Origin of the sequence: Pelagicoccus sp. SDUM812005, from assembly GCF_031127875.1 — a bacterium.
Lineage (GTDB): Bacteria > Verrucomicrobiota > Verrucomicrobiia > Opitutales > Opitutaceae > Pelagicoccus.
The window spans coordinates 57,672-115,342 of record NZ_JARXIA010000008.1 but is presented as its reverse complement, the minus strand read 5'-3'; the positions used below and the strand labels follow the sequence as shown (position 1 = coordinate 115,342).

Below are 57,671 nucleotides of genomic sequence, written 5' to 3'. Positions count from 1 at the left end.
GATTGGGATGGCGATCGTTTCTTTGGAGGGCAAGTGGATCCAGGTGAACCAGTCGCTTTTGGACATGCTCGGCTACGAGCGGGAGGAGCTGCTCCAGTTGACCTTCCAGGACATCACGCATCCGGACGATTTGAATACGGATCTGGAGCTGCTCCAGGAGACTCTGGCCGGCAAGCGCCAGAACTACGCGATGGAGAAGCGTTACTTCGACTCGAAGGGGGAGATCATCTGGATCAAGCTGAACGTTTCGCTGGTTTGCGACGTGCAGGGGCGGCCCATCCACTTCGTTTCCCAGATCGAGAACATTTCCGAGAGCAAGCAATTGGCTCGCGAAATGAAGGAGGTGGGGGATCGCTTGGAACTGGCGGTCCAGGCGGGCGGCATCGGTATTTGGGATTTGGATATACGGACGGGGAACCTGATTTGGGACGATCAGATGTTCGCTCTCTACGGGGTGGATAAGGACCGTTTCGAATGCAGCTATGCGGACTGGCGGAAGGCGATCCACCCGGAAGATGTCGATGCCGTTTTTTCGGCTACGGACGATGCGAAAAAGGGTATTCGAGAGTTCAATACGAATTTCAGGGTCGTTTGGCCCAACGGTACGGTTAGGCATCTGCGGGCCTTGGCCACGGTACAGCGAGACGAGCGCGGCGAGCCGGTGCGAATGGTGGGAACGAACTGGGACGTCACGGATGTGGTGGAGCAGCGGCAGGAGCTCGAGCGCATGGCGGAGCAGGCCGAGGAAGCCAGCCGGGCCAAGAGCCAATTCCTCGCGAACATGAGCCATGAGATCCGCACTCCGATCAACGGAGTGATCGGCATGACTTCGCTTTTGATCGACTCGCCGGGCTTGAACAGCGAGCAACTGAAGCAGGCCCAGGTGATCCAGTCCAGCGGCGAGGCCTTGCTGGCCTTGATCAACGATATCTTGGATTTCTCGAAGATCGAAGCCGGCAAGCTCGACTTGGAAATCTTGGATTTCGATCTGCGGGATACCTTGGACGACCTGAACGCCTTGCTGGCCTTGAGGGCTCGCGAGAAGAATCTGGAGTTTACGTGTCGGGCGGAGAATCGAGTTCCCGATCGCTTGACGGGAGATCCGGCGCGATTGCGGCAGATCTTGCTCAACCTCGCCGGAAACGCGATCAAGTTCACGTCGGAGGGGAAGGTCGAGGTCTTCGTTTCCTTGCAGTCGCGGACCGAACGGGAGGTGGAGCTGCGCTTTTCGGTACGGGACACCGGGATTGGCATCAGCGAGGCGAAGAAGGAGAACCTTTTCAGCGAATTCACGCAGGCGGACTCGAGTACGACGCGCCTGTATGGCGGGACTGGGCTGGGACTTGCCATCAGCAAGCAGCTCGTGGACTTGATGGAGGGCGAGATCGCGGCGGAGAGCGAGCTCGGAAGCGGGTCCGAGTTTTGGTTCACGGTTCGATTTCCGTATAAGAAAATTGAATACAAAGAAGAGCAACTGCATCAGCTCAGCGGCAAGTCTGCCCTGGTCGTCTCGCGCGACGAAAGCGTGCGGGGGGAGCTGCTCGAGCGATTGGGGGAGTGGAAGGTGAAGGCTACGGACTTTTCCGGCGTCCGCGAGGGCTTGGAGTTCTTGCGGCAGACCGCGAAGGCGGGCGAGGCGGCCAGCTATCTCTTTTTCGATCCGAGTGGCGCCGAGCTGAGCGTGGAGCGCTTGCTGGAGGAACTCGACGGATGGGAAGGCAACGGAAGGCTGCGCGTGGTCCTGCTGTCCGATCCGGACGAAGCGGCAGGGGAAAAGGGCTTGCCGCATTTGAGTGGCCTGTATCGTCGCTCCGAGTTGTACAACTTGATGGTGGAGGGGGCGGAGCCGGAGCGTCGCCAGGAAACGGCCTTGGAGGATTCGGCGAGCAAGCATTTTTCGGGGCGCGACATTCGTATTTTGGTAGCGGAGGACAATGTAGTGAACCAGATGGTCGTGCGGGGGATACTCGGCAAGTTCGGGATCCATGCGGATACGGTGGCCAACGGGTTGGAGGCCTTGGAAGCGTTGCAGCGTATCCCTTACGACTTGGTTTTGATGGACGTGCAGATGCCGGAGCTCGATGGCTTGGAGGCCAGCCGTCGGATACGGTCGGGAGATGCGGGGGAGCGAGCCAAGTCGGTCCCGATCATTGCCTTGACGGCTCATGCTCGACCGGAGGACAAGCAGGATTGCCTGAACGCGGGGATGAGCGAATACGTTTCCAAGCCGGTGGCGCCGAAGGCGCTTTTCAAGGTCTTGGATCTCTTTCTTCCAGACCAAGACGCGTCCTTGGAAGGTAAGGCGGATGTGGACGCGCCTATCGATCTCAAGGTCTTCGACCGGTCCCGCTTTATCTCTGGGATGATGGACGACGAGATGTTGGCGAGGGAGATCGCGGAATTGTCGTTGGTGGACTTCAAGAAGCATGGAGACCTCCTGGAGCAGACCTTTCGATCCGGCAGCTTGGACGACATGCTGCGCGCGGCCCACTCGATCAAAGGCGTTTCCGCCCATGCCTATTGCCTGAAGCTGAATTGGCTCTCCGCGAAACTGGAGGAGGAAGCTCGCAAGGGGAACGAGGCCGAGGTCCGGGAGGGCTACGCTGAGTTGGCGGCGGCCTTGGAGGAAGGGATGGCGGCCTTGCAGTCCTTTCTCGATGGGCCGAGGGCCTGAGCTGCGATGGCCTAGGGGCCGATCTCAGTCGAAGACGACGGTCTTGTTCTCGTAGACGAGGATACGGTTTTCGAGGTGCCAGCTTACGGCTTGGGCGAGGGTGAGCTTCTCGAGGTTGCGGCCTTTGCGCACGAGGTCTTCCACGCTGTTGCGATGGGTTACGTGGGCGACGCTTTGGTGGATGATGGGACCTTGGTCGAGGTCGGGGGTCGCGTAGTGGGCGGTGGCTCCGATGAGCTTGACGCCGCGGCTGTGGGCTTGGTGGTAGGGCTTGGCTCCGGCGAAGGCGGGCAGGAAGCTGTGGTGAATATTGATAACCGGCTTCCCGAACGTATCCAGGAAGATGGCGCTGAGCACTTGCATGTAGCGGGCCATGATGACGAGCTCGATGCCTTCTTGCTTTAGAAGAGCGAGCTGTTCGGCTTCGGCGTCCGCCTTGTTCGCTTTGGTGACTGGGATATGATGGTAGGGGATGCCGTAGTTTTTGGATACGTCTTCCAAGTCCTGGTGGTTGGAAACGATGAGCGAGATTTCGCAGGGGTACTCGCCCGATTTCCAGCGTAGGATGAGGTCGTGGAAGCAGTGGTCGAATTTGGATACGAAGATGGCGACCTTTGGTTTTTCGCCTGAGATGGCGACCTTGGTCTTCATGCCGATGGAGTCGCCGAAGGCTTGGAATGCCGTGGCGACGGCTTGCGGGTCGGAGCCGTCGTCGATCGACCATTCCACGCGCTGGAAGAAGACGCCCGCTTGGGCGTCGCGGTGCTGGTCGGCGTGGATGATGTTTCCACCGTTGTTGAAGATCCAACCTGAAACTTTGGATACGAGCCCTTTTTGGTCGGGACCTGAGAGGAGTGCTACGAGGCTGTTGGCGTTAGAGCTCATGGGTTTGTCGCGTGTGATTTCGGTCGCTGGACGAGGGCTTAGGAAGCAAGCGAACTTGCATCCATAGGCAAGCTTTTGTGGCTGGACGGGAGGGCGGCGCCGCCAGGCGCGAAAGGGGGCGGCTGGAAGGGGCTGGCGGACAATCTGCTATTTCAAGCCTGCAATTGACAGTTTGCGTTTTGCAGCTCATCTTTTACGTCGGCCCGCGTTCTTCCCATCGGGACTGTTACAAGCAGCGTTGCTGCTGGGCGACTCGTTTTTACCCACCCACCCTCTATTTGCCTATGTCCCACGATCTTGGCTCTTCCCTCGCTGCGTTCCGTCCAAGAGGCTTGTTCCTCGCGGCTCTTTTTTGCATTGGTTCTGGCTGGTGCCAATCGGACTCGGGCGGCATTGCGGTAATCGAATCGGATACGGACCGATGGATCGAGCTGCAGTCCCAGATCGCGAGATCCAAGAACGAATGGAAGAGCGAGCGGGCTCTATTGGAGAGCTCGATCGAGATCTTGGAGGCGGAACGGAAGACCTTGGAGCAGGCCATCGAGTCGAACGCGACGGCCAGCGAGGTCTACACCACGAACCGGGATCGGCTGAAGGCCAAGGTGGAGGAGCAGCGCGAGAGCTTGCAGTCCTTGGCGGAGCCTTTGCGCCTCCTGGAGACGAAGGTGAAGCTGTTGGCTCCCCGCTTGCCGGAGCCCTTGAAGCGGGAGGTCAATTCCCACCTTTCGAAGGTGGACGCGGCGAACGCGCCGGTGACTTCGCGGGCCCAAAGCCTGGTGGCGTCGCTGACCGCTATCGATCGCTTCAGCAATTCCTTGAGCAGCCACCGGGTGGCCCGTCCGGCTCCGAACGGAGGGGAAGTAAGCGTGCGAGTTTTGTATTGGGGCTTGGCGGTTGCCTATGGGGTGGACGAAGCGAACGGGCGGGCCTGGGTGATCCGGCCTGGGCCGTCGGGCTGGGACTGGCAGCAGCGCGACGAGATTTTTGGCCCTGTGTTGGAATTGATCGAAAGCTACGAGAGCGATACGGAAAACCCGCGCCTGATAGAACTTCCAGCCACCTTAAGCTAACCCTTCTAGCCCTGCTCTATATAATGGATTGCCGCACGTTTTTTCGCTCCTGCCTCTTATCTCATCCTTCTCGCGTGCTGGCCATCGTGGTGCTGGCGCTGCCAGACTGGGGGGTAGCCCAAGAGACCTCTCAGATTTCGGAGGAGATGAAGAGCTTGGTTCGTTCCAGTTTGGATGCGTACCGTCAGCTGGAGTCTGAGATCGCGCAGGAGAAGACGCCGCTTGTCACGCGCATGAGCCGCTTGGAGGAAGGTAACCTGCAACTGCGGGCCAAGCTGGAGAGCTACCGATTCCTAAGCGAGCGCATCGCTACGGAAATCGGCGAGCTGAACGAGGAAGGGAAGTCCTTGCAGGATCAGGTCGGCTATGTGCGTTCCGCCTCGGAAACGTTTCTGAGCAAGTTCGAGAGTCGGATCAACTTGTCGGAAAGCCAGCGTTACTTCGATCAGCTGGAGTCGATTCGAGCGCAGGCTGCATCCGAAGAACCTTTAGTGAGGCAGTTCGCGGCGTTCGCGGAGGCTTTGCAGCTGTCGCTGGAGCGCAGCGAGGCGATCTTGGGCGGAGACCGCTTTGCGGGGAAGGCGATCGGCGAGCAAGGCAGCATCCACCGCGGGCAGGTGGTGGTCTGGGGGCCGAGCGGCTTCTTCCTCGATGAGGATGGCGAAAGAGCAGGGGCTTTGAGCTACCACTCCGATGCGATCGAGCCCGGGGTCAGTTTCCTCGATGCCACGTATGCGGGCAACTTGGCCAGCTTCGTAAAGACCGGCGAGGGGACAGTGCCCTTGGATCCGACCTTGGGCGACGCCCTTGCTCTGGAGCAATCGCAGGGAGACGTATTCACGCACCTGAGACGGGGTGGTTTGGTGGGTTATGTCATACTCGCCTTGGGGATCGTGGCCGGCTTGGTGAGCCTGCTAAAGATCCGCGACCTGAAGGGATTTTCGACGCCTTCGGCCGAAGAGATCGCAGAGCTGTCGCGGCTGGCCCGCGAGGGAGGGAGCGACCAGGCGATCACCAAAGCCACCAAGATTCGAGGAGTCGCGGGAGATGTCATGGCGACGGGGATACGGAACATGCGCAAGAATGCCCTCTTGCTGGAGGAGACCATGCTCAGCGTCGTCTTGCGGGCCAAACCGCGGATGGAGCGCTACTTGCCCTTCCTGGCGATAACGGCAGCGGCGTCGCCTTTGCTCGGCTTGTTGGGGACGGTAGTGGGGCTGATCAAGACCTTCGCCTTGATCACGCTTTATGGTGCTGGTGCGCCGAACGCTTTGTCGGCGGGGATTTCCGAGGCCTTGATCACGACGGAGCTCGGGTTGATCGTGGCGATTCCCACCTTGATTTTGCACGGCCTGTTTTCCCGCTTGATCCGCTCTCGCATCGTGGCGCTCGAGCAAGTCGCCTTCGATTTCGTGGAGACGACCAACCTTGAACTCGCGGAGGCCAAGTAGCTTCAGGCCATGGATTCCCTTTCCAGTTTCGTAGCGTCGCTCAAGTCCGGAGGTCCGGTGATGTACCTCTTGGCGTTGCTTTCCTACGTGCTGTATTGGCAGGTGATCACGATTTTGATGTATGTAATGAAAATTCGATTACACGAGTTCGTGACAGGCGGCGAATTGCCGCAGGCCAAGGCCACGGGGCGGAGCGGTTTGGTGACCTCGCGGCTGGAGTTGTTGCTGGTTCGTTACGAGGAGGTGCTGATGCAGTTTCGCGAGTTCATGAAGAACCGGCTTCGCTTTGCGGGAGTTTTGCTGGTGGCGGCTCCCTTGTTGGGTCTGTTGGGAACGGTTTTGGGAATGCTGGAGATGTTCGACGGGCTCTCCCAAAGGGCGGGGCACCAGACCACGCTATTGGTCGCGGAGGGCGTGAAGAAGTCGCTCATCACTACCCAAACTGGCCTGACCATAGCGATCCCGGCCCTCTTTTTCGTTTATTGGATTCGCCGTGTGGCGAACCGACGGGAGCTGGAGCTGCTCGACCACAAGGTAGCGGCTACGGAAGACTCAACCCTCGAAGACCATGATTAAGGAACTACTGAGAAGCGGAGATGACGAGAAGGTGGACATCAACCTGTCACCGATGATCGACTGTGTATTCATTTTGTTGATATTCTTCATCTTGACGACGGTGTTCCTGCAGGAGACGGGGATCGAGGTGGATCGTCCGGAGACGTCGGGGTCGGTGCCGCTGGAGCAGGACAGCATCATGATCGGGATCAGTTCGGACGAACGGATTTTTCATGGGGGGAGAGAGATCAGCCTGTCGGCGGTTCGGCCGCTCGTCTACCGCGCCTTGGCGGCGGAACGGGCCACCGTGATCATCCAGGCGGACAAGGCGATCGGTTTGGACATCTTCGCGAAGGTATACGGGGAAGCGAAGACGGCTGGGGCGGAGGTTTATTTCTCCACCGATAAGCTCGCAACCGCGGAGTTCTAGAGAGCATGGTCCCGATCGAGACAGAGTACCGTCGCAGCCGCATGGCGATTCGTTCCCATCTGGGATCGTTTCTCGCGACTGCCGCGGTGTTCGCGGCGATCGCCAGCACGGGAGTGCACGTCTTGGACATCAAGGAAAGGGAAGAGGAGGAACGGCCCGTATACTACTTGGCGCCGCCCAAGGATTTCGTGGAGACGCGGTCGGTATCGCCGAGCAATCCGCTCACGGTGGATACCTCCAGCCTGAACGTGGATCCAGTGGAAACCGTGCCGGAGCTGGACCTGCGGCCCTTGGACATCTCCATCGACTCGGACGTTTCTTCCGATGTGACCTTGAACTTCGATTTGGCGAGGGACTTCCAGGCGGCGGCTCCCGGTTTGATGGAGTTCGAAACGTTTACGATCTACGACCAGAGCAACGTCGATGAACCCCCTCGCATCCGCTATGCGACTCAGCCTCGCGTGCCGTTCAACCTGCGCGGGGAAGCGGCGGAGGTGGTTCTGTTTTACTACGTAAACGACAAGGGGCGCACCGAGCGTCCGAGCGTGCTCGATTCTACTTCCGAGAACCCAGCGTTTGGGGAGGCGGCCAAGAAGGCTTTGTCCAGCTGGCGGTTCAAGCCGGCGACCAAAGACGGAAAGCCGGTCCCCTGTTGGGTTCAGCAAACGATACAATTCGCGGCAGGGTCCGCTAGTCCTTTCTCATTATAGCCATGCCAAAGCTCATTCTATTTCTCACCACCTGGGTATTGCTCGTCGGCGCGTCCGCGCAGGAAAAGCTCAAGATGCCGCGTCTGACGCACAAGGACTTGGCAGATCGGATCGAGGAAGGCTACGAGGTGGTGGACGGGCCGGAGCCGTCGGTCACGGCGTTGGAGCGGGAGATTCTGGAAAAGGTGTACAGCCTGATGGAGACCGATATCAAGTTCGCCCACAACTACCTCAATGAACTGCTGGGCAGCGGCACGCCGATTTCCGGCGCCTTCAACCATGCCTTGGGGAATCTGTATTTCAAGAACGCCAATTATTTCCAGGCGGAGATTCAATACTTATCGGCCATCGAGAAGCACCCCACCTTTCGTCGGGCTTGGAATGCTCTCGGGCTGTCGCGGTATCGGCAGGGCAACTACAAGGAGGCGGGAGAGGCTCTGGCTCAAAGCGTGCGTTTCGGCGCGAACGACGCCATGACTTACGGGATCTTGGGCTACTGCCACTTGCAGGAGGGCCGCTACCGTTCGGCGGAGACGGCTTATCACTACGCCATGCTATTCGATCCGGAGCAGACGGACTGGGCGGAAGGCTTGGCTCAATCCTATTTCGAGACGGGGCGATTTCACGAGGCCATTTCCATCTTCGACGACTTGATCCGCACCCAGCCCGACAACGAGGAGTTCTGGTTGCTGAAGGCCAATGCTTGGCTGGCCTTGGACGAGCCCTTGAAGTCGGCTCGTTGCATCGAGATCGCGCGTCGCTTCGGCGAGGTTGACGACGATGCCCTTTACCTTTTGGGAAACATTTACCTCGATGCCCGCATTTTCGATCAGGCCAAAGAAGTTTTCCTAGCAGCATCCAGCAGCGGGGGAGAGCTGAAGGAGAAGGAGTTGCTCAATGCCGTTCGGTATTTGGTTTTCAACGACCAGCATGAGTTTGCCGAGCAGATTCTAGGCTTGATCAGCGAGGAGGGCGAAAGCTGGAATTCCCGCGACAAGACCCTGTACCGCTTCCTGAAGGCGGAGTTCGCCTACTTCAAGGGGGATTTCGAGGGTTCGGAGCGAACGTACCTGACGGGTGTCGAGCTGGATCCGTTTAATGGATACGCGTTGATGAAGCTCGCGGAAATCAATGTTCGAAAGGGAAATCTCGAGCAGGCGCTCGTATACTACGACCGGGCGTCGAACAATCCGGAGATGCGCTACAGCGCCCTCGTTTCGAAGGCGCGTACGCTTATCGACAGCAAGCAGTACCGAATCGCCTTGAAGACGATCGAGAAAGCTTTGGTAGAGCGAAGCGATGCGCGGCTGAACCTGCTGTACGCGCAGGTCCAGCGCATCGTTGAAACCAGCAACTAGGCGTTCTTGACGCTGCCGGCGACGTAGGACTGGACGGAGCGAACTTCGTAGTCCTTCTTGCTGAGAGACTTGATTCCGGATACGGCTGCCTCGGCGCCTGTAATGGTGGACATGATACAAACGTTGTGTCCCCAGGCGATGGAGCGCATGTGGTTCTCGTCCTTGCGCGGGATCATGCCGGACGGCGTGTTGATGATCATTTGGATGTCTCCGTTCTTGATCATGTCTACGACGTTGGGGCGACCTTCGGCGATACGGAAGAGCTTCTTAACTTCCAGACCGTTGTCGGCGAGGAACTTGGCAGTCCCGCTGGTGGAGTAGAGCTTGAAGCCCAAGGCGCTGAGGTTGCGGGCGATATCGAGGGCCCGCGGCTTGTCGGCGTCCTTGACGGAGAGGAAGACGTTTCCTTCGGTAGGCAAGCCAGGCTTGGCAGCGGCTTGGGTCTTGGCGAAGGCGATGCCGAAGTCGGAATCCAGTCCCATGACTTCTCCGGTGGAGCGCATTTCCGGGCCGAGTCGGATGGTGGAGCCAGGGAAGCGCACGAAGGGGAAGACGGCTTCCTTGATGCACCAGTGGTTGGGCGTGAGCTCTTCGGTGAACTCCAGCTCGCTAAGCTTCTTGCCGGTCATGATCTTGGCGGCGATCTTGGCGAGCGGCTTGCCGATGGCCTTGGATACGAAAGGAACGGTACGGGAGGCGCGAGGGTTGACCTCGAGTACGTAGAGGTCGTCGTCCTTTATGGCGAACTGGATGTTCATGAGGCCGACCACCTTGAGGGCCTTGGCGAGACGGTAGCTCGCTTGGCGAACGGTCTCGATCATGGCAGGCTTGAGGGTGTGCGGCGGGAGCACCATGGCTGCGTCGCCAGAGTGTACGCCGGCGTACTCGATGTGCTCGAGCATACCGCCGATGACGGAGGTTTCGCCGTCGGAGATGCAGTCCACGTCGAGCTCGATGGCGTCCTCGAGGAACTTGTCGAGAAGGACAGGCTTGTCGGGTGACGCGTCGAAGGCTTCGCGGATGACGGCTTTCATCTCTTCCATGGTGTGAACGATGAACATGCCGCGTCCGCCGAGTACGAAGGAAGGACGAAGGAGCAGCGGGAAGCCCACTTGCTCGGCGGTTTCGATGGCTTCCTTTTCGTTGAGGACGGTTTTGTTGTCCGGTTGCTTGAGGCCGGTCTCGTCGAGGATTCGCTTGAAGAGTTCGCGGTCTTCGGCGGCGTCGATGCTTTCGGGCGAGGTGCCGATGATGTTGACGCCGTTGGCCTTGAGCTCGGTGGCGAGGTTGAGAGGGGTTTGCCCGCCGTACTGGACGATGGCGCCTTCGCAGCCTTCCTGTTCGTAGACTTCGAGTACGTCCTCGAGGGTGAGGGGTTCGAAGTAGAGCTTGTCGGAGGTGTCGTAGTCGGTGGAGACGGTTTCCGGGTTGGAGTTCACCATGACCGCTTCGTAGTCGAGCTCTTGCAGGGCGAAGGAGGCGTGCACGCAGCAGTAGTCGAACTCGATGCCTTGGCCGATACGGTTGGGGCCGCCGCCGATGATCATGATCTTCTTCTTATCGGAGGGGATGACCTCGTTTTCGTCGCCGTAGGTAGAGTAGTAGTAGGGGGTCTTGGCTTCGAATTCCGCGGCGCAGGTATCCACGAGGCGGAAGACGGTGTTGATGCCCTTGGCCTTGCGAGCCTTGTTGACCGCTCTCCAGTCCTCCTTGAGGAGGTAGCCGAGCTGGCGATCGGAGAAGCCGTACTCCTTGGCCTTGCGCAGGAGGGAGGTGGAGATGTTTTCCAGCTTTTCGTTGGCGAGCTGGTCCTCGAGGTCGGAGAGTTGCTTGAGCTGGGTGAGGAACCAAGGGTCGATCTTGGTGAGCTCGAAGAGTTGCTCGAGGGTGTAGCCAGCCTTGAGAGCGTAGCGAAGGTAGAAGACGCGCTCGGTGTTCGGGCGGACCAGCTTGCCGTTGATCTCTTCTTCGGAGGGCGTTTCGAGGCCTCCGAGCTTGCCGCCGGCTCCGAAGCCGAAGGCACCGGTTTCGAGGGAGCGAAGGGCCTTTTGGAAGGATTCCTTGAAGGTGCGGCCGATGGCCATGGCTTCGCCCACGGACTTCATGGCGGAGGTGAGGGTATCGTCGGCGCCGGGGAACTTCTCGAAGGTGAAGCGTGGGATCTTGGTGACGACGTAGTCGATCGAGGGTTCGAAGGACGCAGGGGTCGCCTTGGTGATATCGTTCTGGATTTCGTCGAGGCTGTAGCCGACGGCCAGCTTGGCGGCGAACTTGGCGATGGGGAATCCGGTGGCCTTGGAGGCGAGGGCGGAGGAGCGAGAGACGCGGGGGTTCATCTCGATGACCACCATGCGTCCGGTCTCGGGGCAGAGGGAGAACTGGATGTTGGAGCCGCCGGTTTCGACGCCGATTTCGCGGATGACGGCGAAGGATGCGTCGCGCATCGCTTGGTATTCGCGGTCGGAGAGGGTCATGGCCGGCGCTACTGTAATAGAGTCGCCGGTGTGCACGCCCATGGGGTCGAAATTTTCGATGGAGCAGATTACGACGCACTGGTCCTTGCGGTCGCGCATGACTTCCATCTCGTATTCCTTCCAGCCGAGCAGGCACTCTTCGACGAGGACTTCGTGCACAGGGGAGAGGTCGAGGCCGTTGGAGACGATGTCTTCGAACTCCTCGCGGTTGTAGGCGATGCCTCCGCCGGAGCCGCCCATGGTGAAGCTGGGGCGGATGATGAGCGGGTAGCTGCCGAGCTCCTTGGCTGCCTGCCGCGCTTCCTCGAGGGAGTTGACGGTGCGGGAGTGGGCGACGTCGAGGCCGATCTTAAGCATGGCCTCCTTGAAGAGTTCGCGGTCCTCGCCCTTCTTGATGGCTTCCGGCTTGGCGCCGATCATTTCGACGCCGTATTCGTGCAGGATGCCGGCGGCCTCCAGCTCGAGGGAGAGGTTGAGAGCGGTTTGTCCGCCGAGGGTAGGCAGGAGGGCGTCGGGGCGCTCCTTGGCGATGATCTTTTCGACCGCGTCGACGGTGAGCGGCTCGATGTAGGTGACATCGGCGAACTCCGGGTCGGTCATGATGGTAGCGGGATTGCTATTCACCAAGATGACTCGGTAGCCCTCTTCCTTGAGCGCTTTACAGGCTTGAGTGCCTGAATAGTCGAATTCGCAGGCTTGGCCAATGATGATTGGGCCAGCGCCTATGATCAGGATGCTCTCGATGTCTGTTCTTTTCGGCATGACAAAAAAATTTTTGCAAGTTCACGCAGAGGCAGGGCTCTGGGCAAGGGTGAAAAGATGCGAATCGAAGGATTGTGCAAGCGGATTTGGGGTCTAGGCGGAACGAAAGGGTGAAATTTGCTTCGTGTTTGCAGGTGCCAAGTTCGCGCCAAGGGTGATTGGGGATGGACGCTTGCGGCAAAGGCCTATGCTTAGGGGGAATTATGAGATCTCCGGTTTCGATAGTTTGCTCGGTGGCTTTGGCAGTGTTGGCGGCTTGTACCCAAGGCTTGGACTTGGGTGGTCAGCGTTTGGAGCGGGTGGCGTTTGGCTCCTGCTTGCACCAGGACAAGCCCGCTCCCATCTGGGAGGCGATCGTCGCTGCCGAGCCGGACGCTTGGGTTTGGCTCGGCGACAATATCTACGGGGACACCGATGACGGGGCGGTCTTGGCGGCGGCTTACGCGAAGGTGAAGGTCCAGCCGGGCTACGCTCGCTTGCGGGAGTCGGCTCGGGTTTTCGGGACTTGGGACGACCACGACTTCGGCAAGAACAACGGAGGCAAGGAGTGGCATGGCAAGGCGGTGGCCCAGGAGGCATTGCTGGATTTTTTGGAGGAGCCGGTGGATAGTCCGCGGCGCGAGCGGGAGGGCGTGTACGCGGCCTACGATTTTGGCTCGGGCGCGGAGCGGGTGAAGCTGCTCTTGATCGACGTGCGCACGCATCGGGACGACCCGAAGCAGGCGGGGGGCGATTTGTTCGGGAAAGCCCAGCGGGCTTGGATCGAGGAGGAGCTGGCGGACAACGAGGCGGCCCTGACCATCGTGGCTTCCGGCACCCAGGTGATTCCGGAGGACCACCGCTACGAGAAGTGGGCCCAGTTTCCCGAATCGCGGCAGTGGTTTTTCGAGCGGCTGGTGGAGAGCGGCACGGGGGCGGTGCTATTCGTGAGCGGCGACCGGCACATTTCCGAATTTTCGCAGCTGGAGCTGCCGGGGCGAGAGGCTCCGGTTTACGAGATGACGACTAGCAGCCTGACCCATTCGTGGAGCGACTTTTCGGGGGAGGTGAATCGCCACCGGGTGGGCGAGGTCTTTGCCCAGAACAATTTTGGCCTGCTGGAGATCGATTGGTCCGCCCGCGTGGCGCGGGTGACGATCCGCGACGAGGCGGGAGCGGTCCAGCGGGCGCTTGCGATCGAACTGTAGGGATTGCGGCGCGGCAGCGGCTCGGCCCTAGAGGGCGGAGCCGAGGATTTGGGCGGCTTTGTCCGTGTCCCCTTGGCAGGCTTTGAGAACGGCTTGCTTGTAACGGTCGGCTTGTTCGGCGAGGTACTCCTCGAGGTTGGGCCAGCTGGAGATGTCGCGCAGCTTTTCGGGCAGGTCGGCTTCGCGGATGGTTTGGCCTTCGCCGACTTGGGCGGCGGCGGAGAGGACTTCCTGGAATTCGGTGTAGTTGCCCGGCCACCGGTAGCCTTGCATGAGGGCGGCCGCTTGTTCGCCCAGGGCGTTGAAGGGCAGGTGGTTTTGGGCGAAGTAGGCGAGGGCGAGAGCGGGGATATCCTCGGAGCGGTCGCGCAGGGCGGGAACGGGCAGGACGTTGTTGGCGATGCGGAAGTAGAGGCCGTCTTCGAACTGCCCTTCTTCGACGAGCTGTTCGAGGTCGCGGCTGCTGGAGCAGACTACGCGGGTTTCGCCTTTGAGGTCGCGGATGAGGGTGCCGAGGGGAGCTTGCAGCTCGTGCGGCACGGCATCGATGTTGGCTAGGAAGAGGAAGCCTCCTTGGGCGGAGCGGATGGTTTCGCTGGGGGCGCCTTCGCTGTCGAAGAGCATGCCCGGCAGTTCGCTGGGTTCCGCCTTTTTGGCGTCGATGGTGACGAAGGGTTCGCCGGCGCTTTCGCTGCGGGCGTGCACGAGGGCGGCGATGTTGGCCTTTTGGGTGCCGGTGTCGCCGGTGATGAGAAGCGGGGTGGGAACTTTGGCGGCTCGGTTGAGGCGTTCGTGGAAGGCCTTGGTGGTTTCGGAGTCGCCGGAGAGCAGGATGGAGTTTTGGGCGGCCGCGTCTTTGCCGGACTGGCGGCGTTTCTTTCGCTCGGCCGAGGCGCGAGCGATGGAGTTCATGAGTTGGTCGACCTTGAAGGGCTTGGTGAGGTAGTCGAAGGCGCCGAGCTTGAGGGCTTGGGTGGCGTTTTCGATATTGGCGTAGCCGGACATCATGATGACGATGGCTTCCGGGTCGGCTTCCTTGATCTGGGCCAAGAGGGAGAGGCCGTCCATGGGGGTCATGTTGATATCGGTGAGCACGATATCGTAATGTTCCTCGCGGATCTTTTGCAGGGCTATTTCGCCGTCGGTGGCGAACGCGGTGTTGTAGCCGATGGGCTGGATGACCGCGTCGAGCATTTCGTGGATGGACTCGAGATCGTCTACTATGAGAATGGATTGCATCGATGGGTGTGTCGTTGCGGCAGATTGAAGGATCAGTTATCGGCTTCGCCAGCCTTTTCTCGTCCATTGGACGAGAGGGGCATGGGGGAAGCTTGTGGTGGGCCTAGCCTCCGACGATGGAAGAGAGTTGGAAGATCGGCATGAACATGGCCATGACGATACCGCCGACGACGACTCCGAGGAACACGATGAGCATCGGTTCGATGAGGGAGGTGAGGGCGGCGATGATGGAGTCGGCTTCGGTGTCGTAGAAGTCGGCGATCTTGTTCATCATGCCGTCGACGTTGCCGGTTTGCTCGCCGGCTCGCGACATGTGCTTCATCATGGGCGGGAAGAAATCGATCTTTTCGATTGTGTCGGAGACTTGTCCGCCTTCGGAGATGTTCTTGGTAATCATGCGGCAGGCGTCCTCGACTTGGGTTTTGCCGGAGGAGGCGGCCACGATCTCGAGGCAGCGCAGGATGGGCACGCCGGAACGCAGGAGGGTGGCGTAGGTGCGGCAGAAGCGCGAGAGGGTGATCTTCACGATGAGGTTGCCGAAGACGGGCATCTTGATGACAAGCTGGTCGCGGAAGCGGCGTCCTTTGGGCGTCTTGGTGAAGCGGCTCCAAACCTGGAAGCCGACGAAGCCGGCTCCGATGATGTAGAGGATGTTGGCCTTGAGGAAGTCGGAAAGGTCGATGAGGAACTGGGTGGGGCCGGGGAGCTCGGCTCCGAAGTCGGCGAACATCTCGGCGAAGGTCGGCACCACGAAGATGAGCAGGACGTTGACCAGGATGATGGCGAGGGCGATGACCGCGACCGGGTAGGTCATGGCGGACTTGACCTTCTTGTTCAGCTTGGTGGTGGCTTCGAAGTAGCCGGCGACCTTGCCGAGGATTTCCGCGAGTCCGCCGCTGGCTTCGCCCGCTTCCACCATGGAGATGAAGAGGTTGTTGAAGGCCTTGGGGAACTTGGCGCAGGAGGCGGAGAAGTTGTTGCCTTGGGAGACGTCGGCCTTGACCTCGCGGATGATGATGCGGAAGACGGGGTCTTCGGTCTGGTCCTGGAGGGCGTCGAGGGCGGAGACGAGCGGCAGGCCGGCTTCGAGCATGGAGGCCAGCTGCTGGGTGAAGACGGCGAGGCTCTCGAGCTTGAGCTTATACTTCTTGGCCTTCTTTTCGTATGCCTTCTCTTTGGCTAGGCGCTGAGACTCCCAAAAGCTGACGTTCTTTTGCTTCTCTTTGTGGACGAGAGCGTTCTTGGATTTTGCAGACTGAGTGGCGAGTAATGGCATGACTGTTCTTACTTCGACCTAGGAGGCCCAAACTGTGATGCGTAATGCGCTCAAACCTACGTGAGTATCCTAGGCTAAGAGAGTGCGTTCTTGCTGGATTGGCAGGGTGCTAGGGGATTTATGCTTAGGGGGCTTGCTTTTCGCCGATTGTAGCTGTTGCTGTTGCGTTACCCTTTCATGAAAGTCGCTGCCAAGATCCGCATTCTGACCTCCGTGCTGGCTTTGGCGTCGTCGGTGGCGGTGGGGCTGGTGATGTACGGTGGCTATCGGGAAACGATCGCAACCTTGGAGGTCGACGTGCTCAAACAGCGGGTGGACGGAGACGTTTTTCGCCTGAAGTCGGCGTTCCAGGAAGTATCGCACGACATCCGCTTGCTGGTCGGGCTTCCGGAAGTGCGGGGCTTGGCGAACGGTTCGAAACGCTCCGTAGCGGACTTGGAGGACGACTTGGCGCAGACCTTCGAGCAGCTGCTGTTGGCCAAGCCGCACTACGTGCAGGTGCGGCTGATCGGAGTCGCGGACGAGGGGCGGGAGCGGGTCCGCGTCGACCGGACGGAATCAGGCGCTCTGAGGCGGACGGGATCCGAGCTCCAGACCAAGGGGCACCGAGATTATTTTAAGGCGACGCAAGCGAAGGCTTCCGGTCAGATCTTTTATTCGAACGTGAACTTGAATCGGGAGAACAATCGCATCGAGGTGCCGTACCAGCCGATGTTGCGGGTGGCGATGCCGGTGTATGGCGCGACGGATACGTGTTGGGGGATCGTGATTATCAATCTCGACTTCAATGGGTTCACCAAGGAATTTCTCGGCGAGAGCGCCCAAAGCTTCAGGCATTTCCTGTGCAATGCGGAAGGGGACTACCTGCTGCATCCGGAGGAGGAGAAGATGTTTGGCTTCGATTTGGGCAAACGCATTCGCATCCAGGACGAGTATCCGGGGTTCGAGGGCTTTTTGGATTCGAGCGAAGCCGAGAGGACCTTGGCGCTAAAGGAGGCGGGAGGGGACTTGGGCTCTTGGTTCCACCTGCGGAAGGTGGCGCCGCTGGAGGACGGCCGCGTCTTCTTGTACGGAGTTTCGGCGCGGTTCGACGAGGTGATCTCGGCTACGGGCAGCATCGCGCGAAGGACGTTTCTGATCATGTTGGTCCTTTTGGTATTGGCACTCGTCGGGGCGTTTAGCGTTTCCTTGCTGATCACCAAGCCGATCGAGAGGATCACGCTGGCGTCGCGTCGGCTCGGCGAAGGCAAGGAGGACGTGGATTTGCCGGTTGGCCGTCGGGACGAGATCGGCACGCTGGCCAGTTCCTTCGAGGAGATGCGAGGAGCTATCCGAGAGCAGGAGGAAAGGATTTTGGATACGAACCAGAAGCTTTCGTCGGCTAACGTGGACTTGAAGCATTTCGCTCACATCGCGTCGCATGAGCTGAGGGAGCCGCTGACTCGTATCGCGGGGCTGTCGAGCTTGATGGAGCGCAAGCTGGAGGGAGTGAACGGCGACGACTTGGGCGGGCTTGCGAAATCGGTGAAGCTGGAGGCGTCGAGCGCCTTGCAGCAGATAACCGACTTTCGGGTGTTTTCCCATTTGGGGGATGGGACGAGCGTGCGGGAGTCGGTGGACTTGCGAGCGCTGGTTTTGGAGGTGTTGAAAGAATTTGCTCCGAAGATGGAAGCCTTGGACGTGCTGGTCGCTGTGGACCAAATGCCCCAGGCGGAGGTGTATCGAAATCTGGTGCGGGTGCTTTACCGAAACCTTGTGGAGAACGCTTTGAAGTATGCGGAGGGAAGCGGATTTACGCTGCGGCTAACCTGCGAGCAGGACGATTCGGGGCCGGTTTTCGGGGTGTTTAATTCGCGCTCTTCGATTCCGGAGGAGAAGCGTACCCGTATTTTCCAAGTGTTTACGCGTTTCCATCCGGAGTTGGACGGGACGGGCATGGGCCTTTCTATCTGCAAGCGTGTGGTCGAGTGCCACATGGGAAAAATCTGGGTGGAATCCGGTAGTGATTGGACCCATTTCAAATTCACCTTAAGAGGCTAAGTTTATGCTCACATCAAAGATCGAAAATTTGGATACACGGCGTCCTATCATTATGGTGGACGATAACGAGACCGACTTGGATATCGGCCGCCGCTTCTACCAATACTCCAAGTTGGAGAACCCGTTTCTAACTTTCAGTTCCGGTACTGAGCTGCTCGAGCACCTTGCGAAAGTCGAGCAAGGCGAAGAGCCGTTTCCGGCGGTGGTCCTGCTGGACGTAAACATGCCGCAGCTAAGCGGTTTCGAGACCTTGGCTCGGATTCGCGAGAAGGACGTTTTCGGCAAGGTCCCGGTGGTGGTGATGCTGACCAACTCGGACAACCCGCAGGACATCCAGCGCTCCTTCGACCTAGGGGCGGATGGCTACCAAGCGAAACATTTCGAAGTCGATCGTTTTGTGGAGTTCGTGCGTGGCCTGTTCGACTAACGCTGGGCGGGCCAGGCTCGGAACTGGGCGTTGAAGTTTGCTTTGCCCGAGCCGTTGCCCGGTTTGGGGCCATTGGGAGGTGGGGTGTAGGAGAGGGCGCGTCGTTTGGCCACGGCGATGACGCGATCAAGTTCGCGGTCTTGTATGGGTTTGGAGATAAAGTCGTCCATGCCGGCCAGGGCGCACCTCGCCCGGTCGTCCGTGGAGTCGCAAGCGGTGAGGGCGGTGATGTAGGGCTTTCGGCGCTTGCCTTTCAGGTTGGCGAGGATCCGTCGGGTCGTCTCGAAACCGTCGAGCTGCGGCATGCGCAGGTCCACTAGGATGAGGTCGCATTCGTTGTTCAGGGCTAGCTGGACTCCTTGCAGTCCGTCCTGGGCGACGAGGGGAGAGAAGCCTCGGTTCTTCAGGATGGAGACCATCAGGTTGCGGCTGAGCGGTTCGTCCTCGATGAGCAAGATGGAGAGCGGGGGAGCGGGCGTTTCGGTTTCGCTCGGGTCCGTATCGGGATGGGGGACGGGCAGGGCCTGCCCTTGCGACATGTCGACCAGGGTGAAGCTGAAGACGGAGCCGACCCCGAGGCTGCTTTCGACGCCGATTTTTCCGCCCATCATCTCCACCAGGCGCTTGCAGATGGTGAGCCCGAGGCCGGTCCCTTTGTAGCGGCGTTCGTAAGAGGAGTCCGCTTGGGTGAAGGCCTCGAAAACGCTGGCTACCTTGCTCGAGTCGATGCCGACGCCGGTGTCGTGGATGGAGAAGAAGAGTTCGTGGGGGGTGGTGCGTTGGACTTTGAGCCGGACCTCGCCTTCGTCGGTGAACTTGATGGCGTTGCCGAGCAGGTTGATGAGGATCTGGCGGAGTCGATGGTGGTCGGAGACGAATTCCTGCGGAATGTTGGGGTCGAGGGAGGTGAGCAGTTCCAGGCCTTTGGCTTTGGCGTTGAAGCTCATGATTTTGACGGCCGACTGGATGAGCTCGAGGGGGTTGAAGGCTTGGGCTTCTACATGGAGCTTGCCGGCCTCGATGCGGGAGATGTCGAGGAGGTCGCCGATGAGGGCCATCTCGCTCTCGGCGCACATTTCCATGTTGGCGATCAGTTCTTCCGCTTCGGAGGGGAGGCTTAGGGAGCGCAGGAGGTTGAGATTTCCGATGATCCCGTTCATGGGCGTCCGGAATTCGTGGCTCATGACGGCGAGGAAGTCGTTCTTGGCCTGATTGGCGGTCTCGGCCTTTTCCATCGCTGCTTCCAGCTTCTGGTTGAGGGCGTACCGTTCGATGGAGTGCAGGATGGCTTTCTCGAGGGAACGCGCGTTGAGCTCGTCCTTGAGGAGGTAGTCTTGGGCGCCGCTTTGCACGGCTTGGATGGCGACGGTTTCGTCGCTTTGTCCGCTGAGCACCACGATGGGGCAATTGGCGTGCCGGATCATCTTTTCGACGGAGGCGACCCCATGGGAGTCGGGCAGGCCGAGGTCGAGCAAGATAAGGTCGAAGCTTTGCTCTTTGAGCAGCTCCAGGCTGGATTGGATATCCGCCGTTCGCTGGCTTCGGTAGGAGCGTCGCAGCCGAGGGTCCTCTAGGGTGAGATCCACTATTTCGGCGTCGGTGTCGCTATCGTCGACGATGAGAATCTGAATGCAAGGGTCCTGAGGAGTTAGCGTTTGATCCATAGCGGGGCGTCGGCTCGTTTCTCGGGGGAGATCTAAAGTGACAATTGGGAACCGTTAAGTGAAATAGTTCTAATTGCAACTGCTGCTGTTACTTAGTGAATCTTATGCGATATCGTATTGCGAATCCGAGAAAGTTGGTAAGCTGTTGGCGTGTCTTTCCCAGCTCTCTCAGGCAAGCGCGTGCATGTATTGCTCGTAGACGATAGCTCTGACGACCGGTTTTTGGTATCTGAATTGAGCAAGGTTTTCGCGTTTCCTGTGGAAATCGACGCCGTGGATTCGCTCGAGAAGGGGGAGGCTAAGTGGAGTTCCGGAAACTACGATGCGGTGTTGCTGGACTTGGACTTGGGGCGGACTTGCGGCTTGGCGACTTTGGTCGCCGCCCGTCGGGTGTTTTCCGACGTCGCGATCGTTTTGCTCACGGGCAACGACGACGATGCGCTGATGGCGGATTGCCTGAAGCATGGGGCTCAGGATTTCTTGGTCAAGGGCCGCTACAACGGAGTGGAGCTGGAGAAGGCGATTCGCTTCGCGATCGTACGCCACGCCCGGATGACCGAGCTCGAGCACAAGACCGAGGAGTTGGATTTTATGCTCGATACGCAGGAAATTGGTCTGTTCGTGCTGAACGAGTCGAACCGCATCGTGCATTGCAACCATGCCGTGTGTGAGATTTTTGGATACAAGGAGGAGGAGTTGCTGGGCATGGCCAGCCTGTTGCCGATTCCGGAGGAGGGTACGAGCGAGGTGTTGTTCGGAACTGCCTCGGGCAAGCGCAAGACCTTGGAAGTGAGGGCTGCGGATTCCGAATGGCGAGGGAAGGTGGAGCGCTTGGTGACGGTGATCGACGTGACCGCTCGCAAGGAGATGGAGCGCCGCGCTTCGGAAGGCGAAAAGCTGGAGACGGTGGCTCGGGTGTGTTTCGGCGTGGCCCACGAGTTCAACAACCTTTTGGCCATGACCCGTACCAAGGCGGATTTCTTGGAGACCATGAGTTCGGTCGATCCGGTGTGGGCGGCCCATATCGAAGACTTGCAGATGGCCTGCGAGCGGGGCTCTTCCCTGGTCAAGCAACTGATGACCTTCTACGGCAAGGAAGAGCATGGCCGCCACGAGGAGACCTCGGTCGAGGTAGTTTCGTTTTTGCAGTCATGGGAACCCTATCTCGAGTCGATGGTAGGCTTGGACAATTCGGTCGAGCTGGTTCTGGACTGCGAACCGGCGAACGTGCGGATCTCCGAGCGAAGCCTCGGCAAGGTTCTAGCTGCTTTGGTGTCGAACGCCTGCGACGCGATGCGGAGCGGGGGCTGCGTGAGGATTCGCCCCTTGCTGGTTGCTCCGGAGCGAGTGCAGCGGGATCTGGGTAACTCCGCCGCCAACTACCTGTGCATTTCGATCGCGGACGAGGGCTGTGGGATTTCTCCAGAGAACCAAATGCGAATTTTCGAGCCGTTTTTCACCACCAAGGATACGCGGGCTGGTCGAGGCTTGGGCTTGTCGGTGGTGAGCAACCTGTTGCGCGAGCACGGGGGGTGGATCGAGTTCGACAGCGAGGAAGGCATCGGATCGGAGTTTCGCATCCTCTTGCAGCGCGTCGAGAAGACCGAGGAAGTGGAGCGCCCGGTAGAGGCAGCTCCAGCGGAGACTTTCCTTCCCGCCCGCTCCGCGTCTCAGGAATTGACCTCTGTGCTGGTGGTCGACGACGAACCGATCATCCGATTCAGCGTTGCCCGCCTGCTGGAAGCTTGCGGTTGCGAGGTTCGTTGCGCCGAAAACGGCGTACAAGCTTTGGAATACCTGGAGGACTTGTCTCAGCCCTGCGATGTTTTGCTGACCGATATAAACATGCCCTTGATGGATGGCTTGGAGCTTGCGAATAGAGCTGTATACTTGCGCGAGGGCTTGCGGATCGTCGTCATGAGCGGATACGGAGCAGGCGCTGTGGACGCCGCGTGGATGGAGGAGAAAGGCGCGGAATTTCTCAGCAAACCTTTTAAAAAGGACGATTTAAGAGCTGTTGTCTTGCGTACTAGCGAATCGACTACGTAGGTTTCTAGGGCCTCTTTCTTGTTTTTATGTATCTACATTCTAGATACGTATCCCGCCTTTACTTTTTTCCTTTCGAATGAAACCAGAATACATTGTCGGAATCGGAGCCTCGGCCGGAGGGCTGGAAGCTCTCGTCCAATTTTTCTCGGAGATGCCTGCTCGTACAGGGCTCTCCTATGTCGTGGTGCAGCACCTGTCTCCTGACTTCAAGAGCGTGATGGATGAGCTCTTGTCGCGGCATACGGAGATGCCAATTCATTTAGTAGAGGATAGGGTGGAGATCGAGTCGGATTCTGTTTACTTGATACCTCCTAAGAAGGAGATGGTGATGTCGGATCGCTGCTTGTTTCTCAAGGACAAGGAGGCGAAGGGCTCCCTGAGCCTTCCGATCGATGTCTTCTTTACGTCGATGGCCAAGGATATCGGGGCCAAGGGGATTGCCATCGTGCTTTCGGGAACGGGATCGGACGGCTCGCGCGGCATTGTAGACGTGCATGACGCGGGCGGGCTTGTGATTTCGCAGGACGAAGAGTCGGCGAAGTTCAACGGCATGCCCCGCAGCGCCACGGATACGGGGCTGGTCGATTTCGTCCTCTCGCCAAGCGACATGCCTAAGGTCTTGCTCAAGCATATCGGGAGCCCCTTGCCGGAGACGGAAGGCATTGTTTCCGCAGGGCCGAAGACGCAGATGGACCAGTACCTTGCTATTTTCCAGCGTCTCCGATCGGCTTTCAAAACCGATTTCTCCTACTACAAGCCGACAACGGTGAATCGGCGCATCGAGCGGCGCATGGTGCACCATAAAGTGGATACGCTGGAGCAATACGTGGCGATCATGGACCGCAAGCCTCAGGAGGTGCATCTGCTCTACCAGGACCTGTTGATTGGGGTGACTAAGTTTTTCCGGGATTTGGACGCCTTCGCCTTGCTGGAAGATAAGGTGATCCCCTCGATCATCAAATCCAAGAAAAATGGAGAACAGGTGCGGGTGTGGATACCGGCTTGCGCCACGGGCGAGGAGGCTTACTCGATCGCTATCCTTTTCCACGAGGCTTTGGAGCGGCTGAACCTCAAGCTGGACGTGAAGATATTCGCCACCGACTTGCATGCCGATTCGGTGTCCTCTGCCGCTGTGGGCGTGTATTCGCCGGAGAGCCTGGAGCTTCTTTCCAAGGCGCGCTTGGAGCGACATTTCAAGATTCACGGCGATGCGTACCAAGTGAATACGGAGTTGCGCAAGATGATCGTCTTCGCCGAGCAAAACCTGCTGAAGGATCCGCCCTTCACCAAGATGGACCTGGTGAGCTGCCGCAATCTCTTGATCTACTTCCAGCCGCTGGCTCAGAAGAAGGTTATTTCGATGTTCCTCTTCTCGCTGAACGTGGGGGGCACCTTGTTCTTGGGGCCGAGCGAGACCTTGGGGGATTTGGAGGGCGAGTTCGACAGTATCAGCCGCACTTGGAACATGTATGTGAAGCGCAAGGACGTGCGGATCGCTCCTTTGATAAATTTGCCGGAGCAGGTGAACTTGACCTCGCGCACGGGCGAGCGCAACCGCCAGAACAGTTCCTTGTTCGGGGTTTCTCGCCAGCGGCGGGAAGACGTGGAGCTGTTGCACGTTTACGATTCGCTTTTGAGCGAGCACATGCCGCCCAGCTTGCTGGTGGGGCCGAAGAACGAGCTTGTCCAGATTTTCGGCGACGCTTCGAACTACATCCGCACGCCGAAGGGACGCACCTCGCTGGATGTTTTGAACATGATCGAGGGCAGCCTGCGCTTGGCGGTGAGCACAGCCTTGAAGCGGGTGGAGAACAAGCGGGTCGCGTTCACCTTGAACAACGTGCCGCTCGACGAGAGCGCCGAGGAGAAAGTGTTGTTGGACATCACGGTAAAGCCGCTGCGCGACGAGCAGTTTTTGCTGGTCCAGTTTCTGGAGCGGCGGGCCAGCGTGGAAAAGGAGGACGAGGTCCCGAAGTTGCATTTCGACGCGGATGCGGAGTCGCTAAGCCGCATCGTAGACCTGGAGAAGGAACTGCAGTTCACCCGAGAGAACTTGCAGGCTACGATCGAGGAGCTGGAGACCACCAACGAGGAGTTGCAGGCGACCAACGAGGAGATGCTGGCCTCGAACGAGGAGCTGCAGTCGACCAACGAGGAACTGCAGTCGGTCAACGAGGAGCTGTTCACCGTCAATACCGAGTACGAGAAGAAGAACCACGAGCTGATCCTGCTGAATACCGATATCGACAACCTGCTGCAAAGCACCGAGATCGGGACGGTATTTATCGACAGCGACTTGCGTATCCGGAAATTCACTCCGGCGATCGCTTCGGTCTTCAACCTCTTGCCTATGGACATAGGCCGGCCCTTCGAGCATATCACCTTTAACCTCGTCGACAGTGGCAACGTTTCGCAGCTGGTGGAGGAAGTCATCGAGTCCCGTAAGCCGATCGTCCGAGAAACTCGCGACCGGGCAGGAGCGTGGCATTTGATGCGTATCTATCCGTACATGACGGGTCGTGAAAAGTCGGCGGGAGCGGTTTTGACCTTGGTGGACATTACCGCCATCAAGGAAGCGGAGGATGAGTTGAAGGCGAGGACGGAAGCCTTGAGCAATGCGAAGCTCGACCTGGAGCAATTCGCGTATTCGGTTTCCCACGACATGCAAACTCCCCTGCGCTCGGTGAGCGGCTACCTCGATCTCTTGAAGAAGCGTTTCGAGGGAGGGGACCAGGAGTTGCAGGAGTACCTCGACTTCGCTCATTCCGGAGCCTTCAAGCTCAAGGAAATGATCAACGGCTTGCTTGCTTACACCCGAATCGAAACGCGGGCCGCTGACTTCGAGGAGTTTTCCTTGGAGAGCGTCGTGGACGAGGTGCTGGTGGAGAAGGCTTCGGCCCTCAAGGAAAAGGATGCGCAGGTGGTTTGCGAATCGTGCAATCTAGTCGCCTACGGCGAGCGTCGCTTCGTCGTTTACCTGATCTCCGAGCTCATTGAGAACGCATTGCGCTTCGTGGGCGCGACCCCTCCGAGGGTGGTGATCAAGGCGGAAGCGGAAAAGGGCGGCGTTCGCGTTTCCGTGCGGGACAACGGAAAGGGAATCGAGCCGGTTAACCAGGCGACGGTCTTCAACATCTTTTACCAGGAGAATCCGGACTTGAACGGCGAAGGGTTGGGGGTCGGCCTCGCGATCTGCCGACGCATCGTCCTCAAGCACAAAGGGAGCATCGAGCTGGATTCGACTCCGGGGATTGGAACCTGCATCACCTTCACGCTCCCGTCTCGTCCAGAAAATGGCTAGGAGTCGTCCAATCGACGCACCGAATGAGGCAGCCCTTAGCTGGCGTGCCTATGCTCGTTGCGTGGAAGCTGGAAGTTGTGGGCCAAGCGTTCGTCGGAGGCGCTCAACTCTTGTTGGCGTCGTTTCAAGGCTTCCAGTTTGGCCCTTTGTTCTACGGCGAGCTGGTATTGGCGTTGGATCTGGCGCTGGTCTTCTCGGAAGAGCTGCTGCTTTTTTTCTCTGGGGTCCATTTTTTTGGGGTACGAGATCGAGCGCTTTTACTCGAGGAGCGCGGCTTAACTCACGACGGATTCGGCCGCTTTTCAAGCCGCTGCGCGAGCGGTTAGGGATTCTAAAAAAATATTCACGAATCGGCGCCAAGTTTTTGTAAAATGATGCCTTTCAGCTTAATAAACGTTCAGCGGGTTTTTCTCTCCGTCTTAGCTGCGGGGATCCCACTGCGATAAGCCCCCGCACTCTTGTATGTCCACGGAAATCGAAGTCCCCTTGTCCGCTGTAACCGCAACGTCCCAGATATCGGGCTACGTGGTCGTGTCGTGCAGCTACCAAAACACAGATTCGTTGGAGCGGTTTTTTGCCCAAGCTGACCCGAAGGCGGGCATGTGCTTCTTCGTCTGCGCGGACCTGCCCTTGCGCCAGTCGATTCGCATCTATGAGTTGCTGAAGAACGTGAGCTTGCTGCCGGTGTACGCGCTGGACTCCACCTTGAAGCTGGAGCCCAACGCGATCTACCTGTGCCCGAGCTTTTCGCATGTCTCGCTGGTGGGGGACCAGCTAACGGTGGAGGCGAATCGCGCCAACTTGCGCAACCGCAGCACCTTCAGCCTGATGCTGAGCGCCTTGGCTCAAAAGGGGGATCGGGCGGCCTTGGTCTCGATCGCTGATACGCCTTTGCTCGAGTCGAGTAGCCTCATCCAGTTTCGTCGCTGCGGAGGGCTGGTCTTGGAGGAGGAGCAGGAGGAATTTGGCGAATTGGATTCGGAAGTGGTGGACCGGATCCTCTCTATCGAATCCATGCAGGAAGCCCTGAAGGAGCATTTCGGGATGCCGGAGCTTCCGGCCAGCGAGAAGGAAAAGGAAGAGCAGGTCCAGCTCCGGCGCTTGTTCGACCTGTTGTCCGCGGAGGTAAGCGTCGATTTCAGCTTCTACAAAGGGGAAGTGTTGATGCGGCGGGTTTCCAATCGGATGCGGAGGCGAAGCTTGAAGAGCTTGTCCGAGTACGTCGATTTTGCCTGTTCTGACCTGGAGGAGCCGAAAGCTTTGTACAATGATTTCATCGTCGGAAACGCTCGCTTCTTCAGGGACGAGGACGTCGTTGCGACCTTGCGTGAGAAGGTGATTCCCGAGCTTTTCGCCAGCCATACGGACAGGTCCGAGATTCGGGTTTGGGTCGCGGGGGTCGCTTCCGGCGAAGAGGCGTTTTCGTTGGCGATCCTTCTTGAGGAGTGCGCGGAGGAGCACGGGATCGAGAAGCCGAAGTTCAAGATATTCGCGACCGACGTGCACCAGGAGGCCCTGCGCAAGGGGGTGCAGGCCTACTATTCGGCAGAGGCCTTGCAAGGTCTGTCGCCCCAGCGCCTGGAGCGTTACTTCAAGCGGGCGGGTAGCGGTTTCGTGGTGAACGCCGATTTGAGGAGAAAAGTGGTGTTCGCCCGGCACGACATTTTGCGCGATCCGCCCTTCAGCCGCTTGGATTTCGTTTGCTGCCGCAACTTGCTGAGCTATCTGAAGCCGTCGGCCCAGAAGAAGGCGATTGGGATGATCCTGTTTTCCTTGAAGCTCAAAGGTTATCTTTGCTTAGGCTCCGCGGAGACGCCGAACAGCTATCAAGGGCAGCTCGAGACCTACGACAACCAAGCCCGCATCTTCCTCAAGAAGAGCGATACCTACGTCTCGCCCACCCTGCTTTCTCCCAGCAGTCCCATCGCTTTCACCGCCGGAACTTTCGAGGCGACAGCGACTCCCCTCGACCAACCACAACTCAGCGCCGTAAATGCGATCATGGAGCGCTTCATGCCGCCGAGCATCGTGATCGACGAGTTGGGCGAGATCGTGCACACCTTTGGCGACTGCGATCGTTTCCTGAGGCCCATGGAAGGACGGGTGAGCCTGCACTACGAGGACCGGGTCCGTCCTGAGCTGAAGCTTACCCTGCACCAGCTGAGGTCGCGCGCTCTGCGTTCGCAAAGCAAAGTGCTGTGCCGCTGCATGATCGTAGCCAGTGGCGGGCCTGAGGAAGAGGTGCCTATTTCCATGGAACCGCTCAAGGGCCTGCGCCAGTTCGATAACTGCGTACTGGTGGTGTTTGGCGACGAGCGAGCCGTCTTGGACAACGCCACCTTCATCGAAAGTCTCCCGGAGGAATCCAAAGAGGTGGAGGCAGGGGAAGACACGGAGACGGCTTTGCGCAGTGAGCTGCAGCTGATGAAGCTGCGGCTTCACGAGACCGTGCAGCAGCTGGAAACGAGCAACCATGAGCTTCAGCTCGCCAACGAGGAGCTGCTGACATCCAACGAGGAGCTGCAGACGACCAACGAGGAACTGCACTCGGTCAACGAGGAGCTTTTCTCGGTCAACGCGGAATACGAGAGCAAGAACAGGGACCTCATCTCCCTGAACGAGGATATCAACAACCTGCTCAGCAGCACGGAGATCGGGACGGTTTTCGTGGACAAGAATCTGCGTATCCGGAAATTCACTCCAGCGGCCCACTCGATCTTGAACCTTTTGCCTTCGGATCTCGGGCGGCCGATCGATCACGTTTCGCATAATCTGGTGGGCTACGATTCTTTGGTCGAAGACACGAAGACGGTGATCGAAGGCGGCAAGGGGCTCGAGCGGGAAGCCCGCATGGAAGACGGACGGCTTCTGCTGGTGCGTATCCTTCCTTTCACTACAGGCAAGGAGGAGGTCACTGGTGCGGTCATCGCCTTGATCGATATCACGGATCTCAAGCGCGCGGAAATCCAGTTCATGGATAGCCAGCGGCGGCTCCAGCTCGCTTTGGAGGCTGCGGATTTCGGAGTTTGGTCCTTCGATCCCAAGGGAGGCCATTTCGAGTGCGACTCGCGGGTCGAGCGCTTCTTGTGCTTCAAGGGCGACTTGGAGCAGTCGCGAAAGGAGTTTCTCAAGATCATCGAGTCGACGGTGGAGGATTTTCTCAGGCAAGCGGGCATGGGGCAGGAATCTAAGGATTCTGCCTTTCAGGAATCCTGGCAATTCGCAGGCTCGGACGGGCAGATGCGCTACCTCTCGACCCGTGCCATCGTTTATCGCGGTCCGGCCGGCGGCGCTGAGCGGGTGAGCGGGGTTCTGTGGGACGAGACGGATAGCAAGCGAGGCGAGCAGCTAGTGCTGCAGAAGAAAAAGGACTTGGAGACGCTGCTCTACGTGGTGTCGCACGATTTGCGCGAGCCCCTGCGAGCGATCCAAAGCTTTTCGGCGCTGCTGAACGAGCGCTTCCGGGAAAACCTGGGAGAGAAGGGGATCGATTTTCTGAATCGAATCCAGGGGGCCTCCAACCGAATGACCGCCTTGCTCGACGATGTCCTGAGCCTGTCTCGGATCAACAAGATGCACGCGCCCATGGATCGCGTTTCAGGGGGCGATCTGGTGGAAGCGGCGCTTAAGGAACTGGAAAAGCGTATCCAAGATACGGATGCGAAGATACTTGTATCCAGCGATCTGCCTGAGCTCAAGGCCAACTACACCTACGCGAAGCAAGCTCTGACCAACTTGATCGGCAACGCCTTGAAGTTTGTGAACCCTGGAGAGAAGCCGGAGATCGAGATCACGCCCTACGTTTCGAAGTTCGACCACATCGTGGGGATCGAGGTGCGCGACCGGGGGCCTGGCATTCCGGAGGAGAGCTTGGATCGTGTATTCAAATTGTTCCAACGGGCAGTGGGACGCGACGTCGAAGGAACGGGAGCGGGGCTGGCGATCGTCAAGCAGATCGCCCAAAAGCACGGTGGCGATGTTTGGTACGAGCCGCGCAGCGGCGGCGGCGCCAAGTTCGCGATTACCTTTTCCAAGAATATATAAGCGATGGCAACGAATGGCGAAGGCTGCAAGGACACTTCCAATCCGAGGTCCGTCATGGTCGTGGATGACAGCGACGACGATATTCTGCTTTTCCACGAAGCTTTCGAAGCGATCGAACTGGAGCGCGGTTGTACGGTCGCCAGAGACGGCCGTGAGGCGATCGACCGCATTGCGAAGATGAAGCAGGAGGGCTCGCTGCCTCAGCTCGTAATCATGGATATCAATATGCCGATCCTCGACGGCTGTTCCGCTTTGCGAATTTTGCGCGAGGAGCTGGGGCTGAAGGATTTGTTGGTGGTCGTATTTACTTCGAGCGAGCTGCTGGAGGATTTTCAGATTGCCTACGACTCAGGGGCGAACGCCTGTGTTCGAAAACCGGATACCTATGCCAACTGGGTGGAGGTGATCCGGGCGTTGATTGCGTTCTTCCTCGGCGACGCGGCTTCGAAAGCTAGCGACGAAGTGAGAGGGACTCCTTTGTCGCCGACGAAGTAAATCTCCCTGCAGCTTCCGTTTGGGCTAGTTTTCGCTCTCCTCGTCGTCCTTGCTGTACAGCTTGCGGTAGAGCTTTCCGATGTCGTCGAAGACCAGCGTGATTACGGGCACGAGGGCGAGGGTGATGAAGGTCGCGAAGATGACGCCCCAGCCCAAGGATATGGCCATCGGTATCATGAACTTGGATTGGCGGCTTTGCTCGAACATGAGCGGCGCGAGACCGAAGAAGGTGGTGAGAGAGGTGAGCAGGATAGGCCGGAAACGCCGCACCCCGGCCAGGCGGACCGCCTTCTGGATAGGGATGCCCTCTTTCTGTTTTTTTCCGATGAAGTCCACCATGACCAGGGAATCGTTCACCACTACGCCGGAGAGGGCGAGCATGCCGAGGAAGGACATCATGGAGAGGATGTTCAGGTTTTGGTCGTAGTAGCCCATCAGCTGGTGCCCGATGAGGGCTCCGACGATGCCGAAAGGTATTGCCGACATCACTACGAGCGGACGGCTGTAGCTGCGCAGCGGAATGGCTAGCAGGATGTAGATGCCGATCAGGACGAACCAGATTCCGTTGAGGAATTCCTTTTCGGCTTCGTACTGGTCGCGCGAGTCGCCGCTCAGCTCGTATTCAAGATCTGGGAACAAGCTGGAGATTTCGGGCATGATTCGATCCTTCAGCTCGGAGAGGATGCTTTCCAGGTCGACTTCGACTGGGTTGGCGTCGGCGGTTACGGTGATCTGGCGTTTGCCGTTGATTCGGTAGATGCTCGGCAAGCTCTTGCCCGGGACCAATTCGGCGACGGAGGAGAAGGGCACTTCCACGTTTCCGGCGCGGATGAGCATGTTTTCCAGAGTGGCCAGCGACTTGCGGTACTCAAGCGGGTAGCGCACCATGACGCGTACGTCGTCGCGACCGCGGGGAATGCGCTGGGCCTCGATGCCGAAGAAGGCCTGGCGGATCTGCCCGGCGATTTGGCTGGCGTTCAGGCCGAGCTGTTCGGCTTGCGGCTTGAGCTTGATCTGGAATTCGTCTTTGGCGGACTCGAAGGAGTCGCTGATGTCGAAGAGGCCGCCGAATTCCTTGAGCCGCTCTTGCAGGAGTTGGGAGGCTACGACGAGGTTCTCGAAGTTGCGGCTACGGATATCGACCGAGAGGGCTTCGCCTCCGCCCGAATAGGAGAGGGAGAAGCGCTCTACGCCGGGGATCTCGCCGATGCGCAGTCGCAGGATGCGAGAGAGGTCGCCCGTATCCAGTTCGCTTTCGCTGGAGGCTTGTAGTGACATGGCGACTACGAGTTCCCCGCGCTCGGCGATGCCGGCGCGGGAGCCACCCCAGCCGCTACCGAAGGGTTGCCCGCCGGCTGTGGCGAATACGTCGGTGATGATGGGATAGTCGCTGGCGGCGTTTAGCTCTTCCTTGAGTCGCAGGGCTTCGGCTTCGATGCGGTCCATGTGGGCTTGGGTCGTCTCGAAGGCGGTGCCGGTGGGCATGGTCAAGTTGGCCCGCAAGGTATCGCGCGGGATGCGGGGCCAGTAGCGGTATTGCAGGGAGTCGCTGGCGATCAGGCCGACGTAGATGGCGAGAAGTCCGACGAAGGCTGCCAGAGTCGAGTAGCGGTGGTGCAGCAGGACGTCTAGGATGGGGCTGTAGACTTTTCGGACGAAGGTTTCGAGCGAGTCCGCCACGGCTCGCTGGATCTTCTGGAAGAAGTGCAGGCGGCCGCGGGTCCCTTTGCCCTGGCCGATATCTTTGCAGTGCTTGAGGTGGGCGGGGAGGACGAACTTGGATTCTACCAATGAGAAGAGCAGCACCGGTATGATGACGAGAGGGATCTGGGCGAACATGTTGCCGCGCCAACCGGACATGACGGAAAGGGGGTAGAAGGCTACGATGGTGGTAAGGATGCCGAAGGTGACGGGGATGGAAACTTCCTGAGTTCCTTTGATCGCCGCGTCGATGGGGCTGGCCCCTTCTTGCATGTGGCGAAAGACGTTTTCCCCGGTGACGATGGCGTCGTCGACCACGATGCCGAGCACGAGGATGAAGGCGAAGAGGGTGATGAGGTTGATGGTGACCCCGATCATGGGCAGCACGATGAAGGCTCCCGCGAAGGCGACCGGAATGCCGAGGCTGACCCAGAAGGCGAGCTGGGGACGCAGGAAAAGGGAGAGCACGGCAAGCACGAGCAGGAAGCCCATCAAGGCGCTATCCACCAGCGTATCCAGTCTTTGGATAATGCGTTCCGAGTCGTCGTTCCAATGGTTGAGGGTGATGCCTTCCGGCATGCGTTCGCGGGCTTCTTCGATGTAGGCGCGCACGGTCTTGCCGACCTCGATGGCGCTCTGCTGTCCGGTGCGGTAGACGTTTACGGCGATGGCACGTTGCCCGTTGTGTCGGGAAACCATGGGGATTTCGTCGAACCCATCCGTGACGGTGGCCACGTCGCGCAGGGTGAGGCGGCTGCCTCCGTCGTCGGCTCGCAGGACGATGTTCTCGAAGTCCTCTTGCACGTAGGCTTGGTTCTGGGCCCGCAAACGGATGTCGCCGCCGTCGGCTTTGATGTTGCCGGCGGAGAGGTTGATGGAGGAGGAGCGGATGGCGCGGGATACTTGGTCTAGGGTGAGTCCGAACTGCTGCAGTCGACCGGGCGAAACTTCCACTCCGATCTCGTAGGGGCGGGCCGCCAGCAAGTCCGCCAGGGAAACGCCCGGCAGGTTGGTGATCTCCTCGCGGATTTGCTCCGCGAGCTTTTTCATGTCCCACTCGCTCAGGTCGCCAGCGATGACTACGGTGATGACGCGTTCCTGGAGCTGGGGGCGTCGCACGCGGGGCGGTCGGGCTTCGGTGGGAAAGGTGGTGATCGCGTCCACGGCGCTTTTGACCTCGTCGAAGACGCGTTCGATCTCGTAGCCGTCTTCCACCTCGATGGTCACGCTGCCGGAGGATTCGCTGGCCCGGCCGGTCATGCGCTTCACGCCGGGGATGTCGTAGACGGCTTCCTCGATGCGGGAGACGATGCTTTCTTCGACCTCTTCCGGAGTGGAGCCGCGGTAGGAAACGGATACGGAAATGTTGCGGCTAGGGTAGTCTGGGTACTCTTGGAAGAGGATCTTGCTCTTCAAGGCGTAGCCGCCGGCCAGGATGAGGCTAGCCATGAGGAGGTTTGCGGCGACGGAGTTGCGCGTGAACCAGGCGATTGCGGAATTCATGTGGCTGCAGGGCTAGCTTTTGGTGGGGACCCGGGTCTTGTCCTTCAGGTCGCGGGTGCCTCGATCGATCCCCCTGGGGATCGTGTAGCCGTTTTGCTTGGCCCAGCGGACGAGCTCGGCGGTCAAGGCGGACGACTGGTGGATGTCGTTGCCGGCCAGGAGGGATTCGATCTGGATCTTCAGATGAATCGGCAGGTCGAGCGTATCGGGGAGCTCCTCGATGAGCTTCTTGAAGTTTTGGTAGGCTCGTTCCGCGTTGGCTTTCGCTTCCTCGGGGCTCGGCTTGATGCGGACTTTCATTCCGGAGGTGGCGTACTTGACAGGCGTGAGGCAAAGTCGCTCGCCTTCCTGTAGTTGGTCCCTGACTACGATGTTCTCTTCGTCCGACCAGAGAGGGGTCACGTGGCGTCGCACCAGCCGATCCTCGCCGTCGATGATGATGACGTAGCTGCTCTCCCTCAGGAGTCGTCTTGGAATCACGAATACGTCCTGCAGCAGATTCCCTGGTATGTGGGCGATGGCGAAGCTGCCGACCTTGAGGGGCGGACGTCCCTCGGCGTTGCTTCCGTAGGGATCGGGGATCTGGGCGACGACGTAGAGCTGGCGGCTGCGTTGGTCGAAGGCGCCCTCCGCCCGGACGAGTTGGCCGGTCCAGTCGTACTGCTGTTCGCCCATCTTTACCCGGAGCTGGACGTCCTTGTTGAACTTGGGGTCTTCCTCGGAGTCGCGGTAGCTTTCCGGCAGGTCGATGAAGCCGAGCTGGGCTTCGGAAAGGGGGAGGCGGATTTCCGCGAAGTCGATGGCGTAGATGGTGGCGAGCTTGTTGCCGGGCGATACGTATTGGCCCACGTCGACGTTCTTTTCCAAGATGCGTCCCGCGTAGGGGGCCACGATCTTGGTGCGCTCGAGGTTGAGCTGGGCGGTTTTTACCCGAGCTTGGGCCGAGGCGAGGTTGGCTTCGGCCTGGCGCATTTGGGGGAGGCGGAGCACGAGCTCGGGCGCTTCGTCTTCGTTGCCGAGGCGCTTCCAGTCGAGCTCGGCGCGTTCGGCCCGCACTTTCTCCTCGGCGTAGCGCAGCTCCATCTGGGCGAGGGCGGCATCGGCCACCACGAGATCGGTTTCGTAGTCGCTGGGGTCGATCTCCACCAGCAGTTCTCCTTTCTCGAAGAAGCCTCCGGGGCGAAAGCTGGGCGATACGCTTAAGATGCGTCCTCGTACTTCGGGAATCAAGGCGCTTTGGGTGCGGGCTTCTATGATGCCTTGGGAGCGAAGGACGATTTGGTAGTCTTGTAGTTTAAGTGTGGATACGTCTACTTCCGGTTCGAAGGGTTGCCGGTTCCATTTCGAGGGTTCGGGCCTTACGGAGAGGAGATACCAGGTGAAGTAGCCGCAGCAGGCTAGGATCGCGATGGGCAGAAAGTAGCGCAAGAACTTCAGAAACATGGGAAGAGAGGGGGATGTGAAGGTGATGAAAAAAGGGGGAGGCGAGGCATCTCGCGCCTACTCTTGTAAGAGGAATCCTTTCCAGCGGACTCAGCAAGGTCTAATTTCCGTGCTGCCGGCTGCGGGGAAATTGGAACCGCGCGGGGCTATTCGCCTAGCCTTGGCTGCACCGAGTCCGAGGGCGGCGACAGGGCCACGAAAGCCCCTGCCCCCATTTTTTAGGGGGTAGCGGGTTTTGGCGGACGTTTCGAAGGATTTTGGGGCGATCGCTGCAATGCGAGTGGGAGCTTGATCGAGCTGGGGAATTGGGATCGTATGGAGGCCTTATGCCCATGAGAAAGTCTATTACCCTAGCGCTTGCGGCGCTTTCTTTGTCAACTGCCAGCGTGTCGGCTGCACCGAAGCTGGGTCTGCAGTCGTGGACCTGTCGGAACATGAGTTTCGAGGAGACGGTGGAGTTCGCGGCGGCGAACGGGATCGAATACGTGCAGTTCTTTAGCCGTCACTTGGATCCGAACGATTCGGAGGAAGTGAATTTGAAGAAGCTGGCGTTCTTGAATCGCCACGGAGTGAAGGCGTACACGATCGGGGTGAGCCGGACAACTTTGGAGAAGGAGGACAACCGCAAGCTGTTCGAGCTGGCGGAGCTGTTTGGCATGGAGCTGATCGTGGTGGAGCCGGGCGACCAGATGATCTGGGGCAACTTGGAGGAGCTGGCGATCGAGTACGACATCAAGGTGGTGGTGCACAACCATGGTCGGAATTCGACCTACGGAAACCCTTCGACGGTGAAGCATATCTTGGCGGAACGGGATCACCGGATCGGCGTATGCATGGACATCGGCTGGGTGACGGCGGCGGGATTTGACGCAGCGGCTACGTATCGGAATTATGGAGACCGGATCTATGATATGCATTTGAAGGACAAGCGCTTGGATTATCCGGAAGGGGAACTGCAGCTGACGGATACTTTTATCGGCTTGGGGAACAGCAACTATGACGAGCTGTTCGAGGAGATTTTGGGCGACGATTGGTCGGGCGTGATGGCGATCGAGACGGATAGCAAGGAGTTCGCGGAGGATCCGGCGGAGTTCGTGAAGGCGGCGAAGGAGTTTTTCGATTCGCACGTGCATGGACACGGGCACGAGCATTGAGAGCGCTTAGGACAGCGTTTTGATTTTAAGCGGCGAATCTCTTGGAGAGGTTCGCCGCCTTTTTGTGGGGGAGGCGTGAGTCGTCTACAGCATGCGCAAAAAGAATATAACGTTGGGTTTGTTTTGCGTAAGAGGGTGGCGGATACTGCATTGCGTTCTGGAGCAAGGTCCAACCCTGCGGAGTTCGAGGCGAATGCTCCTGCTGTGCGGGCGCGGGCTGAAGCTCCGCGCTACGGGGATGGCTCTATTGTGTGAAGAGAAGGGCGAGATCGGGGGTTGCGTTTGCTGGAGGTTGGGGATTCTAAGCGGTTGGGATGCGCTCTCTTAATGCTCAGTTTTTTCTTTTGTTCGGCTCCTTCGCGGCAGTGCAGCCGTACATCGCCTTGCTGTTTAAGGAGCGGGGATTGGACGAGGAGCAGATCGGCTATGCGTTGGGAATTTCGGGCTGGGCGATCATGCTGAGCCCGGCGGTGGTGACCTTGATCGCGGATACGCGGGTGTCGCCGAGCCGCTTGCTGGCAGGCTTGAGCGTTTTGGCGGCGAGCGCGGTAGCGGCGATGTTGATGTCGGCGAGCTTCTGGGCGCTGACGGCTTGCTACTTCGCGATGACGCTTTGCGTGACGGCGATGATGCCCTTGCTGGATGGGGTGACTTTCGGCATCCAGCGTCAGCAGAGGGAGCGGGGGGAGGCACCGCTGGAGTACAGTCGGGTCCGCGTGTGGGGAACTTATGGATACGTGGGGATTTTGGCTTTGCTGTTCTTTCCGATTCGGTGGACGGGGGAGGTGAGCTTGCCGATTTGGGCGGGAGTGGCTTGTTATAGTATTTTGTTTGTGAATACGTGGTTCTTGCCGCAGCGGGGGAAGCGGGAATTGGCGAAGCGTTCGAAGGGATTGCCGACGGGGGAAGCGGTGAGGGCTTTGTTTGGGCCGCGGACGGTCTTGTTTTCTGGGGCGATGTTTTTGCTGCTGTGCGCTTCGGCGGCCTACCACACGATGTATCCGGTCTTCTTGGTGGAGGATCTGGGTTTGGCCCGGCATTGGCTGGGAGTGGTGATTTTGGCAGGGGCCGTGATCGAGGTGGCGTGCATCTTGGGGCTGTCGCGGCTGGAGAAGCGCTGGGGCTTGCGGGCGGTGATGTTGGGCTGCGTGGCGTTGACGGTGCTGCGTTTCGGGCTGATGTATGGGTTTCCTGTTTTGTGGGTTGCGGTGGGTACGCAGGTTTTCCATGGGGCGATGATTTGCGCCATGATGGTGATCCCGCCGAATGTCGTGAATGGTTTGGCGAGCGAGTCGAATCGCAACTCTATCCAGGGCGTTTATACGATGCTGGTGATTGGAAGTAGTCGTTTCGTGGGTACAGCTCTTTCGGGGCATGTGGCTGGGGTGGACCAGCGGTTGATCTATGCGATGGGCGCGGGGTTGGCCGTGGCGGCGTTTGTCCTACTGTGGAAGGGATTTGGGAAGGAGGGGTAAAACGTTTGCGTTCTTTTAGCCCGCAGATGGACGCAGATCTTTTTGGGTTTTTGGTGGGGGTGGCGGGGAGGATATCGCTCTGATGAGCGAGGGGGCTGGGGGCACGAAGCGGGCGGTGATCTGATGGGTATGAAAAAGCCGCAGCGGGGTTAGGGCTGCGGCGGGGAAGGTGAAGCTTTGGCTCTGCGTTAGCTGGCTTGGGCTTTTAGGATGTTGAGGGTGCTTTGCAGGGCGCCGGCGACTTCGCTGTCTTTGGCATCGGAGTTCTGGATTCGCTCGATGGCTTCGGCGACGGTCTTCTCGGCGGACTGGCGCATGACGGGGTCGGGCTTGTCGGCGTCGATGTTCTCTTGGATGAACTCGGGCAGGAAGTGGGGCTGCTGGGTGCAGTAGAAGGCGCAGCCGAGGTGGAAGAGGTGTTGGGCGGCTTGGCGGAGGCCTTGGGCGCCTTTTTCTTCCCAGTACTTTACGAGCTTGAGGCCGTCCTCGAGCAGGTCGGAGGCTTTGTCGTGGATTTCGGCTTGGGCTTCGGGCTTTTGGTTGCCGATAAGCATGCCGAAGGCGTGGCAGTAGGAGCGGCGGGCGCTGAGGGAGATCTCGGCGGCGACGAGGTGGGTCTTTTCGTTGGGTTCGGCGATCTTGAGGGCGAACTCGGAGGACTTGATGGTTTCCTGGACGGTCTCGTTGGTGGGCTGGGCGCGGCTGAAGAGGTTGGCCCGGTTGGCGTGGGCGGAGCCCATTTCGATAACGAGGCGGGGGTCGGACTTGTCCTTGATGCCGGCGAGGACCTTGATGGTTTCGTCGAAGGAGGCGATGGCGAGCTTGAGGTTTTCGGCGTCGGCGCTCCACATGAGGGCTCGGCCGAGGCTGGCTCGGATGCTGGCGACGAGGGCGCCGATGGGGGCTTCTTCGAGGGGTAGGTCGCCGACGGTTTCGAGGGCTTTCTGGTAGGCGTCTACGGTGCGTTGCTCGGGCTTTTGGGGGTTGCTTTGGCGGGCGTAGACGTTGCCGAGGTTGAGGTAAGTGGCGGCGAGCTGGTGGCGGTAGCGCGGGGTTTCCTTCCAGGGAAGTTCCTGGAGGATGGCGGCGGACTGGCGGAAGCAGTTGGTGGCTTGCTCGAGGGTTTCCTTGGTGGGGACGCGGGACTGGGTGTGGCCGATGTTGCCCCAGACGGCGGCGATGTCGGCCTTGTGGGAGTCGGCTTGCTCATCGATGGACTCGAAGTGCTTGAGGGCGACTTGGTAGCCGGCGATGGCTTTTTCGATGCCTTCTTGGGTGTCGGAGTTGGAGTAGGCGTTGGCTTTGCCCATCTCGGCCCAGCCGGAGAGGTGGCGGGTGGCGTCGGAACTTTCGATCTCGGGGGCGGCGAGGAGCTCGAGGGCGTGGTCGAAGCCTTTGACGGCTTCGGCGTAGGCGTTGCGGTCCTTTTGGGCAATGGCGTCGGCTTGGGCGATGGCTTGCTGGACGGCTGCGAGCGGGTTGTTGGGAGTGTCTTGGGAGGGGGAGTTTTCGGGTGTTTCCACGGCTTTCTTAAAGTGTTTCGGGTTGAGAAAGTCGCAGAGGCTGGGGGGTGAAGGGTGAAATGTGAAGGGTGAAAAGCGAAAGGTGGAGGGCGGCCTGGCGGGGCGGGGGCGAGGCGCTGGTCCCTAAGTTTTCTGGGGGTGGACTTCGATGGTGGTGTGGACGATGCCGAGCTGGGCGGGGATGCGGGTTTTGTAGGTGTTGGGATTGGCGGGCGTTTTGGCTACGATGGTGAGCATGGCGCTGTAGATGCCGGGGCCGATGGACCACATGTGGAGGTCGGCGATCTTTTCGTCCTCGGTTTCGATGGCTCGGTGGAGGGCGTCGATGGATTTCTGGGGGGCTTGGTAGTCGAGAAGGGTGTGGCTGGAGCTGCGGATGAGGCCGACGGACCAGTTGGCGACGAGGAGGGAGCCGACGATGCCCATGATGGGGTCCATCCAGACCCAGCCGAAGAACTTGGCGGCGAGCAGGGCGAAGATGGCGGTGACGGAGGTGAGGGCGTCGGCCATGACGTGGAGGTAGGCGGAGCGGAGGTTTTGGTCGTGGTGGTGCGAGTGCTCGTGTTCGTGGTGGTGTTTAGGGTCGTGGCCGTGCGAATGGCTGTGGCCGTGGTGATGGTGGTCCCCGAGGATGAACATGCTGGCTCCGTTGACGACGAGGCCGACGATGGCGACTCCGATGGCCCAGTTGAACTGGATTTCGACGGGGTTTAGGAGGCGTTCGATGCTTTCCCAGGCCATCATGAGGGCGAAGCCGGCGAGCAGCAGGGCGCCGGTGAATCCGCCGAGGGCGTTCACCTTTCCGGTGCCGAAGCTGAACTTGGGGTTGGCGGCGTTTTTGCGGGCGTAGATGTAGGCGAAGGCGGTGATGGCGAGGGCGGCGCTGTGGGAGGCCATGTGCAGGCCGTCGGCGAGCAGGGCCATGGATCCGAAGACGGTGCCGGCGGTGATTTCGACGGCCATCATCACGAGGGTGATGGCGATGACGATCAGGGTGCGTTTCTCGCCGGATTTTTGCTTCTCCTGGCCGAAGGTGTGGGAGTGGGTGAGAGGGGGAGGTTGGCTCGACATGGCTCTGGATGAGTGGTGCGTTACGGTATGTTGGGGGCGGGTGAAATAGCAAGGTTTGCTCGGACGGCGCGGTGCGTTCCGTTCGCTTGCGAGGGATGGTGTCGGGAACGGGGAATGGGGAGGGCTGCTTGTGGGGACTTTTCCTCAGACGACGGGCGTTAATTCGAAAAGAGCTTGTTAATCTGGGGCTTGGGGGGTGGCGGATGCTTCATTACGCGCTTTGTTTTGCCGAACTTTTAAGAATGACTCTCCTGCCGTTGGCGTCTTCGGGCGCGTGTCGGCTACCCCATGCTATATAGTCCCATATGATTGACTCAGAAAAGGACATCCCGAATCAGGATGCCGGCGTTTCCAGCGGAGCGGATGCTCGGCGTATCCAAACCTTGAGCTCGCTTTTGGAAGGGCGCGGGGTGCTGGGCGACAGTTCCCTGGGAGTGGCCTTTAGCTATCCGGACTTGAAGGTGGCCTTCGTGAATGCGATTGGGCAGAAGATCTTGAGCCCGATTTTCGAGGGCGGGGAGATGTCGGACGATTTTCTGCTGTCCGATATCGTATCCTTGAGCGCGAAGCGGATTTTCGATTCCCAGGTGTATCCGATGTTGCAGGTGACGGGGGCTTGGAGCGGGAGCCTGACCTTGCGCGACCTGTGGGGAGGAGACATCCCGGCGGAGGTGACGTTTTGGCGTAGCTCGGACAGGGATGGCTTGGAGGGGCGGTACCTGTTTTTGCATGGCGAGCCGCTGACGAATTCGACGTTCAAGACGATGCGCGGCTGGAAGGAGAGGGAGCTGCTGTTGGCGCTCCTGGGCCATACGAAGGACGCGGTCTATTTCAAGGACAGGGAGAGCCGCTTCCTGCGGGCGAGCGATTGCTTGATCAAGCGTTTCGGGCTGAAGTATCCGCACGAGGTGATCGGCAAGACGGACTTTCACTTCTTCGGGGTGGCGCACGCTTCGAAGGCTTACGAGGACGAGAAGCGGATCATCGAGACGGGGGAGCCGATCCTGGATCAGGAGGAGAAGGAGGTCTGGGAGGACCAGACGGAGACTTGGGTTTCTACGACGAAGCTTCCGCTCTATAATTCGGAGGGGAAGATCGTGGGGACCTATGGCATTTCCCGGGACATCACGCGCAAGAAGCGCGAGGAGGAGGAGCGACGGGAGCTGGAGCTTCGCTTGCAGCTTGCCCAGCGCCTGGAGGCGATCGGCTCCTTGGCGGCTGGCGTCGCCCACGAGATCAACACGCCGACCCAGTTCGTGTCGGACAACGTCAAGTTTCTGGGCGATGCGTTTTCGGACATCGGCGAGGTGCTTGCGGCCTGCGGCGCTTTGCTGGAGAAGAGCAAGGGTATCCAGGAGTTGGATGCGGAGCGGCAGGCTGTGTTGGACGCGATGGAATCGTCCGACTTGGAGTTTTTGCAGGAGGAGATCCCACAAACGGTCGAGCAGAGCTTGGATGGCCTGAGCCAGATCGCGAGGATCGTGGGTTCGATGAAGGAATTTTCTTATCCGTCTTCCCCTGAGAAGTGCAAGACGGACTTGAACCACGCGATCGAGAACACCTTGAACGTATCCAGAAACGAATGGAAGGGCGTGGCGGAGCTCGACTTGGATTTCGATCCGGAGTTGCCGGAAGTGGCGTGTCGCGTCGACCAGATCAATCAGGTGATCCTGAATCTGGTGGTCAATGCGGCTCATGCGATTGGAGCGACGGAAGCGGGTCAGGGACGGATTGGCCTGCGGACGAAGGTCGCTGGCGAGTGCGTTTGTATCGAAGTTGCCGATACGGGTACGGGCATGGCCGAGGAGGTGCGGTCCCGCGTTTTCGAGCCGTTTTTTACGACCAAGGACGTTGGAAAGGGAACGGGTCAGGGCCTGGCTATGGTGCGTAACATCGTGGTGAATACGCATGGCGGGAGCATCGACTGCGAGAGCGAGCTCGGCGTGGGGACGACTTTTAGGGTTACGATCCCGATCGAGGCGACGGACTAGTTTTTTTTGACGGAATGCGACGATATGAAGGTTTTATTTGTAGATGACAACGCGAGCGTCTTGGCGGCTTTTCGCCGCAACATGCGCAAGCGTTTCGACATGTATACGGCTGACTCCGCGGAAGCGGCCTTGGAGATCTTGGGCAAGGACGGGCCGATCGGGATCATCGTTTCGGACATGAAGATGCCGGGCATGAATGGGGTGGAGTTTTTGGAAAAGTCGATCGAGGTGTCTCCGGATTCGGTACGCATCATGTTGACGGGCAATGCGGACCAGGAGACGGCGACGGAGGCCGTGAACCGCGGGCATGTCTATCGGTTTCTCAACAAGCCTTGTTCGGTTGAGGACCTGGTGGGCGCGATCAATGACGCGGCGCATCAGCACGATTTGATGAAGCTCGAGCACAACGACCTGCAAAAGACGGTGGCGGGCTGCGTGAAGGTTTTGACCGACGTGCTGGGCATGGTGGCTCCGTTTGCGCTCGGACGGGGGCAGAGGCTGAAGGCGAGCCTGACTCCGTTTATGGAGGTCTTGAAGATGAAGAGTCCGTGGCAGTACGAAGTGGCGGCTTTGTTGTCTTCGATTGGATACACTTCGTTGCCGTCGGAGTTGATTGCGAAGCTCGAGTCGGGGGAGGATCTCACTGGGCACGAGTCGAGAATTATCCGTAGCGTTCCAACAATTGGATACGATTTGGTTTCGGCGGTACCGAAGCTCGAGAAGATCGCTAACATCATCAAGTACCAGCGGAAGAATTTCGATGGTACCGGTTACCCGAAGGATGAGCGGGCGGGTCAGTCGATTCCTCTGGGGGCTCGCATGCTGCGGGTGTTCGAGGATCGCATGGAGCTGGAGCGGGAGGGGGTCTCGGGGAAGGCTGCCCACGAGAAGATGCGTTCTCGGGCGGGCTACTACGACCCGCAGGTGCTGGAGCTTTGCTTCAAGTATTACCCGGACTACCTGTCGACTTCGATCTCGAAGGAGAAGCCGGTGCATACTTTGGATCTGGAGAGCTTGAAGCCGGGGCAGATCGTGGTGTCGGACATCTATACGGTGAGCGACGTGCTTTTGGTGGAAGCGGGGAACTGGTTGACGGCGGCGACCATCCAGCGGATCCGCAACTACGCGGCCTTGGAGCAGGTGAGCGGTCCGTTTTACGTGCAGGTCGACGAGGCGGAGGCCCATTAGCCCGGATTACATTTTCGTAATGTAGGAACTTTGGTGAAACGGCTTTGGCGGGCTTGGGTCTGGCTGGGGATGCGTTTCGCTTTCTTCTCTTTCTTCTTTTCTTTGGTTTTGGGGCTTGGCTCGGCGAGCGGGGCGAGTCCGTTCGAAGGTCGCATCGACTATGCCGTCAATAGCGGCGGCATGGAGATGAGCTATTCGTTTTGGGTGAAGGGGAACCTTTGGCGTTCCGAGCTGCGGAGCGGGAGCCAGCTTTTCGAGCTGCGCCTAGGAAATCTGGAAAGCGGGGAGGCGTATTTGGTCAACAGCGGGGGCGAGAGCTACCGGGCCTTGGGGCGGTCGGGTGGCCGCGGTCCGGGAGGCGGGCCTCCGTCGGGCGGCCGCAGCTGGAAGGAGGAGAAGAAGGAGCCGAACTTGGAGAAGCTGCTGTCGGTTTCTGGCGAGACGACGGCTTTGCTTGATCGCGATGCGGTAGCGGAGGTTTTGAAGGGGCCGGGCAAGAAGCTGCGCTTTTGGTGGAACGAGGACTTGGGTCTTTTTCCGGTGGAGGCGCTGCCGCGCTTGAAGGGCTTCGAGGGGAAGGAGCAGGTGTTGTCGTTCTATTTCAGGGAGCGGGCAGGGGGCGTTCCCTTGAAGATCGAGATTCCGAAGGCTTCGGGGAAGAATGCGTTTTCGATGGAGGCGGTTTCCTTGGAGGAGATGGCCTTGGTGGATAGCTTTCTGTCCTTGCCGGATGGATACAAGATGGAGGTGGGAGGCCGTCCGATGGGAGGCGGCGGGGGAGGAGGTCGTCGCCCTGGTGGCGGTGGCGGCGGACGCCAAGGACCGCCGATGTAGGGGAGCTCTCGCTCGCGCGGCGAGCGAGAGGTTCGGGTAGAGGGGATGGCGGCGAGCGTTACTCGCCTTCGGGCGAGCGTTCGCCGGCGAGGCGGTCGAGCATGAACATGGCTTCGGTATTGCCTTCGGCCCGCTTGAGCTTGTCGATCATGTCGCCCACGCTTTTTTCCTCTTCGACTTGTTCGTCGATGAACCACTTGAGGAAGGAGACGGTGGCGTAGTCGTCGCAGCTGTGGGCGATCTTGTAGAGATTGTTGATGGCGGCGGTGACCTTCTTTTCTTGGGCGAGGCTCGCTTCGAAGACGGCGAGGGGGGAGTCGAAGTCCTTTTTGGGAGCTTCGATGGCGGGCAGGGTTACGGTGGCTCCGCGATCGAGCAGGTAGGAGTAGAACTTCATGGCGTGGGTGCGTTCTTCGTCGCTCTGGGTCGACATCCAGTTCGCGAAACCGTCCCAAGCGTTGGCTTCGAAGTAGGAAGCCATGGAGAGGTAGGAGTAGAAGGCCTGGAATTCCATGCCGATCTGCTCGTTGAGAGCGGAGATGAGTTTGTCGGAAAGATTCATGGCGTTAGGGTGTAACGAGCGCGCCGGTTTGTCGAGTGCGCGCCGGAATCTTTGTCCGCTTAAGCGCTGAGCTTCCGCGCCTTGCAGAGGTGGCTGCTGCAACCGGCGACGCGGGCGCACTTGCCGCATACGTAGCGTGGGCGGGCCACGAGAAGCTGGATTTCGTCGAAGTGTTCTTTGATGGTGGTCTTTTTGAGACCGCAGAGGGACTTGATTTTAAGCTTCATGGTGGATGCTAGAATGGACGGTTCGCGCCAACGAACCGTCCCCTCTAATGACATAGTGTTTCCGAAAAATGTGAGCGTAGTATGCCGTTTTTTGGCGAGGTCCGCTACCCCGAGCGGGATTTCGGCAGCCCCGAGAGGGATTCTTGGCGGGAAGGGAGCTCATCGACTTAGCTGCTGGTGGCTTCGCTGGGGTTGATGCCGAAGGCTTGCTTGAAGGCGCGGGCGAAGTGGCTGGGGTTGGAGTAGCCGACGGCGTTGGCGGTTTCGATGACGGAGGCGTTGGGCTGGCGCAGCATTTCGCGGGCTTTCTCCATGCGGATTTGGCGGAGGTAGCCGAAGATGGTGGTGCCGTAGAGTTCCTTGAAGCCGCGCTTGAGCTTGAACTCGTTGAGGTGGACGGCGCGGCTGAGGTTGGCGATGGAGTGGTCTTCGGCGAAGCGTTGCTCCATGAGTCGGGCGGCGGCGGCGAGGGCGTTTTGCTCGCGGGCGTCCCGCAGGGGGGCGATGGCCCGACAGGGGGAGAAGACGGGTTGGTCGAGGATGAGGGCGAGCCATTCGAGGCTTTTGGACTCGATGAGCAGGCGTTCGCGGGTGTTGTCGCCCTCGAGGGCGGCCAGCTCCTGGGCGATGGCGAGGAGCCGTCCGGTGCTGGGGTGGCCGCTGAGGTGGGGGAGATTGGCGTCGGTGAGCTGGGGGGAAATGGTGTCGGAGAAGCCGGTGAGGCCTTGGCTGGCTTGCTGGTCGAAGCCGATCCAGAGCAGCTTGGCGGGCTCGGGCGCCAGGAAGCTGAGGGGGGCGTGGGCGGGCTTGATGAGCAGCCAGTCGCCGGCTTGGCAGGCAATTTCGCCCTTGTCCGCCTGGGAGATGCGGAGGGATCCGCTGGCGAGGAAGGCGATTTGCAGGAAGGAGCGGGCGGGCCAGTCGAGCGGGCTTTCGATAGGGGAGGCCACGGCGGCTCGCACGAAGCTCATGCCGGGCCGCTGCTCGAAGCGCTTGAGTTCGAGGGCCGGGCCGGCGGCGGACGCGGTCAAGCGCGACGGAGCCTTGAACGGGCAGTAGGTCGTCAAGGCGGGCGCTGGGTTTTGCTTTAGCTCCTCCATCTCGGTTTAACGGAAAAGCGGATCTAGCCGCCGCCGTTTTGCCTGTCAAATGCAAATGAGACACGTTCGCAACAGATTGGGCGAGGGATGGCGGCTTTGGGGGTCGCTGGGCCTGGCATTTACTTGCGGAAGAAGCGGCGGTAGCTGAGGGCGAAGCCGGTGTAGACGAGCACGAGGGAGGCGGCGGTGGCGAGGCAGGCGACGATCTTGCCCCAGGTGCCGAAGCCGGCGCCGGTGTGCAGGAAGCGGGTCCAGACGCGGGCTCTGAGGCCGGGGCTGCGCTCTTGGAAGGGGGTGAATTGCAGGATTTTTCCGGTGTAGGGGTCGACCTCGACGGGGGTCCAGGCCCGGCTGGGCATGTAGTCGGGGCGGGTCAGGTAGAGTTCGACGGGGCGGGTGGCCGGTTCGCGTACTGGTTGCGTGGATACGGGGATGCCGATGTGTTCCCAGTCGGGGAAGCGTTGCTGGGTGGAGGCAATGAGTTGGTCGTTAGGGAGCAAGGTGGCGCCGTCTGGCGGAGTGGGGAGGGTAGCGGGTGGGACGGCCATCATGCCGAAGGTGCGGGATTTGGTGGGTTGTTCGCCGTAGAGGAGGAAGGGGATCTTGTGTCCCCATTCGTAGGAGATGACGACGGCGGTGCCGGCGAGGACGAGGAGGAAGGGGAGGCTCCAGAATCCGAATACGGTGTGCCAATTGAAGTCGCGGGCCTTGCGGGTGGACTTTTTCTTGAGGAGGAGGCCGTTCTTGATGAGGCGCCATTTGAGGACGCGAGGCGTCCAGAGGTAGAGGCCGGTGAGGCAGAGCAGGAGGAAGGCGAGGTTGCAAGCTCCGTTGATGTGGCGGCCGATGAGCCAAGTGTCTTCGCTGTCCATGCCGAGGAAGCGGTGCCACATTTCGAGTTCGTGGAGGATTTCGTGGGCGGTGTGGGCGCGGCTTTCGGCGAGTTCGCCGGTGTAGGGGTTGACGTAGAGGGGGTCTTCCCACTTGACGAGGAATTGGTAGGCTTCGCCGGGGTCGCTTGGGACGTTGAGGTAGTCGAAGGCGTAGTCCGGGCGTTCTTGGCGGACGATGGCTTGTATTTGTTCTATGGATAAGGGTGTCGCGTCGGCGGGCGGGGTGACGCGGGAGACTTCGCGGTCGGCCCAGGCGAGGATTTCCTCTTCGAAGGCGATGGCGATGCCGGTGATGGACATGATCGCGATGACGGCTCCGGAGACGAGGGCGGAGACGAGGTGTATCCAGAATATGGTTTTGCGAAGCATGGAAGGAGGAAGTTGGCTATTGAATGGAAAAGCCGCCTCGACGGGCGAGGCGGCTAGATGATCAATGAAATGGTGTCGCTGTCTAGAACTTGTAGGAGGCGGAGAGGCGGATGTCGCGTCCGGGCTCGTAGGCGCCGACGATGGATTCGTAGTCAGGGATGTGGGAGAAGTCCTCCATGCTGCCGTGGCTGCGGTAGAGCTTGTCGAAGACGTTTTTCACGGTGAGGTTGAGGGTTACGTTTTCGATGAACTCGGGGCTCCAGCGCAGGTAGATGTCGTGTGTGCTGTAGCCGGGCTTGTCGATGCTGCCGGTGGTGTCTCCGTAGGCGGAGGAGGGGATGAGGATATCGATGTCGTCGACTCCTTCCACGAGGCGGACGTTCCAGCCGAGGTCGAGTTGGGAGTTGGCCTTCCAGAAGGCGTCGAGCACCCAAGTGCTGCCCATGGTGGCGGCGATGGAGCCGTACTGGTAGCGGGTGGCTTGGTGTCCGTTTACGGTTGTATCCGCATTGTCATACAGGAGGCTGACGTTGTAGTTATCGGCGCTGTAGCTGGTGCGGGCGTAGAAGCCTTCAGTTTCGAGCTGGCCGAGGTTGGTGTAGAAGGTGCCCCAGGGGACGGAGCGCAGGGCGTCCTTGTCGGCTTCCTCGGTGTTTACGATGATGTCGTCGATCTTGTTCTTGAAGAGGCCGAACTCGAAGGAGAATCCGTCTTTGGCGTAGTTGATGGCGACTTCGTTGTTGCGGGCGGATTCGCCCTTGAGGTTGGGATCGTTGTTGGAGCCGTAGCGGCCGTTCCATTCCCAGAGCTTGAAGGCGTCGTTGATCTCGGGGCCGCGGAAGGCGTGGGCGCTGCCGGCGGTGAGGGTGATCTCAGGCGAGAGGGTGTAGGATAGTCCGATGTTGGGGCTGAAGTCGTCGTTGCTGATCTTCTGGCCCTGCAGGTCGTTGAGCTCGTAGTCGTCGAAGCGGGCGCCGAGGGTGACGACGAGGTCTTCGGAGGCTTGGATGCGGTCTTGGATGAAGAGGCCTTTGACGTTGGCGTCTTCCTGGCCGTCGAAGGCGGAGCCGACGGTGCCGGAGACGATCTCGTCTTCGCGGTAGTCGAGGCCGTAGGTGAGCTCGTGGATGCCGAGGTTTTGAGAGTTGGCGAGGTAGAGCTGCTTGCTTTCGATGTTGCCGTGGTAGGCGTCTTCGGCGCCTTGGCGGATCTCGCCTTCGCTGAAGCTGAGGCGGGTGTCGAGGTTGAGCCAGTCGTTTTGCTCGGAGTCGAGGGTGTAGCTGAGCACGGCGGTCTCGCGCTCGGACTCGAGATAGAGGAGTGGATTTCCTGGGCCGACGAAGGACCATTCGGGGCGGCGGAGGTGGTCGCCGGACTCGAGGATGTTTTCGTAGCTGAATTCGAGGCGTTGGCCGTTGGAGAGTTCGCCGACGATCTTGCCGAAGAGGACTTCCTGGTCGGAGTTGGAGCCAGGGGAGGCGTTGCCGTCGGCGTCTTCGAGGTCTTCGTGCTCGGAGGTCACGTAGCTGGCGAGGCCGCTCCAGGCGTCGTTGAATTGTCCATACAGGGTGGCGCTGGCCTTGTAGCCGTCGGTGTTGTCGTAGTAGCCGTACTTGAAGAGGCCGCCGAACTGCTGGTCGTCGCGCAGGAGGTCGCTGGGGTCCTTGGTGACGAAGCGGATGGCTCCGCCGAGGGCGCCGGGACCGTCGGTGGCGTTGCCAATGCCGGACTGGATTTCGACGCGTTTGAGCAGTTCTGGCTCGAGCACGTTGCGACCGAGGTGGTGGAAGAGGGCGCCGGACTGGGAGGCTCCGTCCACGCTGACGTTGAGCATGGCTTCGCCGATGCTGCGCACGTAGATCTTTTGGGCGACGGCGGTGGAGCCGCCGACGGTGATGCTGGGGTCGAGGGAGAGGGCGTCCTCGAGGTCGGTGGCCTGGCGTTGAGAGAGGTCGCGCTCGGTGATCTGGAGGATCTTTTGCACGCCGTCCGCTTGCACGGTGAAGGGGGCCAGGTCGAAGACGTCGTCGTCTTGGGCGGCCAGTGGCGTTGCGAGCCCTAGGAGTCCGAGGGCGGCGAGGATAGAGTTGTATTTGTAGTTTGGTTTCATGAGTTCAGCCATGTGAGCTTTTTGAGCGCGCGAGACTGAACGAAAAGGGGGCGGCCCGCTACTCCAAGCGGGATTTCCAGGACCCCGGGAGGGATTTTTTTAGCTTTGCGGGGGAGGGGCGGGACTTTCTCGGCTAGCCGAAGAAGCGGCGGTAGCTGAGGGCGAAGCCGGTGTAGACGAGCACGAGGGAGGCGGCGGTGGCGAGGGTGGCGACGATCTTGCCGAACAGGCCGAAGGCTTCGCCGGTGTGGAGGAAGCGGACCCAGACGCGGGCTTGCATGCCAGGGGAGCGGTCTTCGAAGCGGGTGGCTTGCAGGACTTCTCCGGTGAAAGGGTCGACGGAAATGGGGGTGTAGCGTTCGCGCTCGAAGAATCCGGGCAGGTAGAGGCCGACGTTGAGCGGCTGCACTGCTTGGGCGGGCAGGAGCGGACGGGGGAAGTTGACCCAGAGCAATTGGTAATCGGGAAAGGCGGCAATCGTTTTGTCAGCGATTTCCTGATACGGAAGCGGTTGGGCGTCGGCGGGGTGCTCGGGCAGGGCTGGGGCTTTGACCATGAGCATGCGGAAGTCGCGATGTTCGGGCGCTTCTTCGCCGGCGAGTTGGAAGACCAGCTTGTGGCCCCAGTTGAAAGAGATGACGACGGCGGTGGCGACGAGAATGACTAATACAGGCAGGTTCCAGATTCCGAATACGTTGTGCCAGTTGAAGTCGCGGGCTTTGCCTTTGGCCTTTTTGTTGAGGGTGAGGGCTTTTTTGAAGAGGCGGCTTTTGAGGGCGCGGGGAAACCAGAGGTAGAGGCCGGTGAGGCAAAGGATGAGGAAGGCGAAGTTGGATACGCCGGTGATGAGGCGTCCTGTGGAGTTCGTGCCCTCGCTCGCTCCCAACCAGCGGTGCCAGGCCTCGAGCGTGTGGAGGACGTGATGTGCGGGGCCGGCTTTGGACTCGGCAAATTCTCCGGTGTAGGGGTTGGCGTAGAGTTCGCGATCGCGGCCTTGTAGGAACTTGTAGGCCTTGTCGTTGGAGGGATAGGTTTGGAAAGCGGTGGTCTTGAAATCGGGGTAGGACTCGGGGATGCGAGCGAGTAGCTCGTCGATGGTGAGTTTGGCGGAGGTGTCGGCTGGGACTTCGACCTTGCTGAGGTCGTGGTCGACCCAGTCGAGGATTTCTGCTTCGAAGGCGATGGCGATGCCGGTGGCGGACATGATCGCTATAACGGCGCCTGCGATCAGGCCGGAGAGGAGGTGTATCCAGAAAATGGTTTTGCGGAGCATGTCATTTTACCCACGAAGGGCACTAAGGGATGCGAAGGTGATGTTGGGTAAAAAAGCCGCCTCGGAGGGCGAGGCGGCTTGTAGATCAATGAAAATGTCTGGAGCTGTCTAGAACTTGATCGAGGTGGAGAGGCGGATGTCGCGGCCGGGGGCGGCCAGTCCGGCGACGCGTGCGAGTTGGCCATTGTAGCCGGCGGTGGCCTGGTCGACGTAGAACTTGTCGAAGGCGTTGTCGAGGGTGAGGGTGAGGGTGATGTTTTCCTCTTCTCCGGTGGTCCACTGGGCGTAGAAGTCGTGCACGGCGTAGGATGGCTTGTGGGCGAGCGGTTCGGTGGATTCGTCGTATTTCTCGACGAAGTTGAGCGACCAGCCGACGTTGAGCTTCAGGTCGGGAAAGGCGTAGGCTGTATTGGCGTTCCAAGTACGGCCGTAGGAGCTGCCGAGGCCGAAGTCGGTGTCGACGAGGGGGGCTCCGTTGAGTTCGGGCTTGGAGTGGGAGACGCCGAGGCTTGAGGTGAACTCGCCGTGGCGAAGGCCGAAGGTGAAGTCGTAGCCGTCGACTTCGAGGTCGCCGCCGTTGTCGCGGATACCGCTGGAGAGGATGACGTCGTCGATGCGTTGCTGGTAGAGGGTGCCGTTGGCGAAGTAGGTTCCGTTGTCGTATTGGAAACCGATTTCGAGGTTTTTGGCCCACTCGGGATCGATGGAGTCGTGGTTGGTGACGCCGCCTTCGTTGGCGGTGATGAGGTCGATGGGCGTAACGCCGCGGAAGGCGGTTCCGTAGCTTACGTTGAGGTCGAGTTCGTCAGTAGCGGCGAAGCTGATACCGAGGTTGGGAGAGAAGCCGGAGTCCTTGAAGGTTTGGCCGTCCTTGTCGCTGTATTCGTATTCGTCCCAGCGGATACCGAAGGAAGCTTGGAGCCTGTCGGTGACTTGCCATTCGTCTTGGGCGAAGAAGCCGAGGATCTCGATGGTCTCGTCTGGGATGGTGGTGTAGACGAGCGGTGGGAGGAAGCTGGAGAAGGGAGGGCGGAGAGTTGTTTGGCCCTTGCCGGTGAAGTAGGCAGTGTCGTCGCGGTAGTTGAGTCCGTAGTTGACGGTGTGGTCGCTGTAGGCGGCGGTGTTGGAGAGGTCGAAGCCGAGGCTTTCGTAGCCCATCTCGTATTGGTCGGCGCGGTCGACGCTGTTGTCGGTGTGGTAGAGCTTGGCCTGGAGGTCCAGGTTGCGATCGGAGGCGACGTAGCCGTAGCCGAGGGTGGCGGTTTGGCGGTCGAAGGTCATGAAGACGGGATCGTTCGGGGCCCGAGGGTGGTTGAAGTCGCCGTAGAAGTTAGGTCGGTGGCGGAAGGTACCTTCGTTGCTGCGGTCTTCGAAGCTGAAGTCGAGCGTCTGGTTGGCGTCGATCTGGGCGTCGAGCTTGAGGAAGGCGCGGTCGGTGTCGCTGCTGGTGAGTTCCACGGTGTCGCCGTTGCCGTCCTTATAGTCGTTGGATTCTGAATACGTGTAGGCGAAGAGGGCGGAGAGGGTGGAGTTGACGTTTCCGTATAGGGCTCCGGTGAGCTTGAGCTGGTCGCCGTTGCTGCCGTAGCTGACTTTGGCGAAGGAGCCGAAGGTGTCGTCGCCTTCGAGGAAGTCGGCGGCGCCTTTGTTTTCGAAGCGGATCACGCCGGCGAGGGCGCCCGGTCCGGCGGAAGCCGCTCCGGCCCCAGGCTCGGCTTCGGCGAACTTGAGCAGTTCGGGCTCGATGGAGTACTGGGCTTGGTGGTGGGAGAGGTAGCCAGCTTGGGTGGCTCCGTCGACGGAGACGTTGAGCATCTTGTCCTCGATGCCGCGCACGTAGATTTTTTCAGCAGCGGAGATGCCTCCGCCCACCATGATGGAGGGGTCTTGGGAGAAGATGTCGGCGAGGTCGACGGCCTGCAGGCGCTCTAGGTCCTTGTCGGTGACGTGGACGATCTTTTGGGCGCCGAAGGCGTAGGTTTCTCCGGATACCACGAAGGGGGCGAGGTCGATGACGTCCTCGGAGGCGCTGACTTCGCTTTGGGCGAAGGAAAGGGTCGTGGCGCCGAGGAATCCTAGGGCGGTCGCGAGAGAGTTGAAAGTTTGCTGGGTAGTCATGATTTTTGCCATGCGGGTTTGCAGAGTCCGCGACTATGGCGAAAATCGGTCGACGCCTCAGCCCCGAGCAGGATTTATCGCGCCCCGAGAGGGATTATTTTAGACGAGGCGTCGGGGCGACCGGCATTACAAGGTCACGTAGCGGGCCCAGTCTTGGTGGGGGCTACGGGAGTGGCGGAGTCCGCCGGCTTTGGTGGTGGCGTCGGCGAGGTCTTGCGGGAAGAGAAAGAGGGAGCCGAGGAGGATCTCGGTCGGGGGGATGCCGAGCAGGCTGAAGGTTTCGGCGGAGCGGAGGGCGCCGCCGCTGGACCAGTAGTTGGGGAATTCGAGGGTGGTGGCGGCGAGCAGCATGTTTTGGATCGCGGCGGACGCGGCTGCGATGTGTTCCATGTTTTGGATACTCGGTTCGAAGAGGGCGTCGCTGGGCTCGGCGGCGGGGTTGGGGAGCCAGGTGACTTGTATCAGGTAATCGGCGACGGCGAGCATTTGGGGGATCTTGGTATTGTCGCCTTGCTCGATGAGAAGCTGGCGGAGCTTGCGGCAGTTTTCCGAGTCGAGGACGTAGCAGCGCCAGGGTTGGATGCCGGCTAGCGCTCCGGAGCGGTTTTCGCGGGCTGCGGGCTTGTGGAAGGGGGCTTCGGTGGCGGCGGCGAGGATTTTTTCGATGGCGGCGGGGGCGGGGTCGCTTGGGGGCCAGGGGGCGTCGGCCATGGCTTTGGTGGTCCGGCGCTGGCGGAGAATTTGGGCGAGGGCTTGGTAGTTCGAATCGTCTTGCATGGCGGTCGCGTGGTTCTGCTTCCATTGAAGGGGGCAAGGGCGGCGGCGAGTCAATTCGAATGGGTAGGCGGAGGGGGACCGTGCCCTTAGCTGTGGACGAGCAGGATGAAGGCGAGCAGGAGGCAGAGCGGGCCGATGATGCAGAGGGCGCTGCGGGCGAGGTCGGCTTGTTTTCGGGTCACGGCGGGGCTGGGCTTAGATGAGTTCGGGTATGTGATCATGGAGGATGTCGGTGAGGGCGCGGCGGTCTTCTGGGGTGTCGGCTGCTTCGAGGAGCAGGAGTTGGGAGCGGTCGGGGCCGGAAGCGTAGAGCTGAGGGGCGCCTTTAGCGGTGAGGGCGAGGCTTAGCTTTTCGACGGCGGCGAGATCGAGCTGGAGGGAGCTGAGCGGGGAGCTGCAGGTGAGCAGGGTGTCCTCGACTTCGACGATATCCGGCTTGAGGGGCCGTCGGTTGCTGGAGACTTCGTTGACGAGGGTGACTTCGACGCTGCGGCCTTGGTCGCTGAGCAGGCTCAGGAGGGTGGCTAGCAGGAAGGGGTGGAAGGGAAGCTCCGTAGTGTTGCCGGGGATACGGGGAAAGGGGCGGGGTGTGCCGGTCGCAGGGACAGGCATTTTCGTTTGGGAGAGGGCTTGCACGTAGCGTCCCCACTGGTAGGCGGGGATTTGGTTGGGGGCGCAGAGTTGGAGGCGCTCTTGGCCGTGCTCGTTGCGAAGTTCGACGCGTCCGGGGCTGCCGCAGCAGTCGCAGTGTTGCACGCGGGAGAGGAGTTGGCTGGTTGCGGCGGGGTGGAGAATGAAGCGATGGTCTGGCGAGTAGGCGAAGCTTCCGATTTCGACCCAGTCGAGGGTGGGTGGCTCGATGATGGCTACGAGCCGGGCGAAGTCGTGTTTGCTTTGCAGGTAGAGGTTATCGAAGCGTGGAGCGGCTTGGTTGAAGAGGTCCAGGGGCGAACAGTTTAGCGGGATGGTGCCGTCGGAATGGGTGCGAAGGCAGAGGGCGGGGGATTGGCTAGGCGTTTGCGGGGAGAGTAGTCGGTTCATGCGGACTCGATCTTCTTGAATTGCTCGGAGGGCAGGATTTGGGTGCTGACCCTGGCTTGGGGGCAGAAGGAGGCGATGCGTCCGGCGAGGCGCCAGACCGCTTGGTGGGCGAGAGCGGACTCGATATCGACGGTGAGGATGACGTGGGGCTTGGCGCCGAGGTCTTCGCTGATGGCGAGCGGGGAGGAGAGCTTCAAGTCGATGGCGCAGTATTGGGCGATCTTCCTGATTTCGTGGGCGAGGGAGGATTTCTCCGCCTTGATGCTGCAGTGTATTCGCGAGGCGGATACCCCTTGGGTATCGAGTGGCTGGATCATGGGTGGATCCTAGCGGAAAGCCTGATCCGTCGCTACTCCGCGACGGATTTTTGCGACCCCGAGCGGGATTTGGGGAGCAGCCTAGAGGCGACCCTGGCGTTAGTTTTTACCGGAGCGAGCCTTGCACCAGCGTTCGACGGCTGCTTTTAGGGAGCTCGTTTTCAGGGGCTTGGTGAGGTAGTCGTCCATGCCGGACTGCACGCAGATCTCCCGGTCTCCTTCCATGGCGCCAGCGGTGATGGCGATGATGGGGATGCGGGAGCGTCCCTCGGTGTCGTCGAGGCGTCGCTGGCTTTCGATTTCGCGGATCTTTCGGGTGGCTTCCAGTCCGCCCATTTCGGGCATTTGGCAGTCCATGAAGATGGCATCGTAGCGGTGGCGGGAGGCTTTTTCGACGGCTTCGATTCCGTTGTTGGCGATGTCGACCTGGCAATCGATTTTATTGAGGAGTCGCATGGCCAGCTTTTGGTTCACGGGATGGTCTTCCGCGAGCAGAACCGTGTAAGCTTTAGGGGTGTCGTCCTGGGCGATGCTTCTCGGTTTGGTATCGGCCCGGCGTTCGGTGGTTTTGGTGACTTTGCCCTGCGGAGGTGTCGCGGTCGCGGTGGTGAGGGCTTGGGCGAGCAAGCGGGGGCGGATGAGTGGCTTGAAGAGGTGCGACTGGAATCCGCTTTCGAGCAAGGCCTTGATCTGCACTCGGTAGGCGGTGGAGCCGAGGGCGACGAGGAGCGGTGTGGGGATGGTAGGGTTTGACTGGATACGTTCGCGAAGCTGGTTGCAGTCCATGTCGGGCAGCAGGTAGTCGAGGATGGCGATGTCGAAGGGGCGCCCTTCGGCTGTGGCTTGGAGAAGGCTGTCGAGGGCTTGCTTGCCGGTGGCGGCGGTGCTGGCCTCGATCGCCCAGTCCTGCAATTGGTCGCGCAGCAGGTTGCGGTTGATTTCGTGGTCGTCGACGACGAGGACGCGGCGTTTTTGGAGTTCGCTCGGCAATTCGATGGGGGCGATCTCTTGTGGCGTGGCGTTTTTGGGGATGGTGAACCAGAAGGTGGATCCCGCGCCGACGGAGCTGCGCATGCCGATGTTGCCTCCCATGAGGTTTACGAGGTGCTTGGAGATGGCGAGCCCGAGGCCGGTGCCGCCGTAGCGGCGGGTGGTGGAGGAGTCGGCTTGGTTGAAGCTGGTGAAGAGCTGCTTTTGTTGTTCGGGGGTTATTCCGATTCCGGTATCTTCGATTTCGATACGTATTTTGCTGGAATCCGAGGAGTCGGTTTCTATGCGGAGGAAGACGTGTCCTTCGTCGGTGAACTTGATGGCGTTGTTGGCGATGTTTGTAATGACTTGTCGGATACGACCGGGGTCGCCTACGACCTTTGGACAAAAGTCTTTCTCGAACTTGACGGCGAGCTCGACACCTTTGGTCTCGGCGGCGGGGGAGAGGAGCATGGCGACGTCGTCGATGGCTTGGCTGAGGTCGTAGTCGATGTTTTCGACGACGAGCTTGCCGGCTTCGATCTTGGAGATGTCGAGGATGTCGTTGATGATATTGAGCAGGACTTGGCTCGAGTTTTGGATGGAGGTGGCGAATTCCTGTTGTTCTTCGTCGAGGGGGGATTCGAGCAGGAGGTTGGTGAAGCCGATGACACCGTTCATGGGGGTACGGATCTCGTGGCTCATGGTGGCGAGGAACTTGCTCTTGGCGATGTTGGCGGACTGGGCTTCCTTTTCGAGGCGTTTGGATTCGTTGAGGGATTCGACGAGCAGGGCGTTGGCTTCTTCGACGGCTTCCTTGGCGGCGCGGAGTTCGGCTTCGCTTTGCTTGCGGTCGTCGATATCGATCATGACGCCGCGCAGGAGGATAGGTTCGCCGGCTTCGTTGGTTTCGACGGTCACGAGATCGTGCAGCCAGACGTAGCTGCCGTCCTGGGTGAGTATCCTGTATTCGAAATCGTGGGACTCGCCGTGGGCGGTGCGCTTTTGGCAGAGGTTGAGGATTCGCTCCTTGTCGTCGGGGTGGAGGTGGTCCTTCCAGAAGCTTGGGTTTTCGGTCCATTCCTGGAGGGGGTAGCCGGCGATGCGTTCGGCTTGCTTGCTGACGAAGCTGAAATGGAAGCTGTGCGGGTCGGCTTCCCAGACGATGCCGTTGATATGGTTTACGATGTTGGAGAATCGTTTCTGGCTTTGGCGCAGTTGGGAGGTGCGTTCGAGGACGATGCGTTCGGTGCGCAGGTGAGCGTTTTCCAGCTCGGCTTGCTGGCGCGCCTGGACTTTCATTTCGCGGATGCTTTCGATGCAGTTGCGAACGATGAAGATGTCTTCGAAGATGACCCATGCTGCGTGCTCGACCCAGCGCCAGGGGGAGGAGGTGAGGATGCCGAATACGGAGCTCGGCCACCAGACGCCGCGTATGAAGTGGTCGAGGGCGATGATGAGGGTGGCGGAGGCGATGACGCGCCAGTCGCGGTAGAAGCTGAGGAAGGCGAGGGAGCCGAATACGTGGAAGTGGGTCTCGAGTCGGCCGCCGGTGAGGTGGATGAGCAGGGCGGAGAAGAGGGCCTGGGAAACGGCGATGACGTGGCGGGTGGCGGTCTCGCCGGGGCGGGTGTAGCTGAGGTAGACGGGGAGGCTGGCAATGGCTCCGCCGAGGAAGATGGCTGCCCATACGTTGATATGGATGGCGCTGATGTCGCCGGTCCATTCAAGCGGCGTGAAGATGAGGGCCGCAATGATGCCCCCGATCCATTGGGCGATCATGAGCTTGGAGAACCAGCGGTCGGTCCTTTGCAGGATCTTCGAATGCTGGGTTCGGAAGATGACGCTCGCTTGGGCGTCGATCTGTTTGTCTAGAGAGTGCAGGTCTGGCATTTAGAGAAGGTCTGAGGCGTTCTCGAGGGAACAGCCGAAGGTCGGCGT

At 59.9% G+C, this 57,671-nt stretch carries 41 protein-coding genes (2 of these 41 cut by a window edge); 19 read left to right on the top strand and 22 right to left on the bottom strand.

All coding sequences use genetic code 11. The features are described 5' to 3' along the window. Nucleotides 1–2,674 carry the 3' portion of a PAS domain S-box protein gene (locus QEH57_RS11250; RefSeq protein ID WP_309006827.1) on the top strand. The gene continues 1,289 nt to the left of window position 1, outside the view, so only the last 2,674 of its 3,963 coding nucleotides appear in the window; its start codon lies off the left edge, out of view; it ends in the stop codon at nt 2,672–2,674. A gap of 24 nt (nt 2,675–2,698) precedes the next feature. On the opposite strand, the gene purU is transcribed toward QEH57_RS11250, so the two are convergent. Continuing rightward, the gene (gene purU, locus QEH57_RS11245) at nt 2,699–3,559 is read right to left on the bottom strand and encodes a formyltetrahydrofolate deformylase (RefSeq protein WP_309006826.1); all 861 of its coding nucleotides are present in this window, start codon (nt 3,557–3,559) and stop codon (nt 2,699–2,701) included. Between the two features lie 284 nt (nt 3,560–3,843). Between purU and QEH57_RS11240 the strand changes: the two genes are divergently transcribed. The 6 genes from QEH57_RS11240 to QEH57_RS11215 are packed head-to-tail and all read left to right on the top strand — an operon-like array spanning nt 3,844 to nt 9,133. Next, a complete protein-coding gene (locus QEH57_RS11240) occupies nt 3,844–4,629 on the top strand; it encodes a DUF3450 family protein (protein WP_309006825.1) in 786 nt (261 codons plus the stop codon). Between the two features lie 23 nt (nt 4,630–4,652). Beyond that, on the top strand, nt 4,653–6,080 hold the full coding sequence (locus QEH57_RS11235; RefSeq protein WP_309006824.1) for a MotA/TolQ/ExbB proton channel family protein: 1,428 nt from the start codon (nt 4,653–4,655) through the stop codon (nt 6,078–6,080). 9 nt (nt 6,081–6,089) lie between these two features. Then, complete coding sequence (locus QEH57_RS11230) at nt 6,090–6,656, top strand: MotA/TolQ/ExbB proton channel family protein (RefSeq protein WP_309006823.1); 567 nt, start codon at nt 6,090–6,092, stop codon at nt 6,654–6,656. Next, nucleotides 6,649–7,065 (top strand): biopolymer transporter ExbD, encoded by a 417-nt coding sequence (locus QEH57_RS11225; RefSeq protein WP_309006822.1) that lies wholly within the window; start codon nt 6,649–6,651, stop codon nt 7,063–7,065. The genes QEH57_RS11230 and QEH57_RS11225 overlap by 8 nt, the downstream gene beginning before the upstream one ends. Before the next feature lie 5 nt (nt 7,066–7,070). Beyond that, the gene (locus tag QEH57_RS11220; RefSeq protein ID WP_309006821.1) at nt 7,071–7,775 is read left to right on the top strand and encodes an energy transducer TonB; all 705 of its coding nucleotides are present in this window, start codon (nt 7,071–7,073) and stop codon (nt 7,773–7,775) included. Between the two features lie 2 nt (nt 7,776–7,777). Next, nucleotides 7,778–9,133, top strand: a complete 1,356-nt coding sequence (locus QEH57_RS11215; protein ID WP_309006820.1) for a tetratricopeptide repeat protein — start codon at nt 7,778–7,780, stop codon at nt 9,131–9,133. Here QEH57_RS11215 and carB read toward each other — a convergent pair. Continuing rightward, nucleotides 9,130–12,369 (bottom strand): carbamoyl-phosphate synthase large subunit, encoded by a 3,240-nt coding sequence (gene carB / locus QEH57_RS11210; RefSeq protein ID WP_309006819.1) that lies wholly within the window; start codon nt 12,367–12,369, stop codon nt 9,130–9,132. The genes QEH57_RS11215 and carB overlap by 4 nt on opposite strands. 203 nt (nt 12,370–12,572) lie before the next feature. Between carB and QEH57_RS11205 the strand changes: the two genes are divergently transcribed. After that, nucleotides 12,573–13,556 (top strand): alkaline phosphatase D family protein, encoded by a 984-nt coding sequence (locus tag QEH57_RS11205; RefSeq protein ID WP_309006818.1) that lies wholly within the window; start codon nt 12,573–12,575, stop codon nt 13,554–13,556. 27 nt (nt 13,557–13,583) lie between these two features. Here QEH57_RS11205 and QEH57_RS11200 read toward each other — a convergent pair whose 3' ends face one another. Further along, complete coding sequence (locus tag QEH57_RS11200; RefSeq protein WP_309006817.1) at nt 13,584–14,795, bottom strand: response regulator; 1,212 nt, start codon at nt 14,793–14,795, stop codon at nt 13,584–13,586. A gap of 103 nt (nt 14,796–14,898) precedes the next feature. Next, a complete protein-coding gene (locus QEH57_RS11195) occupies nt 14,899–16,071 on the bottom strand; it encodes a type II secretion system F family protein (protein WP_309006816.1) in 1,173 nt (390 codons plus the stop codon). 177 nt (nt 16,072–16,248) lie between these two features. On the opposite strand from QEH57_RS11195, the gene QEH57_RS11190 reads away from it, so the two are divergent. Next, nucleotides 16,249–18,111 carry a sensor histidine kinase gene (locus QEH57_RS11190; protein ID WP_309006815.1) on the top strand — a complete coding sequence of 621 codons (1,863 nt, stop codon included), beginning with the start codon at nt 16,249–16,251 and terminating at the stop codon, nt 18,109–18,111. Nucleotides 18,112–18,115: 4 nt separating this feature from the next. Beyond that, nucleotides 18,116–18,538: a response regulator gene (locus tag QEH57_RS11185; protein ID WP_309006814.1), complete on the top strand. Its 423-nt coding sequence runs from the start codon at nt 18,116–18,118 to the stop codon at nt 18,536–18,538. Here QEH57_RS11185 and QEH57_RS11180 read toward each other — a convergent pair. After that, the gene (locus QEH57_RS11180) at nt 18,535–20,202 is read right to left on the bottom strand and encodes a response regulator (RefSeq protein ID WP_309006813.1); all 1,668 of its coding nucleotides are present in this window, start codon (nt 20,200–20,202) and stop codon (nt 18,535–18,537) included. The genes QEH57_RS11185 and QEH57_RS11180 overlap by 4 nt on opposite strands. A 150-nt stretch (nt 20,203–20,352) precedes the next feature. Here QEH57_RS11180 and QEH57_RS11175 point away from each other — a divergent pair, with 150 nt between their 5' ends. Then, nucleotides 20,353–22,251, top strand: coding sequence for a response regulator (locus QEH57_RS11175; protein WP_309006812.1), 1,899 nt, complete (start codon nt 20,353–20,355; stop codon nt 22,249–22,251). Nucleotides 22,252–22,327: 76 nt separating this feature from the next. Then, on the top strand, nt 22,328–25,552 hold the full coding sequence (locus QEH57_RS11170) for a chemotaxis protein CheB (protein ID WP_309006811.1): 3,225 nt from the start codon (nt 22,328–22,330) through the stop codon (nt 25,550–25,552). A 35-nt stretch (nt 25,553–25,587) separates the two neighbouring features. On the opposite strand, the gene QEH57_RS11165 is transcribed toward QEH57_RS11170, so the two are convergent. Next, the gene (locus tag QEH57_RS11165) at nt 25,588–25,782 is read right to left on the bottom strand and encodes a hypothetical protein (RefSeq protein WP_309006810.1); all 195 of its coding nucleotides are present in this window, start codon (nt 25,780–25,782) and stop codon (nt 25,588–25,590) included. Nucleotides 25,783–26,014: 232 nt separating this feature from the next. Between QEH57_RS11165 and QEH57_RS11160 the strand changes: the two genes are divergently transcribed. Both QEH57_RS11160 and QEH57_RS11155 read left to right on the top strand, forming a co-directional pair. Then, nucleotides 26,015–29,596 (top strand): CheR family methyltransferase, encoded by a 3,582-nt coding sequence (locus tag QEH57_RS11160; RefSeq protein ID WP_309006809.1) that lies wholly within the window; start codon nt 26,015–26,017, stop codon nt 29,594–29,596. Between the two features lie 3 nt (nt 29,597–29,599). Then, nucleotides 29,600–30,091 (top strand): response regulator, encoded by a 492-nt coding sequence (locus QEH57_RS11155; protein WP_309006808.1) that lies wholly within the window; start codon nt 29,600–29,602, stop codon nt 30,089–30,091. A 24-nt stretch (nt 30,092–30,115) separates the two neighbouring features. On the opposite strand, the gene QEH57_RS11150 is transcribed toward QEH57_RS11155, so the two are convergent. Beyond that, complete coding sequence (locus QEH57_RS11150; RefSeq protein WP_309006807.1) at nt 30,116–33,295, bottom strand: efflux RND transporter permease subunit; 3,180 nt, start codon at nt 33,293–33,295, stop codon at nt 30,116–30,118. 12 nt (nt 33,296–33,307) lie between these two features. Then, the gene (locus tag QEH57_RS11145) at nt 33,308–34,738 is read right to left on the bottom strand and encodes an efflux RND transporter periplasmic adaptor subunit (protein ID WP_309006806.1); all 1,431 of its coding nucleotides are present in this window, start codon (nt 34,736–34,738) and stop codon (nt 33,308–33,310) included. A gap of 332 nt (nt 34,739–35,070) precedes the next feature. On the opposite strand from QEH57_RS11145, the gene QEH57_RS11140 reads away from it, so the two are divergent. Together QEH57_RS11140 and QEH57_RS11135 are read left to right on the top strand one after the other, a co-directional pair. Then, on the top strand, nt 35,071–35,892 hold the full coding sequence (locus QEH57_RS11140) for a sugar phosphate isomerase/epimerase (protein ID WP_309006805.1): 822 nt from the start codon (nt 35,071–35,073) through the stop codon (nt 35,890–35,892). A gap of 314 nt (nt 35,893–36,206) precedes the next feature. Continuing rightward, nucleotides 36,207–37,367, top strand: a complete 1,161-nt coding sequence (locus tag QEH57_RS11135; protein WP_309006804.1) for an MFS transporter — start codon at nt 36,207–36,209, stop codon at nt 37,365–37,367. A 188-nt stretch (nt 37,368–37,555) separates the two neighbouring features. Here QEH57_RS11135 and QEH57_RS11130 read toward each other — a convergent pair whose 3' ends face one another. Continuing rightward, a complete protein-coding gene (locus tag QEH57_RS11130) occupies nt 37,556–38,890 on the bottom strand; it encodes a hypothetical protein (protein ID WP_309006803.1) in 1,335 nt (444 codons plus the stop codon). A 123-nt stretch (nt 38,891–39,013) separates the two neighbouring features. After that, entirely contained in the window at nt 39,014–39,961 is a 948-nt protein-coding gene (gene dmeF / locus QEH57_RS11125; RefSeq protein WP_309006802.1) for a CDF family Co(II)/Ni(II) efflux transporter DmeF, read from the bottom strand. 305 nt (nt 39,962–40,266) lie between these two features. On the opposite strand from dmeF, the gene QEH57_RS11120 reads away from it, so the two are divergent. From QEH57_RS11120 to QEH57_RS11110, 3 genes are read left to right on the top strand one after another with little or no spacing between them, the layout of a single operon-like run. Further along, a complete protein-coding gene (locus QEH57_RS11120) occupies nt 40,267–41,952 on the top strand; it encodes an ATP-binding protein (RefSeq protein ID WP_309006801.1) in 1,686 nt (561 codons plus the stop codon). A gap of 24 nt (nt 41,953–41,976) precedes the next feature. After that, nucleotides 41,977–43,140, top strand: a complete 1,164-nt coding sequence (locus tag QEH57_RS11115) for an HD domain-containing phosphohydrolase (protein ID WP_309006800.1) — start codon at nt 41,977–41,979, stop codon at nt 43,138–43,140. A gap of 33 nt (nt 43,141–43,173) precedes the next feature. Then, nucleotides 43,174–43,974 carry a hypothetical protein gene (locus QEH57_RS11110; RefSeq protein ID WP_309006799.1) on the top strand — a complete coding sequence of 267 codons (801 nt, stop codon included), beginning with the start codon at nt 43,174–43,176 and terminating at the stop codon, nt 43,972–43,974. A 58-nt stretch (nt 43,975–44,032) separates the two neighbouring features. Here QEH57_RS11110 and QEH57_RS11105 read toward each other — a convergent pair whose 3' ends face one another. The 12 genes from QEH57_RS11105 to QEH57_RS11050 form a co-directional block, all read right to left on the bottom strand. Next, nucleotides 44,033–44,536, bottom strand: coding sequence for a ferritin (locus QEH57_RS11105; protein WP_309006798.1), 504 nt, complete (start codon nt 44,534–44,536; stop codon nt 44,033–44,035). A gap of 59 nt (nt 44,537–44,595) precedes the next feature. Further along, nucleotides 44,596–44,763 carry a hypothetical protein gene (locus QEH57_RS11100; protein ID WP_309006797.1) on the bottom strand — a complete coding sequence of 56 codons (168 nt, stop codon included), beginning with the start codon at nt 44,761–44,763 and terminating at the stop codon, nt 44,596–44,598. Nucleotides 44,764–44,930: 167 nt separating this feature from the next. Further along, on the bottom strand, nt 44,931–45,863 hold the full coding sequence (locus QEH57_RS11095) for an AraC family transcriptional regulator (protein ID WP_309006796.1): 933 nt from the start codon (nt 45,861–45,863) through the stop codon (nt 44,931–44,933). A gap of 119 nt (nt 45,864–45,982) precedes the next feature. After that, complete coding sequence (locus QEH57_RS11090) at nt 45,983–47,125, bottom strand: PepSY-associated TM helix domain-containing protein (RefSeq protein WP_309006795.1); 1,143 nt, start codon at nt 47,123–47,125, stop codon at nt 45,983–45,985. A gap of 82 nt (nt 47,126–47,207) precedes the next feature. Beyond that, nucleotides 47,208–49,247 (bottom strand): TonB-dependent receptor, encoded by a 2,040-nt coding sequence (locus QEH57_RS11085; RefSeq protein WP_309006794.1) that lies wholly within the window; start codon nt 49,245–49,247, stop codon nt 47,208–47,210. A 121-nt stretch (nt 49,248–49,368) separates the two neighbouring features. Beyond that, entirely contained in the window at nt 49,369–50,508 is a 1,140-nt protein-coding gene (locus tag QEH57_RS11080) for a PepSY-associated TM helix domain-containing protein (protein WP_309006793.1), read from the bottom strand. Between the two features lie 108 nt (nt 50,509–50,616). Further along, entirely contained in the window at nt 50,617–52,626 is a 2,010-nt protein-coding gene (locus tag QEH57_RS11075) for a TonB-dependent receptor (protein ID WP_309006792.1), read from the bottom strand. Between the two features lie 126 nt (nt 52,627–52,752). Further along, nucleotides 52,753–53,403 (bottom strand): nitroreductase family protein, encoded by a 651-nt coding sequence (locus QEH57_RS11070; RefSeq protein WP_309006791.1) that lies wholly within the window; start codon nt 53,401–53,403, stop codon nt 52,753–52,755. A 195-nt stretch (nt 53,404–53,598) separates the two neighbouring features. Next, a complete protein-coding gene (locus QEH57_RS11065; RefSeq protein ID WP_309006790.1) occupies nt 53,599–54,444 on the bottom strand; it encodes a hypothetical protein in 846 nt (281 codons plus the stop codon). Then, nucleotides 54,441–54,761, bottom strand: coding sequence for a hypothetical protein (locus QEH57_RS11060; protein WP_309006789.1), 321 nt, complete (start codon nt 54,759–54,761; stop codon nt 54,441–54,443). The genes QEH57_RS11065 and QEH57_RS11060 overlap by 4 nt, the downstream gene beginning before the upstream one ends. A 99-nt stretch (nt 54,762–54,860) precedes the next feature. Continuing rightward, a complete protein-coding gene (locus QEH57_RS11055) occupies nt 54,861–57,623 on the bottom strand; it encodes a response regulator (RefSeq protein WP_309006788.1) in 2,763 nt (920 codons plus the stop codon). Continuing rightward, nucleotides 57,624–57,671 carry the final stretch of a hypothetical protein gene (locus QEH57_RS11050; RefSeq protein ID WP_309006787.1) on the bottom strand. It continues 567 nt past the right edge of the window, so the window shows 48 of its 615 coding nt (coding positions 568–615); the start codon falls outside the window, past its right edge; the stop codon is at nt 57,624–57,626. It abuts the gene before it with no gap.

Bases quoted from the DNA above. Each gene is read 5' to 3' on its own strand.
- purU (WP_309006826.1), bottom strand. From the start codon at position 3,559: ATGAGCTCTAACGCCAACAGCCTCGTAGCACTCCTCTCAGGTCCCGAC.
- QEH57_RS11240 (WP_309006825.1), top strand. From the start codon at position 3,844: ATGTCCCACGATCTTGGCTCTTCCCTCGCTGCGTTCCGTCCAAGAGGC.
- QEH57_RS11235 (WP_309006824.1), top strand. From the start codon at position 4,653: ATGGATTGCCGCACGTTTTTTCGCTCCTGCCTCTTATCTCATCCTTCT.
- QEH57_RS11230 (WP_309006823.1), top strand. From the start codon at position 6,090: ATGGATTCCCTTTCCAGTTTCGTAGCGTCGCTCAAGTCCGGAGGTCCG.
- QEH57_RS11225 (WP_309006822.1), top strand. From the start codon at position 6,649: ATGATTAAGGAACTACTGAGAAGCGGAGATGACGAGAAGGTGGACATC.
- QEH57_RS11220 (WP_309006821.1), top strand. From the start codon at position 7,071: ATGGTCCCGATCGAGACAGAGTACCGTCGCAGCCGCATGGCGATTCGT.
- QEH57_RS11215 (WP_309006820.1), top strand. From the start codon at position 7,778: ATGCCAAAGCTCATTCTATTTCTCACCACCTGGGTATTGCTCGTCGGC.
- carB (WP_309006819.1), bottom strand. From the start codon at position 12,369: ATGCCGAAAAGAACAGACATCGAGAGCATCCTGATCATAGGCGCTGGC.
- QEH57_RS11205 (WP_309006818.1), top strand. From the start codon at position 12,573: ATGAGATCTCCGGTTTCGATAGTTTGCTCGGTGGCTTTGGCAGTGTTG.
- QEH57_RS11200 (WP_309006817.1), bottom strand. From the start codon at position 14,795: ATGCAATCCATTCTCATAGTAGACGATCTCGAGTCCATCCACGAAATG.
- QEH57_RS11195 (WP_309006816.1), bottom strand. From the start codon at position 16,071: ATGCCATTACTCGCCACTCAGTCTGCAAAATCCAAGAACGCTCTCGTC.
- QEH57_RS11190 (WP_309006815.1), top strand. From the start codon at position 16,249: ATGAAAGTCGCTGCCAAGATCCGCATTCTGACCTCCGTGCTGGCTTTG.
- QEH57_RS11185 (WP_309006814.1), top strand. From the start codon at position 18,116: ATGCTCACATCAAAGATCGAAAATTTGGATACACGGCGTCCTATCATT.
- QEH57_RS11180 (WP_309006813.1), bottom strand. From the start codon at position 20,202: ATGGATCAAACGCTAACTCCTCAGGACCCTTGCATTCAGATTCTCATC.
- QEH57_RS11170 (WP_309006811.1), top strand. From the start codon at position 22,328: ATGAAACCAGAATACATTGTCGGAATCGGAGCCTCGGCCGGAGGGCTG.
- QEH57_RS11165 (WP_309006810.1), bottom strand. From the start codon at position 25,782: ATGGACCCCAGAGAAAAAAAGCAGCAGCTCTTCCGAGAAGACCAGCGC.
- QEH57_RS11160 (WP_309006809.1), top strand. From the start codon at position 26,015: ATGTCCACGGAAATCGAAGTCCCCTTGTCCGCTGTAACCGCAACGTCC.
- QEH57_RS11155 (WP_309006808.1), top strand. From the start codon at position 29,600: ATGGCAACGAATGGCGAAGGCTGCAAGGACACTTCCAATCCGAGGTCC.
- QEH57_RS11150 (WP_309006807.1), bottom strand. From the start codon at position 33,295: ATGAATTCCGCAATCGCCTGGTTCACGCGCAACTCCGTCGCCGCAAAC.
- QEH57_RS11145 (WP_309006806.1), bottom strand. From the start codon at position 34,738: ATGTTTCTGAAGTTCTTGCGCTACTTTCTGCCCATCGCGATCCTAGCC.
- QEH57_RS11140 (WP_309006805.1), top strand. From the start codon at position 35,071: ATGAGAAAGTCTATTACCCTAGCGCTTGCGGCGCTTTCTTTGTCAACT.
- QEH57_RS11135 (WP_309006804.1), top strand. From the start codon at position 36,207: ATGCGCTCTCTTAATGCTCAGTTTTTTCTTTTGTTCGGCTCCTTCGCG.
- dmeF (WP_309006802.1), bottom strand. From the start codon at position 39,961: ATGTCGAGCCAACCTCCCCCTCTCACCCACTCCCACACCTTCGGCCAG.
- QEH57_RS11120 (WP_309006801.1), top strand. From the start codon at position 40,267: ATGATTGACTCAGAAAAGGACATCCCGAATCAGGATGCCGGCGTTTCC.
- QEH57_RS11115 (WP_309006800.1), top strand. From the start codon at position 41,977: ATGAAGGTTTTATTTGTAGATGACAACGCGAGCGTCTTGGCGGCTTTT.
- QEH57_RS11105 (WP_309006798.1), bottom strand. From the start codon at position 44,536: ATGAATCTTTCCGACAAACTCATCTCCGCTCTCAACGAGCAGATCGGC.
- QEH57_RS11100 (WP_309006797.1), bottom strand. From the start codon at position 44,763: ATGAAGCTTAAAATCAAGTCCCTCTGCGGTCTCAAAAAGACCACCATC.
- QEH57_RS11095 (WP_309006796.1), bottom strand. From the start codon at position 45,863: ATGGAGGAGCTAAAGCAAAACCCAGCGCCCGCCTTGACGACCTACTGC.
- QEH57_RS11090 (WP_309006795.1), bottom strand. From the start codon at position 47,125: ATGCTTCGCAAAACCATATTCTGGATACACCTCGTCTCCGCCCTCGTC.
- QEH57_RS11085 (WP_309006794.1), bottom strand. From the start codon at position 49,247: ATGGCTGAACTCATGAAACCAAACTACAAATACAACTCTATCCTCGCC.
- QEH57_RS11080 (WP_309006793.1), bottom strand. From the start codon at position 50,508: ATGCTCCGCAAAACCATTTTCTGGATACACCTCCTCTCCGGCCTGATC.
- QEH57_RS11075 (WP_309006792.1), bottom strand. From the start codon at position 52,626: ATGACTACCCAGCAAACTTTCAACTCTCTCGCGACCGCCCTAGGATTC.
- QEH57_RS11070 (WP_309006791.1), bottom strand. From the start codon at position 53,403: ATGCAAGACGATTCGAACTACCAAGCCCTCGCCCAAATTCTCCGCCAG.
- QEH57_RS11065 (WP_309006790.1), bottom strand. From the start codon at position 54,444: ATGAACCGACTACTCTCCCCGCAAACGCCTAGCCAATCCCCCGCCCTC.
- QEH57_RS11060 (WP_309006789.1), bottom strand. From the start codon at position 54,761: ATGATCCAGCCACTCGATACCCAAGGGGTATCCGCCTCGCGAATACAC.
- QEH57_RS11055 (WP_309006788.1), bottom strand. From the start codon at position 57,623: ATGCCAGACCTGCACTCTCTAGACAAACAGATCGACGCCCAAGCGAGC.